The sequence below is a fragment of the Jutongia sp. genome (assembly GCF_057878315.1).
In genome coordinates this window covers 1-57,659 of the sequence record NZ_DBLXSO010000017.1, presented here as the reverse complement: position 1 = coordinate 57,659, position 57,659 = coordinate 1, and the positions used below count along the sequence as shown (strand labels likewise).

The following is a 57,659-nucleotide window of genomic DNA, read 5'->3' as shown; positions in this document are numbered from 1 at the left end:
TCCGTACATTCCGTGCTAGAAGATTTGTTTAGCAATAACGTGTATCCCATTGTTTACGCATACATTAATGGGGTGGAAAAATTTTCGTTTGTGCGAAAAATGTGTACAGAGGGTATGAATATGTTCCTCGAAAGCCGTAGAGGCGATGTTCGAACAAATGAGGTGAATTCATTGTCTGAGTTGAAAGAGGGTGATATTTTTTATATTACCTGTATTGATGAGCCAAAAAAGCTTATGCCTTTGTATGATAAATATAAGGATAAATATCATTGTGTATATCAAACGGATATTTATACAAATGAACAATGGTTAGAAATTATGCCGTTAGAGGCATCAAAATCAAATGCTATAAGGCAATTACAAAGCATGTTGAATTGCGAAAAGCTAATTGTGTTTGGTGATGAAAAAAATGATATAGACATGTTTCAAATGGCTGATAAAAGTTATGCTGTTGCAAATGCACACGATGAATTAAAACAATATGCAACAGAGGTGATTTTGTCGAATGACGAAGATGGTGTTGCCAGATGGCTTGAAGCAAACTATAAACAATAATTACATTTTCGAATTAAGTGATTATGATACAATTTATAGAAAATAGTGTTTTATGAATCTGACAAATCGAAATTTAAGGAGATGTGTATATTATGATTAAAAGAGTAGAGGAACAAGAGGCAAAAAAAGAGTTATCTGAGGCAGTCGGCTAGACTGTCCCCAAATAACCCTCAGATGATGAAACTTGTCTCTCTTTAAGATCACGCTTTCTTCTGAAGCCATATCCGCATCGCCGTCAGCACCGCCAGCAGGATTGCCGCGCTTAAGGTCAGAACAACCCACCAGATCTGGATGAATGCCGCCAGTATATAGCCAACCACGCAGACTGCCGCCACGACAGCCGCATACGGAAGCTGCGTTGAAACATGATTCATATGATTACACTGTGCTCCCGCCGAGGACATAACCGTGGTGTCCGAAATCGGGGACACATGATCGCCGCATACCGCACCTGCCAGTACCGCCGACACCGAAATGATCATCATCTCCATATGTCCCTGCTCCGGGAACATTGCAATTACGATCGGTACAAGAATTGCGAAGGTTCCCCAGCTCGTTCCGGTCGAAAACGCCAGAAAGATTGCAATAATAAATATGAGCATCGGTATAAACATACTTGCCGAAGCATTCTGTCCGACAACACTTTTCACAAATGTACTGATCTCAAGATGATCACCAATTCCCTTCAGCGCCCACGCAAAGGTCAGGATCGCCATGGCAGGAACCATCAGACGAAATCCCTCCACAAAGCTTTCCATGAAATCGTCAAAGTTCAGAACCTTTCTCGGAAGATACCAGATCAAACAGAAAAGGATCGTGACAAGTCCTGCAAAGATCAGGCTCCGCTCAGAGTCACAGCCGGAGAACGCAGCGACCACATTCGTTGCTCCTCCTAAATATCCGGTATAGATCATGGCACCGATCGCAGATACGATCAGAAGCACTACCGGAAGAACCAGATCAGCAACACGTCCCTTTTCGTTAACCTCTTCCTGCTTCTCCTCCTTCAGTGCATCCTCTCCGGACGTAAACAGATCACCGCGCTCCGCATTGATCTCATGTTTCTTCATCAAACCGAAATCAAAACCGGTGAGGATCAGATAAAGCACCATCAAAAGGGTCAGGATTGCATACAGATTGTACGGAATCGTCCGCAGAAACAGACTGAAGCCCGTCAGCGAGGATCCCTTCGGCACATAGGAATTGACAGCCGCCGCCCAGCTTGAGATCGGTGCAATAATGCAGACCGGCGCTGCCGTGGCATCAATAATATAAGCAAGCTTTGCTCTGGACACCTTGTACCGGTCGGTCACCGGACGCATCACCGAGCCAACCGTCAGACAGTTAAAATAATCATCCACGAAAATAAGTACGCCAAGCCCCATCGTCGCCAAAAGTGCAACCTTTTTGTTTTTGATCTTGGAGATCGCCCATTTTCCGTAAGCCGCCGAACCGCCGGAGCGGGACATCAGCACGACAATCATACCAAGCATTACCAGGAAAAACAAAATATTGATATTCATGCTGTCCTTGATGGTATCAAAGATCACGGTGAATGCAGTCCACGGATGAAACTGCGCATACATAAAGCTTCCTACTACAATTCCCACAAACAGTGAACTGTAAACCTCTTTTGTGATCAAAGCAAGCATGATCGCCAGGATCGGTGGCAGCAATGACCATATAGTACCTATAAACATAATTTACCTCTTTCTATTTTCAAATTTCGCCCATAATGAATTTTCGCAACGCTCCGGCAAAAGGTTCGAAAAAGCTTCGCTTTTCTCACTCGCGGGCGCATTCACATATCGATCTGCCAGCTACCAGATGCAAGCATCGGCATCTGGCAATCTCTATGTTCACTTTTGCCTTCGCGCACGATTTAAGAACACACGACTGGTGTGACCTCTCCAAAGTCAAAGTCCACATAATCCTCCGGGGTAAACCGGTGATAGATCACGTGGCAGCCCTCGAAGGTGATGCAATAGCGGTAATCATTCGGCTTACTGTCCCGAAAATAGAACACATAATCAAAATCATCCCCTGCATAACTGCCCTCAAACACCTGATCCGAATACTGTGCAAAAAGCGTTTCCACATCCTTCAGAGTACAGCCGTGACGGGCGATCGTCTCTATAAATTTCACCAGGAAATCATCCTCTTCCTGATGCTCATGGACATACTCCACTCCCTCCGGTGGAATCTGAATGCAAAATCTTTCTTTTTGGGAAGATGCTGAAATCCCGCCAAAATGCGCTCTTGTGGCCTCTGAAAACTCCTTCATCCTCTCCAACATTTCCTCTTCCGTACAATCTACCTCCAGCAGATGATTCAGAGAGGATAACGGATAATACAGACGCAAAAGCTCCTTACGATAACCAAGCTTCACCTGCTCCTCCAGGATCAGGTCTCTCAGATTTTTTTCTAACTTTTCAATATTCATAATCGGATATCATCCCTTCTATTCTTGAACCGGCAACGGACCTGCCAGATCCTTCACAACCTCTCCGGCAATAATCAGTCCCGCTACAGATGGGACAAATGCCACACTACCAGGAATATCGCGGCGCTCTGTGCATTTGTGCTTTGCTCCCGGCGGACAGATGCAGTTTGTCCTGCAGCTGATACTCATATCCTCCAAAGGGCGAATCGACTTCTCAGTAGAGAAAACCACCTTCAGATCCTTGACATTTCTTTTGCGAAGCTCCCGGCGCATGACTCTCGCCAGAGGACAGATCGTCGTATCATAAATATCTGCCACCTGAAACTTCGTCGGATCCAGCTTATTGCCTGCCCCCATGCTGCTGATCACCGGGGTGCCGGTCTGCTTCGCACGCATAATGATCTCCAGCTTCGCTGTCACTGTATCCACAGCATCTACCACATAAGAATACTCTGAGAAATCAAATTCATCGGCATTTTCCGGCAGATAAAAGCACTGTCTGACCTCCACCTGCGCCTGCGGATTAATATCCAGAATGCGGTCACGCATCACGTCTGTTTTATATTTGCCCACTGTACTGCGTGTGGCAATGATCTGACGATTCAGATTCGTCAGACATACCTTATCGTCATCCACCAATACAAAAGAACCGACACCACTTCTGGCAAGCGCTTCCACCACATAGCCGCCAACTCCTCCGATGCCAAAAACAGCCACTTTCGCCTCTGCCAGCCGGTCAATTCCTTCCTTTCCCAATAAAAGCTGTGTTCTAGAAAACTGATTTAACATATGAATCCTGTATTCCTTTCCTTCTATGAAGATACCTGCCACCCGGCAAAATATCTCCCAATCTTTCTTAGTGTACCACAATCCCGATTATTATGATATCTTTTTTTCGTTTTGTCATGCAAACTGCAGCAATATCATATAAAATGCCGTGCTTCCGACAATGCTAAACAGTGTATTCTTCTTCCAGACATGTAACAGTACGCAGACTCCTGCAGCCAGAAGCTGATACATCCCTGTTCCGCCAAAATCCATCGGCACGGATTTCAGGCAGTATACGATCAGCACCGCCATGATCGCCGCCGGAAGGATATTTCCCAGATACCGGATGACCTCCGGGATCTCCTGACGTTTTCCTAACAGGGTAAAGGGCAGTGCACGCATCAGAAGAGTACATGCCACCGCCAGCATGATTGCCGTAAATGCCTGTATATTATTCATTTTCCACAGCCTCCTCTCCAGAAGCTGCTCCGACCGCAGAGTTCATGGTTCCACGAATCAGAAGCAGAATACCTGACACCAGTATCAGCGTCGGCAGCAAAAAGTAATCCGGTCCCACAAGAAGAAGCAGAACCACTCCACAGCCAAGACCAAGCAATGCCGGAATATGGCTCTTTGCCGACCGCCACTGATCCACAAATATCGTGACAAACAGCGCTGTCATACAAAAGTCAATACCCTTAAGTTCCACGGGAATGCTCTGTCCGATCACGCCGCCAGCCACCGCACCAAGCATCCAGCTTATCCTTGAAAACAACGCGATCCAAAACATCTCATCACGTTTCCTGATGTTCTCCCGGGATTTTGCTATGTTCTTTTCGTCCTCTTCCGGCACCGCTTTCTTTTCGTTCTGTCCCATTTTCTGGTCAGACTCTTTCGCCCTCTGCTCCTGCTGCATCTGCAGTGCACAGTTTGCCGCATACGTTTCGTCTGTCATTGTATGCACCATATACGGATAACGTTTTCCCATCTGCCGGAATTCCTCCACAAAGCTGAGTCCATAGAAAAACTGCCGGCTGTTCATAAACAATGCCGTGAGCCCGATGGTGAGAAGAGACGCACCGCTGCTTAAAAATGTGATCAGAACAAACTGGAATGCCCCGGTATACACCGTCATGCTCACAAGCAACGACCAGCCCCAGCGATAGCCCGCCTCCTGCATTAAAAGCCCATAGGACATGCTCACAAACAAATAACTCCCCATAATGGGCAAAGCCCGCCAGAATGCCTGACGGACTGTGTCCTTATGAAATATTCTCCGTTGATTTCCGGCTTTTTCTTTTTTACTGAATATTGTCATTATCGTTCACCGTATAGATACTCAATCTTCCCTTTTTTTATCGTTATAAAAAAAAAAGAAAGGAAAGTCAATAAACATTTTCTATGTTACATACTATCTCCGGATATACCTCTCCGCCTCTGTCGCTGCATTAGCTCCATCTGCTGCCGCCGTAATCACCTGACGAAGCACCTTGGTCCGCACATCTCCGGCCACAAACAGTCCCTGGGCCGAGGTGATCCCCTGCTCTCCTGCTGCCACATAACCATACTCATCAAGTTCTGCAACGCCTTGAAGCAGTCCTGTTACCGGCTCCATTCCTACTGCCGCAAAGACACCAGCCACTTCCAGTCTGCGGCCATCCTCCAGCACCACAGCCTCTACCCGCTGTTCTCCCTGAATCTCCTGTACTCTCGCATTCGTCAGGATCTCAATATTTTCTGCATCCTTTACCTTCTGCACCGTCCCCGCATTTCCGCGAAACTCGTCACGACGGTGGATCAGATAAACCTTCTCACAGATCTGCGACAGATAAAGAGCATCATCCAGTGCCGTATCACCACCGCCGATCACTGCCGTCACCTTTCCCTGAAAAAATGCGCCGTCACAGGTAGCACAGTAGGACACACCTCTGCCGGAAAGTTTGTCCTCTCCCGGTACGTTTAAATGGCGATGGGATGCTCCTGCCGCATAGATCACGGTCTTCGTCTCCAAAACATCCCCGCCTGCCAGAAGTACCTTCCAATAACCATCGGACTGCTCCAGCTTCGTGACCTCTTCCTCCAGAAAAGCCGTCCCCAGATTCTCAGCATGCTCCCGGAATTTTTCTCCCAGAGAATATCCGTCAATCCCCGGAATGCCCAGATAATTATCCACCTGACCACTCTCCGCGATCTGCCCGGTTCCACAATATTCCTTTTCGATCACAAGAATATCCAGACCGGCACGTCTGCCATAAACTGCAGCCGACAATCCCGCCGGACCGCTTCCTATAATTATAATATCTCTCATATCCGTTTTCCTTTCCCGTTGTTCTCTTCTCAAAACCAAAGATACCGATAATGCCTTATCCTGTATCGCCAAGAAACATTATCGGTATTATTTTTATTATTTAGATTACATAAAATCCGGCTTCTTCCGTCTGCTCTTCCTCCCAGTCCAAAAGATCCTGCAGTGTAATATTGTCTACAATATCATTGACCGCTTTTCCCATTTTGTCCCAGACGCGGTTGATCACAGAAGCCTTTTCCATTTCGTTGGAGGTGTCCGAAGAAAGGGACATTAAATCGCCCTCCGTCTGCCGCAGGATCATTCCCACCGTGTACTCCTCCGGTGTTTTTTTCAGCAGATAACCACCCTGAGGCCCACGGACGCTCTTTACAAAACCAGCTTTGTTGAGTACGGAAATAATCTGCTCCAGATATTTTTCTGAAATCTGCTGGCGTTTTGCGGTTTCTTTTAACGGCACCGGCACGCCGCGATTATGATTCGCCAGATCCAGCATCAGGATCAAAGCATATCTTCCTCTGGTAGAAATCTTCATATGGAACTCCTCTTCTAACTGCTAAAACTACGGTTGACACTAATAATATGCGAAGCAACTTCTAATGCGAACACGCAAGTGTTCGCATTACCCTGATGCCACGGATTGCTCCATTGCGACGCAATTTCCGCAATCCTGCAACCACCTCCAATCCCACAGATTTGCAAGCAAATCTGCTTCTTGTCGGTGTTTGGCGGGTCAAGCCAGTAGATAGCAATTTGTATGTAAACATACATTGCTATCTACTTTTGACCCTTGCATCATATCATCCAGAAATTATCAGTGCATATAATTCTACGGTATGTCTCAAATTTGGACCACTTGTTAAAGAACTCTAAATGGTTCTCCTTGTCCAGATTCTTGTACTCGTACAGATAATTGTCGAGGTCTGCCTTTACACGGATGCGCAGTGCAAATCCTCTCTCATCAAGAACAGGAAGTCCTGTGTACTGATATTCGGACAGTGGAATGATGTCCTCGATCACACGGTTACGAATCAGGATAACGGCATCACTGTCTGCTGCAAGAATATCGAAATAATCCGGATACTTAAAGCTGTCGCCCTCGATCGGCACGGTATCGCCAACATGGTATGTTTTATCCTGTGTATTTACCTTAGAGAGGAATGCGTTCTCCAGATTGAAGTAGAATTCCTCGAAAATATATCCGCCGGTTTTGATATCATCCTTCTGGAAATATGGTACCTCACCATCGGTGGAAACATCCTCAACAACACCGCAGGCCGAAGTTGCATGACTGATACGGTCGATCAGGATCAGCTCGCCGAGTGTCTTGTTGGTTTTGAACTTGTCAACGATAATCTTCTCTGCAAATTCCAGATGGCAAACGGCAATCTCATTTTTCTCAACATGGTCTGCCTGAATATGCTCTCCGCTGTTGACATCGATCTTGTACTCAATGCTCTTTAACATTCCCGGGATCTTCTTGGTTCCAAGCTTAACAAGGTACTCCTTGCCAAGAGAAAGCGGCTCATCATCCATCCACAACAATGTTGTTGTTACGTCCTTAGTGTAAGGAAGGTCTTCCTTATTGGTCAGTACGCAGCCACGGCTTACATCCACTTCACGGTCAAGCTGGATCGTTACTGCCTGACCTGCCTCAGCCTCCTGTACCTCCGTAGAACCATTCAGGATTGACTTAATCGTTGCCTTCTCATCGCTCGGCAGTGTGGTTATCGTCTCACCGACTTTAATACGTCCGCTTTCAATCTGTCCCTGGAAACCACGGAACTCATGATTTGGACGGCATACACGCTGTACCGGCATATAGAATACGGAAGAATTCTCCTGCTCGGAGATATCGACTGTCTCCAGATAATTTAACAGTGTACCACCCTGATACCAAGGCATATTCTCAGATACAACCGTTACGTTGTCACCCTCTGTTGCGCTGACCGGAATGATCTTTACGCTGTAAAGACCAAGGCTTTCTGCCAGATCCTTGATATCCTTTTCGATCGCACGGAAACGCTCTTCGCTGTAATCTACTAAATCCATCTTATTTACCGCAAATACAAAATAGCGGATTCCCATCAAAGCACAAATTCTTGCGTGGCGTCTTGTCTGTACCAGAACACCCTGCTTTGCATCGACCATAACTACGGCAAGCTGTGCAAAAGAAGCACCAACTGCCATGTTTCTTGTATACTCCTCGTGACCCGGTGTATCTGCTACGATAAAGCTTCTGTTATCCGTTGTGAAATAACGGTATGCCACATCGATCGTGATACCCTGCTCACGCTCTGCCATCAGTCCGTCAAGCAGCAGAGAATAATCAATCTCACCGCCACGGGAGCCAACCTTGCTATCCAGGATCAATGCTTTTTCCTGATCTGCATATAACAGCTTGGAATCATATAAGATATGACCGATCAAGGTTGATTTTCCATCATCTACACTTCCACAGGTTATAAATTTTAATAATCCATTCATCCTAGAAATACCCCTCTCTCTTTCTTTTTTCCATACTTGCAGCGCCGCCGTCCTTATCGATCACACGGCTTGTTCTCTCAGACTCTACGGAGCTGAGCGTCTCCTCAATGATCTCATCGAGTGTTGTTGCATTGGATTCCACACCACCGGAAAGCGGATAGCAGCCCAGTGTACGGAAACGAACCATCTTCATCTCCGGCTTCTCGCCCGGCTCCAGACGCATACGATCATCATCTACCATGATAATGTTGCCGTCACGATATACAACCGGTCTCTCTGCCGCAAAGTAAAGAGGCACGATCGGGATATTTTCCCGCTTGATATACTGCCAGATGTCCTTCTCAGTCCAGTTGGAGATTGGGAATACACGAATGCTCTCGCCCTTGTTGATCTCCGTATTATATAATTTCCACATCTCCGGACGCTGGTTCTTCGGATCCCATGCATGCGACTCATTTCTGAAGGAAAAGATTCTCTCCTTGGCACGGCTCTTTTCCTCGTCACGTCGTCCGCCACCAAATGCTGCTGTAAAACCGTATTTATTTAATGCCTGCTTCAGTGCCTGTGTTTTCATGATGTCGGTGTAAGCAGCACCGTGATCAAACGGGTTGATTCCCTGCTTCACACCCTCTTCGTTGATGTACTCGAGCATCTCAATGCCAAGTTCCTTTGCGGTCTTGTCACGGAACTCGATCATCTCACGGAATTTCCAGGTTGTGTTAACGTGAAGAAAAGGAAATGGCGGCTTCTCCGGGTAAAATGCTTTCATTGCCAGGTGAAGCATTACCGAACTGTCCTTGCCGATCGAATATAACATAACCGGCTTCTCACACTCCGCTGCAACCTCTCTGATTATGTAGATTGCTTCTGCCTCTAATTCATCCAAATGTGTTAATCCACTCATAGTCGTCCTCCATCCTTTTCTAATATTTATTGGAACTGCGCCGGTCTACATCAATCGTAACCTCGCGTCCATCGCTTTTATGAATATTCCAATGTAAGATCTGTCCGTCTTTTGTCACAGTCATCACACTGCCGTTTCCTCCGATATCTGCTCCGAGGAAAAATCCTATCGCTCCAACCGGGCATTCTTTCACGCAGGAAGCGCATCCCCAGCAGTCCTTCGGATAGCGCATCACTGCTTTTCCCTCCTGCTTTTCGATCAGCGTTCCCGGGCAGACCTGCATGCACTGACCGCAGCCGATACATTTCTGCCGGTTAATTTGTATGCTCATAGGACCCCTCCTTTACAATATCTCTCAGTATGATCCGGATCTTTCCATCCTCCAGACGGGAATTGACATATTTGAAAAAGTTCTCATCCTCGTTCGGATGATCCAGATTCTCATTGAAGGAATGCCACCTCGTCTCCTTACGTCCTCTCAGATGTGCGATCAGACTCTTGCAGACGATCAGCCGCTCCTTTAATTCATAAACGAATAAAAGCTCATGCATATTCTGTGCGGTAAGTTCATCTGCGAGTGCAGTCAGCTGATCGATCTTCTCATCGGCAAGCTTTAACTGCTTCTCATTGTACTGGTAATGGGTAGATATACCGCCGGCATATTCATCCATCACCTTCTGCATTGCCTCCTCAAGCTCCTCCGCCGTAAACGGTGACTGCTCTCCGGCTAAAATATCCTGATAAGCGGCAGTCTCTTCCTGTGCCTGACGGGCAATCTCCTCGTCCGCACCATCGGCTACAGAAGTCCCGCTTAACTGCTTCTCGATTGCCTTTGCCGCAAGCTCACCCTCTGCCAGTGCGCCGGTTACATATTTCTGTGGACATCCTCCTGCCACATCTCCGGCAGCATACAGACCGTGGATCGTTGTCTCACGGTTGGTGTCTACCCAGTAACCGCTTGCCGTGTGTCCGCCGACAATGTAAGGCTCTGTTCCCTCGATCTCAACATCCTGCTCGCCCGGAAGCTCCCCGGTCTCGATCCATTTGAGCGTCTGGCTTGGCGCCATGTTCAGGTATGCCTTTAAAAGATTTTCTTCCTGATCCTTGTCAATACCGCTTGTCTTCAGGTAGCATGGACCGTTTCCAAGCTGGTTCTCGCGAACCGTGCCATAGACACGCTCGCTTGTGGTGAGTCCGTATTTGTCCTCGTAAACAAAGCCCTTGGAATTGATCTGCTTTGCTCCCACTCCCTGTGCAATGGTTCCGGTTGGTGCGATCGTGTCCTTGCAGCGAAGTGCGATAAATCGCATTTCGAAGGAGGTCATCTCTGCGCCTGCCCGGATTCCCATGGCATATCCGGCACCGGTATTAAATGGCGGATACCACATTTTATGTCGGGAAAATCCCGGATTGTTCGGTTTATAAAGTCCTGCTGCCCCGCCGGTTGCCACCAGCACGGCACCCGCATGGATCTCATAAGCGGTTTCATCCTCGAGAGAAAATCCTACCGCACCATAAACTTTATTATCCTTTGTCAGAAGCTTTGTGATATTGACACGGTTTATAACCGATACATTTTCCTGTTCCTGTACTGCCTTGGCAAGGATCGGCTTGAAGTTCTCTCCGTTGATCTTAATATTACGGTTTCCTCTGGTGACATAATCACCATTCTCATCTTTCAGGATCACAAGACCAAGATTTTCCATATCTGCAGTCACTTCATTGAAATGCTCCGCTGCGGTAAGCAGCAGATCCTCTCTGACAATACCTGCGGCATCCTTCCTGGCATAATCGACATAATCCTGTGGAGCATGCCCCTTCGTGATATAAGCGTTGATCGCGTTGACTCCTGCTGCCAGACATCCGCTCCGCTTAATATGGGCTTTCTCCGCAATCACCACGGACAGCCCTGTGTCACGGCTCAGAGTCAGTGCTGCGTAACAGCCTGCGGTACCTCCTCCGATGATCAATACATCTGTGTTGATCTGCCGTACTTCAAAATCTTTACTCATGGAACCATCCTTTCTGTGTCGTTTGTCACCCTTTATTTCACGAAAAGCCATCGGCTTTTATTCCGGTGCATTCAGGAAAATTTTCCGAATGCCTTTATAGATATTCAATCTCATGGATTGTAACATTCTTGTCCGGATCAATTCCGAATGCCTTGAGCACCGGATTGTCTGCCTCCTGCAAAGACAGGATCAGATATTCCATTGTGGAATCATATGCAAGTCTCTTGTCCTCCTCGGAAGGACGTGATGGCGATTCCGGATGAGAATGAAAGTTTCCGATCAGCTTCTTACCCTTTGCTCTGGCATCCTTTACAGCCGCAAGCTGCTCCTTCGGATCCATGGAGAAATGCTCGTTGCTGGCATCAATGTTCGTCAGCAGATATACCTCTGTGATGCTTTTTACTTCTCCGTCAATATCTCCCGCCAGAAGTCCACAGGATTCATTCGGAAGACCTGCCTGACAGTGTGCCAGGATCTTCTCGTAATCTTCTTTTTTCATTTTCAACGTTATTGCCATGCTTTCACCTTACTTTCTATATCATCTCTATGTTCTGTATTCTATTCACCGGCATCTGCACCGAGTAAGCTCACTGCTTTTTGCAGGCAAGCTTGCCAGGCCGTAAACTTACTTAGCACACCGGTGACTAGTTTTACTTAAGATCACATTCTGCCTGCTCATAATCGATAAGCTCTGTGATCGTTGGCTCGTCGCCGCATACGGCACAGTGATGATCCTTCGGAAGCTTGATCGTGTGAAATTCCATTTTCAGTGCATCGTATGTTAAAAGCTTTCCGGTAAGAAGTTCTCCCTTACCGATAATATACTTGATTGCCTCCATTGCCTGAAGACTTCCGATAACACCGCCCATAGCACCGATGACACCGGCCTGCTTACAGGTTGGAACCGCATCCTTTGGCGGTGGATTCTTGAATACACAACGGTAACATGGTCCTTCTCCCGGTACATAGGTCATGAGCTGACCCTTGAAACGAATGATACCGGCATGGGAGAATGGCTTTCCTGCCATAACGCAGGCATCATTGATCAAAAATTTTGCCGGGAAGTTATCGGTACCGTCAATGATGAAATCATAATCCTTGATCAGATCCATAATGTTTGTGGAATCTACAAATGTGCGATATGTCTTGACGGTAACATCCGGGTTGATCGCTTCCATTGTCTCCGCAGCGGATTTCACCTTTGCCTTGCCCACATCATTGGTGGTGTGGATGACCTGTCTCTGCAGGTTGGAAAGATCTACCTCATCGGCATCAACAATACCGATCGTACCAACACCTGCTGCAGCCAGATAAAGTGCTGCCGGTGCTCCGAGTCCGCCTGCTCCGATGATCAGAACGCTGGCGTTTAAGAGCTTCTTCTGTCCCTTTACACCAACCTCCTGAAGGATGATGTGGCGGGAATATCTCTCAAGCTGTTCGTTTGTAAAAGCCATTATCTTGCTCCTCCTCCCATGAAGTAAAGGAATTCAACGGCATCGCCATCCTTTAATACTGTCTCGCCAAACTTCTCTCTGTCTACGAAGTCATCATTGATCGTTACGGTAACATATAATGGATTCTCAACGTTCTCCTTCTCGATCAGCTGCTCTACGGTTACACCCTCATCATACTCTTTCTTGTTTCCTGCAATTGTGATTGTCATTGTATTCTCCTTTCTTACACCTGTAAGTTTCTTTTATTTCTATTTCATGGTGTCCCAAATATTGGGCACCTCTTAAAGCATTTCAAGTGATGCATCAGATGTCGGTAACAAGCTTTGTGATTTCCTCACGCTTTACCACTCCGGTCAGTCTCCACTGCTGCTCTCCATGGATGAAGTAGATCAGTGTCGGTGCAGACATTACTTCGTATTTGCCAGCCAGTCCCTGCTCATAGTTTACATTGATCTTGAACACGTCAAGCTTGCCGTCGTAATCATCCTCAATCTCGCCGAGCACTCCAGCCATTCTCTTGCATGGAATGCATGTATCCGAATAAAAATCCACCAAAACCGGTTTATCCGCTTTCAATACCTTTTCTTCAAACTGCTGCTCATTAATTCTTGCTGCCATATGTATCACCATGCCTTTCTGTTTCTTCTTTACTCTTCTTCTACCTTGCGGACGATCAGGGTGTAGGTTCCATCCTCATTGTCCTCCAGCTTGAGGATCTGATGACCCTCTTCCTTAATACTTCTCGGTACATTCTGTACCGGCTCACCGTCGTTCATTTTCACTGCGAGAACCTCTCCGTCCTCCAGCTCTTCCAATGCCACCTTTGCCTTGACAAATGTCACCGGGCAGACCACATCGGTAATATCCACTGTATCATCAATCTTAATATCAGCCATCGTATGCCTCCTTTAATACCTCGTATAATTTATTGCTTCCAACCCGGTCGATCGTAAATTTGAATCGCTCACCCGGATTTGCGTGATCATCAAAGAACTGGATCGCTGCATCGGTTACGCGGAAAAGCTGTTCCTCTGAGGTGATCGGTGGCAGCATATACTGTCCTTCCTTGATGGTGTTACCAAAGGTTCCTCCGCAGGATACCAGATAAGCACTCTGTGCATCCCATGCATCGGTCGGGCAGGACTTCACGCAACGTCCGCAGAAATTACATTTGCCCTGATCTAATGTGATCTTTCCGTCCTCCAGCTTGAGAGCCCCCTCGCGGCAGACCTTTACGCAAAGACCACAGCTGATGCAGGCATCCTCTTTCCATGCAACCTTTGTTGCTCCCTTGATTCCAACATCGTTCTCCTCTGCCTTCAGACAATTGTTACGGCAGCCCGTAACGCCAAATTTAAATTTATGTGGAAGCTCACGGCCGAAGTAACGCTCGTCAAGCTTCTTTGCAATATCCTGTGTGTCAATGTTACCGCTCGGACAAACCGCATTTCCCTGACAGGCAGTAACGGTACGAACTCTCGGTCCGCAGACACCCGGTTTACAACCGCCCTCGGCAAGCTCTTCCTTGACAACATCAATATCTTCGAGCTTAATGAATGGAATCTCAACACCCTGTCTGGATGTCAGATGTACATATCCCTCACCGTGTTCCTCTGCAACTTCGGCGATTTTTTTCAGATTCTCTGCAGTCAGTGTCCCACCGACGACTGCGATACGAAGCGAAAAGTTATTTTTCTGCTTCTGTCTCATGAAACCGCCTTTTTTTAATGTTCCATAATCTACTGCCATATCCTGTACCTATCCTTTCATAACATATGCCCTTTTATTTATTGTGCCGCGCGAATTGCAGCCTCAAAATCCGTTTTCAGATCTTCAATATCTTCGATACCAACACTGATGCGGATCAGATCCTCATATACTCCCGACTGCAGCTGATCTTCCTTGGAAAGATGAACCGCAATGGTTGACGCCGGATGAAGAACTAATGTCTTGGTGTCCCCAATGTTGGACAAAATGTATGGAAGCTTTAATGTGTTAATGATCTCAAATGCCTTCTCTCTGCTTCCTGTTCTCACCGTGATGATCGCGCCGTAGCCACCGTCAAGCTGCCTGCTTGCCAGCTCATAATATGGACTCTCCGGCAATCCCGGATAGTTGACCGTAAGACCGGCTCCCATGTCTCTTAAGAACTCTGCAAGCTCCTTTGCATTTTCACACTGGCGCTGCATTCGAAGCCCCAGTGTTTCCAGACCCAGATTATTAAGAAATGCATTCTGCGGAGATAAACAGGCTCCTGTATTTCGGAATAATCCGTTGCGAAGCTTTGCGACGTATGCCATCGGTCCAAACTTCTTATATGGGACAAGTCCCGGATATCTCTCCGGATCCCATGCAAACTTTCCGCTCCAGGTGAGAATACCGCTTATGGCATCGCTGTTGCCATTTATGTACTTTGAAGAGGAATTAACAACCACATCTGCTCCAAGCTCCAGCGGTCTGACCAGATACGGTGTCGCCACTGTATTGTCAATCAGCAGCGGAAGTCCATGTGCATGTGCCATATCTGCCACTGCCCTGATGTCTGTCACATCTAACTTCGGATTGCCTATCGTCTCTGCAAAGATAACTCTCGTATGCTCCGTGATGAGCTTCTCATAAGCCTGTGGTTCGTTCTCTGTCACATACTTTGTTGTGATTCCAAAGCTTTCCAGATCTTCAAAAAGCTCTACGGTACCGCCATATAAGCCGGCGGCTGCAACCACCTCATCGCCTGCCTGCAGGATATTGGCAAGTGCATTAAATAATGCTGCCATCCCGGAAGCACATGCAACGCTTGCTACACCTCGCTCCAGCTTCGTGATCCTCTGCTCAAATGCCTCCACGGTAGGATTATTAATCCGGGTGTAGGAAAATCCCATCGCCTTATTCGTGAAGATATTCTCCAGATCCTCGGCACTCTCATGCCGAAAGGCACTGCTTTGATAAACCGGTGTGTGTGTCGCTCCATAGGGATCGTTCTGCTTCACACCGTGTAAAAGCATTGTGTTAAATCCATACTCTGTCATTTGTTTTCTCCAATTCCTCTAATCTCTATCGACTTACTAGGGATATATTACACCCGATTTCATACTTTGTCAATAGGAATTATCATAAAAGTTTTATCCCCGTTTACCGGCGTCACCAAAAAAGCACAAGACCAGCGTTTTGTTCTTGATTTCTACTATGTTACAGGCATCTTCTTATACGCAAAAAGGACGCCGTACCTTTCGGTACGACGTCCGTCATATTCTGCTCTGTTCACTCAGAGTGTTGTTTTGTCTATTTGAAGGCTGTTACATACAGATATAAGAAGTAAGTCTTATCATTCTGCTTTACGGTTACACGCATCAGGGATCTTCCCTTCTTCTTTGCAGTGTAACGTCCCTTCTTGTTGATTGGAAGTGCCTTCTTGTTATAAGAAATATACTTCACCTTTGCATTCTTCTCCAGACCATAGATCTTGATCTTTGTGGACTTTTTCAGCTTTCTCTTCTTAGCGATCAGAATCGTCGGTGTCTTAATGCGGTTGGACTTGAACTTCTTAAGCTCTGTCGCATTTTTGAACTTCTTACGAACCTCAATGTTGATTACCAGACGGTTGCTGTACTTGCCCTTAACCGCTGTGACTGTCAGAGTTGCTTTACCCTTCTTCTTTGCCTTGATGACACCCTTCTTATTCACTGTGGCAACCTTCTTGTTGGTTGATGTCACAATGATCGTAGCACCCTTGCACTTCATAAGCTTCAGCTTAGCCTTGGAGTTCTTCTTCATAACCTTATGAAGCTTGAATCCAGGAATCTTATATGTGTTAGCCATCTGAAGAAGCTCCTGATAAGTATATGGGCATCCGCCATCCTTCAATCTCTGGTTTACGGCATCCTGCTCTGCAGAGGACAACTGATTCCATTCCTTCTCACCGGAAGAAACGACATCCTTTGTCAGATCATCAACCTTCTTAATGATCTCTCCGGTTGACGGATTCTTTCCATGCTCCTCAACGAACTTATCAACTCTGCTCTGCTGACCCGGATCTAACGGTGCCGCAGTAGCATTTCCTGCTCCCGGTGTGGAAGAAGGTGTTGCTGATGCACTCGCTGACGGGCTTGCAGATGGCTTACCGCTTGCATTTGGATCCGGTGTTGCACTCGCATTTGGATCCGGTTTGGTACTTGCGTTTGGATCCGGCGTTGCACTTGCATTCGGATCCGGCGTTGCACTTGCACTTGGATCAGATGAACTTCCGGGATCCGGACTCTCGCTTGGCTTCGGACTCTGGATAGGCTTTGGCACGGAGATAATATCCGGTGAACCACCTTGAATCTGGCTCGGCTTCAAGCCCTTATAAATCTCATCATCGATCGTCTTTCCTACCGGAATGGCAACCACCTTATAGGTACCGTCTGCCGGAAGGTTGGAGAAGATTACCTTACCCTCACCACCGGTTGTCAGGAAACCGTCGTTCTTATCTTTGTCGTAAACATATTCCTTCTTAACCGGATCATACTCTACAGGCATATCATAATACTTTCCGTCCACCTTGTTCAGGATTGCGTACTGGTATCCAGGGTCTGCAGGATTGACCTCAATAGAAATCGTATCATCGTCATTTCGCTCTAAAGTACCCTTGTCATCATAATCCACAATGGTTACTCCCTCGATCTCCGGACCGACAATGACAACATCTGTCTTTGTATCCTTCTTGGCATAGATGACATACTCTTTATCCTTATCGACAGTAAAAATCAGCTTTCCACCCGGCTCGCTTGGTCTGTAATATCCAGGCAACTCAGTGGTGTATACGTTTGGATACTGAGACACACCCTTCTCATCCACTGTCGGGATGTTAAGCAATGGTGTTCCGTCTCCACTCGCATCCACGATTGCATATACAGTATCCTTCATCGTCGGAGATACCACGATGATTCTCTTTCCTTCCTGATCGGAATCCTCGATCTTGACATCGGAATCGGTACGTGTTGTATCATACGGATTGGAAGATACACTTCCTTTGTACTTACCGTTACCCTTTACTTCAACAACAATCTCCTTATTCACCTCAGCCGTTGTCAATGTATAGCTGCGGTCGGTTGCATCCTGGATCGGTGTCAGCTTTCCGTCAGACTCCTTTACATACCACTGATAGGTCAGTGTATTGTGAGAATCCTCCGGCGTTACACCATCAATATCTGCTGTAAGGATCGTTCCCTCACGCTTTACCTCATACTCTTCGCCTGTTACGGAATCCTTTGCCTTGGTTTCGTTAATGATCTTAACGGTTCCCTTGATCTTTTCCTTCTGCTGTGTTGCATCATACGGGAAAGAGTTTCTCGTTCCGTAATAGCCCTCATCCTCGTTACCGGTTACTGCTACGAGAAGCTGCTTATTAAGCTCGTTCTCTGTCAGAGTCAACGTCGGCTCTGTTGCACCGTCAATTGCGGTCAATGTACCATCGCTCTCGCGGACGTACCACTGATAGATCAATGATTTCTTTGCACCCTCCGGTGTGATCTTGTCAATGTTGGCGTTCAGAACAGTTCCAACCTTATTGAGAGGGTTGCCCTCTTCATCTGTGACATCGTTTACGATAGATGGACGTCCAACAATCGGCTCCAGTACAGGCTCCGGTGTTGGTGCATTGGTCGGTACCGGTGTTGCTGTCGGTGCCGGCGGCAATGTAAATGCATCCTCTGATTTCGCACTTCCTGTATACTTATCCGAATCTTCCTTGGCAGTTACCTTTACATAGATATCCTTTCCAAGGTCATCCGACTTGATAACGTAAGATGGTTCATCCTTACCGATGACTGTCTCTCCACCGGTCTTCGGATCCTTTGCGATCCACTCAAAGTGAAGCTCCTTGTCAATATCCGGATCAGACGGATCAACAAGATCATCTAACTTCGCCTGGATAACTGTACCAGGCTCCAGCTTATCTGTGCTGTTCTTCTTTTCAATCGTCGGTGTTCCGATGAGTACCTGCTTTGTATGTGTGGCATTAAACGGCTGAGAGCTCAGAACCTGATCCTCATAATCATCGGTACCAACAACCTCAACCTTGATCTTATGATCAAGCGTATCTTTCGTCAGTGTTAAATTGACATTGCCTGCTGTATTCGGAATCTCAGACCATGTGCCTGTACCTTCATCCTGCACATACCACTTATATGTATAGGTAGCATCGGAAGGTCCGACATTAGAGGTGTCAGCCTTTAATCTTGTACCAACTTCAACATCTGCATCCTCATCACGAAGCTTGATCACCGGCTCACCGGTCAATGTCTTCTTCGGTGCACTTGTAGCAGAAGGATCCTTTACGTCCGGATTGACAATGTCCGGCTCAGTCTTATCGCTCTTAACAACGATCTTATCACCTAAGTTATCCTTCAGAGTCTCATCATCGCCCGGCATACCACCGAACTCAATGTAGTAACCACCGACGCAGGAGGTTGCACTGTAGTCATTCCAGCGTCCGTATGCGTACTTACCATAATAACCAAATGCCTCCGGCTCGTTTGCACCACCGTTCGGCTCAATGTTGCCACTGCTCTGCCAGTTAGAGAAGTGACCGTCAAATGTCTCAAAACCACCGTCCCCGGAGCCAAATCCGTAAGCGGTTGTCTGCTGACCAAATTCCTTGCCTGCCTCCGGACCGGATACCCAGCGCCAGATGAAGTTCGGATCATTATTAGAAGTAATCTTCGGAAGATTCTCTGCCTCTGTTCCTGCCTCAACGGACTCCAGAGTTGCTCTGGTACATCCCATCCATCCTTCCTTTGCAAGCTGTCCGTACAGCGGGAAGGTAGAATACAGGAAACGATCCTCGCCACGGCTTGTCAGAGTTGCAAGATAACCCTTTACTCCGGCAAACTTTGCACCGGATGCCTCATCATAAGCAGTTCTCCAGTTGCACCAGTTCGTTACATAGCCATAAAAATGACCATTGTAATAATGAAGCGGGATCTCAGCACCGTTGATCGTTGTCTTAAGATCACTCACACCAAGTGTCGTTGCTGTGATCGTAACGGTCTGGCCACCTGTCTTGCTGGTGGTAAAACGAAGTGTCTTAAGATAATTCTCAATGGCATATACCGGTGCTCCCGGAGCGGTCTCGCCACGGATCTCATCAAAGTCAAAAGAGATTGTCTCATATTTGGATGAGCTGTCTGTTGATAACGTCTCGCTTCCACTACCCTGACTCAGTCCACCATTGGTTTCGTCCTTCTCCTGAAGACTCTCTGTGGTCAGGATACCTTTACCGGTGATCATATCACCTCTCTTATCCTTGATAGATGTGGATGTTACCTTAATATATCCACTGTCAACTGTTACGGTTAAATTGTGGATCAGCTTATCCTCATCCGGCAGTGTCACCTTGGCATTCGGGTAAGTATAATATCCACTTGCTGAAATGCTCGGCTCACCAAATGAAATAGTAGCGTCGCCTGTTGCAGCCTTTGCCTTGTTTGGCGCAGAAAATCCGCCAAAAAGGCTGAGAACCATGGATAAAACCAACAACCATGATAAACTGCGTTTTTCCATTTTTCTTCGGTTCATATTTCTTTCCCTCCTATATATTATGTACTGTATATCGGAAAATTTGTCCTTTTTCTTTACCGGTATCTTCATTATTTTGCAAAAAATTATTTTCCGTTTTTCAGATAATCGATCGCACGCTGCATCTGGTTGTCAATCAGGACACCACTCTTTTTCTGCCGGTGTGTCTGATCATCGAGTGCCTCCGTGATGTCCGGCTCCAGACCGGTTCCGTGGATGTTACGTCCCTTCGGCGTGTAATACTTGGCTGTTGTCAGCTTGATCGCCGTTCCATCCGACAGATCAAATACGGTCTGCACAATTCCCTTTCCAAAAGTTGTCGTTCCCACAAGAACTGCCTTATTGTAATCCTGCATTGCTCCGGAGAATACTTCGGATGCACTGGCAGAATTTTCATTGACCAGAATGGCGATCGGCTTATCAAAGCTTTCCTTATCCGTAGAGCGATAAACCTCTTTCTTGCCGTCCTTATCCTTGGTATATACCACAATGCCCTCCGGGAGCAGACGGTCCAGCATATCGACCGCCGTGCTGAGCAGACCTCCACCATTATTGCGCAGATCAATGACCAGAGACTTCTCTCCCTGCTTTTCCAGATCATCGAGCGCATCACGGAATTGCTGCTTTGTCACTTCCTCGAAGGAGCTGACCTCAATATAACCAATCTTTCCATCCAGCATCTTATACGCAACTGTCTGAGAATGGATCTCTTCTCTTGTGATCGTAAATTTCTTCTGATGATTATCTCTTAACACGGTAAGCTCTACCTTCGTTCCGGCTTTGCCTTTCATTTTGCTGACAACCGCAGTCAGATCCATGCCTTCCACACTCTTACCGTTAACCTCACTGATAATGTCTCCGGACTTGAGTCCGACTTTTTCTGCCGGACTGTCCTTGATCGGCTGCACAATCGTGATCGCACCATCGGTTGCGCTCTGGCTCACATAAGCGCCGATGCCGCAGTAATTGCCGGAGGTCTTCTCCTTCATATCCTTGTATTCTTCCTCATTGTAATATGCGGCGTAAACGTCTCCCAGTCCATCGACCATTCCTTTGCAGATGGAATCCTGCACCTTTTCCCGGTCAATATCATCGAGAAAGAACTGATCAATATACGCCTGAAGCTCTGTCATCTTGCTGTCCAGTTTCTTATTCAGGATACTTCCGGACGAAACCTTCATGATCATATTTCTGATGTCGATCTTCCCTGTCACCGTCAGTCCGGCACAAACCAACAGCATACAAAGCAAAACACTCAGTCCTCCCGTCAAAAATCCCTGCCAAAATTTCCTGTTTTTCATTACAAAACCTCTTTTCTGCTCATTATATTCTCACTTCATGCCTAAAATGCCTGCAGTACATTCACACTGCAGGCACTTATTTATGGCTGTTTCACATAGTACATCGGATTAACATAGTTGCCGGATTTATACATTGCAAAATGAAGATGCGGACCGGTCGAAATCCCCGTGGAACCGGATCTTGCGATCACCTGCCCCTTTTCCACATGCTTTCCGACAGATGTCTTAAGCTGGGAGCAATGCATATAATAAGAATAAATTCCTCCTCCGTGATAAATTGCGACGTAATTGCCGGCAGAGGAAGAGTACGCTGCCGTCACAACCTTTCCCTCCTTGCAGGCAAGTACATTGGTACCGGTATTGACCGCAATGTCAACACCCTTATGATAGCTGCTGGCTCCGGCAGTCGGTGCCTTACGATAGCCGAACGTCGATGTGATCCGTCCGGAAACCGGAAGCGGCCATGCATACTCGCCGTTTGTCGGCATGATCTGTACCGTATCTCCGCTTTTCTCACTCTGCGAGATCTTATCACGCCCTCCCTGGAGAATTGCTTCGACCTCCTTCTCCTGATCGGCGATCTGTACCGCATAGGAAGCTACATTCTGCCGGTTATCTGCTACAAGACCCTGATAAATCTTAATCTGTCTTGTCTTTTCATCGGAAAGCTGCTCCAGCTTTTCTTTTTCATATTTTAAGGAATTCTTGGTAGCGGTTACTTCCCGCTGCTTCTCTTCTGCCTTCTGGCGGGCAATCGTCACCTCGTCAAGCACCTGCTGATATTTGTTCAGAAGCACCTTATCATAGTTAGTGACCTTTTCAACGTATTCCTCTCTGCTGAGAAATTCTGCGAGGGTGCGCGATTTCATCAGATACACCAGATAATTACTGTCCGAATTCTCGTACATATATTTGATGTGCGCCTTCATCCCATCATACTGCTCCTGCTGCCTGCTCAGTGCATTATCGTATTCCTCATTGACCGACTGGATCTCCTCTTTGATATCTTCGATATCTTCCTTATTGGCATCAATATTATCCAGAAGATTCGTCATCTGCATATCCAGTGTGCTCACATATTTGCTGACATCGTCCGTGAAATCCTGAATATTATCCAACTTCTTCTCCAAGGCTTTCTTTTCCTCTTTCAGCTTCTGCTGCTTCTGTTCCGCCGCATCCAGTCTGCCCTGATAGCTGCCGTCATTCACAATGGCTGTATCTTCTGTTGCCTCCGGGGATGCGACTGCCTCTCCACTATCCTGCGGTGCCGCATATACCTTATCCATGACTCTTAAGCCGGACAGATCCGTTCCGGCAACACCGGCAGCCCCCGTCAAAAGTGCCCCGGCAAGCCACACACCGGCTGCAATCTTCCATCTTCGTCTCATCGCTGCTCACTCCAATCTGTTCCTCGGTATATCACCGTTTGCATCGCCTCTTTCTCACGGGGACTCCTGTTCCCGGAATGCCTTCGCGCTATACATGAAGATGCTTTCTTACCGACATCGTACTTCCGATCACACCAATGCCTACTCCAATGCCAAGGCACAATGGAATCAGTACGCGGAACACTTCTTCTGTACTGACAAATGCCAGCCATCCGGAAAGTACCGAGAAGTGAGAAACGATAAATCGTACCACATTATCATATAACACGCCGGTGATCACCAGCGGAATTGCCGCTCCGATAATCCCCATGGTAATTCCCTCCACGATAAACGGAAGACGCACAAACAGATCCGTCGCACCGATCAGCTTCATGATCGCGATCTCATCCTTTCGCACATTGATACCCATATCCACCGCAGAATAGATCAGGAATACCGATACGAGGATCAACAGCAGAATGATGGAAACGGACACATATCCGACCAGCATATTAAAGCTTCCGAAGCCGGTTGCTGCCTCCTGTGCACTGTTGACCTTGCGCACACCGCTCAGGCTCTCAATAAACGATACCATCTCCGACTGCTTCGTGACATCCTTCAGATAAACCTCATAGGAGGAGGAATTAGCTAACGGATTGTCATTGCCGAATACGTTGACCATTTCCTGCTGATCCTCCAAAATCTCTGACTTAAACCGGTTCCACGCCTCGTCTGCAGAAACATAGTCGACACGTTCAACCTCCTTGCGTGCTTTGATCTGCTGACCAATACTGCTGATCTGCGCCTGCGTTGCATTTTCATCAAAGAATACGATGATTCCTACCGTACTCTCCGCATTATAAACCATATGTTGAAAATTGGTCAACAATGAATAGAATACGCCCAGCAGGAACAGACACGCCGTAATGGTACCGATCGCCGCCAGCGAAAATATTTTATTTTGTATGATACTTTTTATGCCCTGTTTCAAGCCATACCATAATGTACTCACTGTAAATAACCTCCCTGTCTGGCATCGCTTGTAATCTGCCCCTTATGCAGAGTGATCACTCGCTTTTGCATTTTGTTGACGATATCCTCATTATGACTTACTACAAGAACCGTTGTTCCAAGCTCATGTACATCCTGAAGCAGTTTCATGATCTCCCAGGAATTCTCCGGATCAAGATTTCCGGTCGGCTCGTCCGCCAGAAGAATTGCCGGTCGGTTCACCATAGCACGCGCAATCGCCACACGCTGCTGCTCTCCTCCTGACAACTCATTCGGATAAGCCTTCAGTTTCTTGGAAAGACCTACCATTTCTAACATTGCCAGGGAATTCTTGCGGCGCCGTTCTCTGCTGGATACTCCGACAACACGCTGTGCAAGTGCAACATTTTCAAAAACATTCATCTCATCGAGCAACCTAAATTCTTGAAAGACAACGCCCAGCTTCCGGCGAAAATACGGCAGTTCCTTTCTCGTCATATTCGCGAGATCCTTTCCCGCCACCTCGATTCTTCCGGATGAAATCTCAAGCTCACCAAGCAGTGTCTTGATCAAAGTAGACTTACCCGAGCCGCTGCTCCCGACAATAAACACAAACTCGCCCTTTCCTATTTCCAGCGAACAATCCTTTAACGCTGCTGTTCCCGTTGGATACACAAGATTCACATTCTGCATGCGGATGATCGTCTCCGCTGTCTCGTTATTTCCAAATGTTTTTATTCCAGTCATTCCTTTTCCCCATTTCTCCACCGCCCACGCGGTGCCTCTTACATATATTGTGTAAAAGCCCCATCTCTGGGGCTTTCACGCTTTATTTGAATTAATATTCAAAGGTTTCCATATATTTCATATACTTGACCACCATTAGGGCGATCTTGAAGGTGATCGCATCCTCAAACACTCTCAGATCAAGATTTGTACTCTTCTGCAGCTTATCCAGCCGGTACACCAGCGTATTACGGTGAATGTACAGCTGACGAGAAGTTTCTGATACATTCAGACTGTTTTCAAAGAACTTGTTGATGGTGGCGATCGTCTCCTCGTCGAACTCATCCGGAGACTTGTCACCGAAGATTTCTTTGATAAACATCTTGCATAGCGGCATCGGAAGCTGATAGATCAGACGTCCGATTCCAAGACTGCTGTATGCTACAACATTTCTATCGCTGTAGAAAATCTTGCCGACATCCAACGCCATCTTCGCCTCTTTGTAAGAGCGGGACACATCCTTGATCTCATTGACCATGGTTCCGTAGGACACATGTACCGAGGTCATCGCCTCTGTATTTAACATATCCAGAATAACCTTCGCCGTCTTATCCATATCCTCATATGTCTCATTCGGCTTCACTTCCTTGACAAGGATTATATTCTTCTCATCAACCTGTGTGATGAAATCCTTTGTCTTGCTCGCAAATAAGCCCTTCACGATCTCCAGTGCACCGGTATCCTTCTCGTTCTTCGTCTCGATCAGGAATACAAGACGTCTTGCGGTTGTATCAATATGAAGCTTCTTGGCTCTGTTGTAAATATCGACCAGAAGCAGGTTATCCAAAAGAAGGTTCTTAATGAAATTGTCCTTATCGTAACGTTCCTTATATGCCACCAATAGATTCTGAATCTGGAATGCAGCAAGCTTTCCTACCATATAGACATCATCACTGTCACCCTTTGCCAAAATGACATACTCTAACTGATGCTCGTCAAACACCTTAAAGAACTGATAGCCCTGCAACACCTGACTGTCTGCCGGTGAATCCACAAAGCCCATAACGGCATCCTCATACTCCTCTACATTATTGATCGTCGTAGCAAGAGCCTTTCCCTCTGTATCCATCACGCAAATATCAATACGGGTGATATTCTTGAGTCCGTCGATCGTTGTCTGCAATACCTGATTTGAAATCATACAACCCCTCCAAGTTATTTCTCACATATGTTATTTATTATCATCATAATTTCATCCCATCAACATCATCTCCAAAGTATGCTCGTTATTTCTTCTAATGAGTATACAATACCGCATATATTTTATCATCATTTTGCACAAAAGTAAAGAGGGCTGTCCTTTCGGACAACCCTCTGAAATTCAAATCATTATTCAGATCCATTGGATCAACAATCCCATGAATGCATATACATTCCGGATGTCTGTCATATATCAGACTAGTTTGTGATTGTTGTCTCTGTATCCTTATCGAAGATATGGATCTTGCTGGTATCAAGAGCGATCTTGATCGTATCACCAGGACGAGCTGTTGTACGAGGATTAACACGAACTGTGATGTCATGTCCCTCAACTGAGAAGTACAGGAATACTTCGGCACCGAGCATCTCGTATACTCTTACAGTAGCATCGAGTACGTTGCTGCTGCCTGCATTGATGAAGATCTCCTCATCCTTGATATCCTCTGGACGGATACCCATGATAACATCCTTATCTATGTAGCCACCCTCAACAAGCTTCTCTGCCTTGCTCTCCGGAAGCTTAACTGCATAAGAACCGAATGCAAGCTTGATGCCCTCTTCGTCTCTTACTACCTTACAATCGATGAAGTTCATCTGTGGAGAACCGATGAAACCAGCTACGAACAGATTACATGGCTTTGTATACAGATCAATTGGTGTAGCAACCTGCTGCATAACACCGTCCTTCATAACTACGATACGGGTACCAAGTGTAAGAGCCTCTGTCTGATCATGTGTTACATAGATGATAGTAGACTCAAGTCTCTGATGAAGCTTGGAAATCTCTATACGCATCTGTACACGAAGCTTTGCATCGAGGTTGGAAAGTGGCTCATCCATCAGGAATACCTTAGGATTACGAACGATTGCACGACCCATTGCCACACGCTGTCTCTGACCACCGGAAAGAGCCTTTGGCTTACGGTCTAACAGATGCTCGATATCGAGGATCTTAGCTGCCTCGTGAACGAGCTTATCAACTTTATCCTTTGGAGTCTTTCTTAACTTAAGACCAAATGCCATGTTGTCATATACTGACATATGTGGATACAGAGCGTAACTCTGGAATACCATGGCGATATCTCTGTCCTTAGGCTCTACATCGTTGACCATTGTGTTACCGATCCAAAGCTCACCGGATGTGATCTCCTCCAGACCGGCGATCATACGAAGTGTTGTAGACTTACCACAACCTGAAGGTCCTACGAAAATGATAAACTCCTTATCTGCGATATCAAGATTAAAATTCTTAACTGCGACAAATCCGTTAGGATATGTCTTACCAACGTTCTTTAATGATAAACTTGCCATTGTGTGTTCCTCCTATAATGTTTAAATAATATGCCTTATTAGTGTTCCGCGTTACTTCCTAACGCTTTACCCATGAATTATATTACACTATCCAAGCATTATTGACCATAGCACAAATAGCCAAAGAACATTTTAATGTTTTGTGCAAACCGTATATTTTTATTTTTTTTCATTCAATTCGTCAAAAAAAGGTCCATTCCAGCCACCTAACTCTGTATCTTTTCCACAAATCCCTCTCCCTGAACCTCCCTGATGTCCGAAATAATGACGAATGCCTTTTTGTCGATTTTTCGCGCAATGTGGCTAACGCTGCTGATCTGTTTCCGGTCGACCACGCACATCAGCGTTTTTCGCTGTCTGCCGGTGTACATTCCTGTTCCCTCCAGCACGGTAACACCCCGTCCGAGCTGTGACATGACGGCATGTCCGATCGCTTCATATTCATCAGAAATGATATATGCCAGCTTGGCGAAACTTCCTCCCGCCACGATCATATCCATCAGTCTGGTTGTCAGATAAACCGCCACGGCCGCATACACCGCCGACCGTATTCCAAACACCCACGCCCCCGCCGCAATGATCAGGCAGTCCAGCACAAACAGGATCTGCCCCACCGGATAATACGGCAGAAAATGATGGATCACCGCCCCCAGAAGATCCGTCCCCCCGGTCGAACATCCTCTGGAAAATACGAGACCAAGTCCCGCCCCCGTCAGCACACCGCCGACAACCGCAGCAAGCACAAAATCCTTTTGCGGAGCAGACGGAACCGGGATTAGAAAAAGAGCTGCCGTAAAGCAGATATTTGCCACAAGAGTCATCCTCATGTAATGTCCTCCCTTGATCCTCCACGCCATCCAAAAAATCGGAATATTAAGAAGCAGATTACTCAGCCACACCGGCATCTGAAAGCCGGTCCACCGTCCGGTCAGCCGCCGAATAACAATAGACAGACCTGACATACCTCCTGTCACCATTCCGAGCGGCTCATACACAAAGTTGACTGCCAGTGCCATGCACACAGTCCCCGTCACGATCCGGATAAGATCCGGTCCATATTTTCCGAGCTTCCCTTTTCCCTCCATCATTCCTGCCTCCTTAAAAAAGGACAAAACCAACGCTTCGCCCCTCGGAATTACTTTCCCGATTCCTTTTTACCATCCAATGCGTTACGATCCTTCTCTGTACATAAAGAAAAAGGATGACACCTAGCGGCTGTCATCCTTTGTATAATCATGTATCTCATTCTGATTATTATATTTGGTTATTTTCTTGCGAAATATACGCGTACGGAAATCTTTTTTGACTGCCTGTTCCCGGAAAATACGATGATACAGAGCCTCCAGATGCAGCTTGCGCACCCATTCCGGGGTCTCCTTCTGCATCGCAAAGATAAGCTCTGCCACGCCACCGATTGCAATGCAGAGTCTTGCATTGAGCAGTGAGGAATGCTCCATGATCCAACCCTCCTGCAAGCCCACCGGCAGGTTCAAAAGTATCATATCCGGCGTATGACTGTTGATCTCGTTGACGATCGCCGCATCCTCCATGCCCTGTTCACAGGAATAGGAGCCTACCATCCGAAGCTCCGGCTGCATCTTCTTACAGTAATGCAGCAGCTTCTCCACTGCCTCCTCCGTGTCGGCAATGATATAAAGCGTCCGGTCCTCCTTGATCAGATTCTCCAACATCATTCCAAGGCTGCGGTAATTAACTACCATGTCTCCCGCCTCCAGAGCATCGACATGATGCGTTGCCAGAAGTGCCTTCTCTCCCGGCAGAAACAGGTCTGCTTTTTCCAGAAGTGCACGGTACTCCTCATCCTCCATCGCCTTGTTCAGCATCTTCGTGGAAGCAAACATGATGACATCAAGATGATCATCCGTCAGATATTCATTCATTTTGCGGACAAAGACATCGTTACTCATCATATCCACGTCAATATCCATAATTTTAACTGATGCTTGCATAATCAAATCCCATTCTAATTGGCATCTACCGTGCCAAGAATAATTTCGATATCATAACCATCCGGTGTCTGACCTACAACAAGTTGCGGATCTTTGAAATAAGTCGTCAGATCAGCCCCCCACTTCTTTTTGGAAACAATGATCTTTGTTCTGGTCAAAACCTCCTGTGTATAATCACCAACCTTCGGCACAGTATAGCCGGCATCCACAAGTGTCTTCTGCTTGGCTGCTGCCAGACCGGAGATCTTGCTTCCGTTCAGGATAATGATCTTCTTGCCCTTGGAGCTTACCTGCTTCTTGGCAGGAACTGACTTCTCTTCACTCTGTGGTGTTGTGTATGTCTCTGTTACATTCTCAATATCACTGATAAACTTTGATGCTGACGCAGTATCTACTGTAAACAGCTTGCCATTGTACTCGCCAGGCAGCGCCCAGTAATGATACAGAGAGGAGTCCATCTTCATATATGACTCAATATATCCGATCTTATTGTATACTGTCAGGTTGGACTGTATTCCGTCCTGGTTATACTGATCCTTGATATACGCCATGATCTTTGTCTCATCGCCGGCAATATCCTTCAGCTGATTCGTAAAGGAATCGCTGAGTACCGTCACCTTCATTGTTACAGAAGAATTATACTGCTGTGCCTGTTCGCCTGGTGAAGGTGATGCGGATGCAGACTGACCAGAGCCGTCAAGCACCTTTGCGTACTGTGTTGTCATCTTCTGTTCCTGATAATGCAGGTCGTAAATCCCCTGAGAGATCACCGTGAAATAACTGATATCTGTCTTTAACAGCTTCTCCATAATAAGCTCCGCATAACCATATGCCTCGGCATCCTCCAGATCGGAAAAATAACGGCGCAGCTTTGACAGACGTACGATCTGCGGAATCTCCTCATCCACAACACAAAGCTTCTGATACATCTTTGCCAGGATCGTATAATCTGTATTGGTCGGAATTGTAATGTAATCCATATTGTTTGTCTTGGTGTTGCAGATCTCCAGCATCATATGGGTGATCATCTGCTTGTCATTGACCACATAGATCAGATTCTTGGAAATCTCATCTGTCTTCGCCTGATCCAGAATAGATTCCAGCTCCTTCTCCTGTACATCCAGCTTTCCTTCCTCCAGCTGCTTTGACAAATATTGATAAGAAACCTTGTAGCTGATCACGCCGACTGCGAGAATCGATACGATCACCAGAATAGATTTTAATAAGCTCTTAAAAAAGAACAACACTGCATTTTTTTTCATATCAGTACCTTTCTTTACCATCCGGATGCTCCGATGGAAAATTCGCAAATTTGTACAACATTCCAGCAAATTATAGCAAACTTCCTAAAATGTGTAAAGCCTTGTATTCAAAGTAACTTTCATTTACTATATAGCTGCTATATATAGTACAGTGAAATTGTCTAAGGAAAGGATTTGATCAGAAATGAACATGCATCACATTATCATCACCGGCGCATCCCGTGGAATCGGGCACGCCACAGCACTTTTATACGCTTCCATGGGCTGGAATATTTCAATCTGCAGCCGCCACTGTGATTATCAGATGACACAGACACAGGATGCGATCACGGCTGCGGGCGGACAGTATTTTTCCTTTTGCGGTGACATGGGAAATGCAACGGATGCAGAGGAATTTCTGGCGAAGGCAGTCCAGACCTTCGGGACTCCGGAGATCCTTGTCAACAATGCCGGTATCTCTCATATTGGTCTGTTGCAGGATATGACTCCGATGCAATGGGATGATATCATCCGCACAAATCTTTCCTCTGTCTTTTATACCAGCCGGGTGATCATCCCTTATTTCCTACAGGAAAAGCACGGCCGGATCATCAACGTTTCCTCTGTCTGGGGCAGTGTCGGCGCATCCACGGAGGTCGCATATTCTACAACAAAGGGTGGGATCAACGCCTTCACCAAGGCACTGGCAAAGGAGCTGGCACCAAGCGGCATTCCGGTTAATGCCGTTGCCTGCGGCATGATCGACACCTCCATGAACAGCTTTCTTGATCCGGAGGAGCTTGCCGCCGTCATCGACGAGATTCCTGCCGGACGAGCCGGAACACCGCAGGAGGCAGCCGCTCTGATCCGTCAGGTTGCCGAAGCCCCGGACTATATGACCGGTCAGATTATCACACTCGATGGCGGCTGGATCTGATCTTTACCGTTCATAAAACTCTTTCGTATGCACGATCTCCGGCGGCACCTCTACCTGATCCTTTTCCCATACACGAAACTTCATATCGTATTCTTTACACTTTTTGGCACGTTCTCTCTCAAAGCGTGCCATCGCATTCATAAATACCGGCTGTCCCTCCAGATTCTGACGCAGTTCCTGCGTAAACGGGCAGTAGGTTGCCATGATCTCGCGCACTGGCTTACTAAGCAGCATGCCTCCCTGGGATTCATGCAGGATCCAGTTCATGTAATCCGCCGCAAATATTTCTCTGGAATTATTCCGGTGCTTCTGTATCTGAAGCTTTAATTTCTCCTTACGATCATCCGACAGATCCCTGTTCTTGCGGTAAAACTGTAGGAAATCCGAATACTCACTGGTGAGCGACTTATACTGGATATTATTCCAGTACACGCCCTGCATCGTACGACACAGCTCCCACCGGAAAGAACCCGCCAGATGCGCTACTGTCTTGTCCAGATCTCCCTCCAGAAAAGCCGGAAGGATCAAGCGTCCCTCTGAATCTCTCTTTCTGCCGCTGAGCTCCTGCCACATGATATCTCTCGATCCCACAGTCGGCATCAGTATCACATCCGGACAGACCTCCACCTGAATAAATTCCTTCTTGATGCCGGAGATCTCTCCCGTATAAAGCACCTCCCGGTAAAAGACGGAGTAATCGATCCGGCGCAGTCTGTTAAACGCCGCAGAGACCTTCTCCTTGGAAAGAAAATTCCTTTCCAGATTAGAACAGCCCTCGGTATACAGAAACGGCACAAAGGATACGATCTGACCACTGACAAGACGGTGCGTCAGCCGGAACATGTTCATAACCTCAAAATGCAGCCTCTGTTTCCGGCTTTTGAGCAGACTCTTCTTCTGCTCTTCGGTAATCTCTTTATTTTTTAATTTATCCCGAAGAAATTCTTCATAATCCATATCAAATTCATTCTTGGACGGCATACGATCCCCGTCCATCACTGCTGTGAGCCATTCCTTCATATCAAAGACATGACATCCGTTTTGGTAGATGCTGCCCTGATCCAGCGTCAGAAGATCCTCGATCATATCCTCCCTGAGCAGCCGTTCGCTCAAGAAGCCGTAGCGCAGGAAAAGCTCCACCTCTGTCGGAGCCTCCTCTGCCGACTGATAATCCTTCAGAAAAACCTTCTCGTAGATTGGATAGTAGTCCTTCATAAGATTACGTCTCAGGCTCCTCGCCTCATCCGTCGAGCTTTCCTTATCCTCCAGCGCCTCAAACTGTGCTACGAGATCTTCAAAACGCTCGGCGCGTTCCTGTTCGATCTCCCCAAAGGAAAGAATCGTTCCCAGCGAATCCACAAGCTCCGACACATCGACGCCGCAGTCCTCCACAAGCGCCAGCGTATCTCCCTGCACGTCCGGTCCGCCTGTGCCATGCGAAGGATTCAACAGATTATAATATGTCTCCTCCATTGTTCCACGGTCGATCACACACTCCACATCCGCCCGCTTCTGCAGGACACTTTCCAGAGAATTGATCCGGTCGATCACCTCATCAAGATCTGTCATCACTCCGGAAGCATCCTGGCCGGCACGCTGCAACGTCTGCGCAAACCCAGACACCGCCAGATACAAATTTCTGCCGTCGAGGATCAGATAGTGCATCATCTGACTCAGATATTCCGTCAGCGACTTACTGTAATCATGGAGCTGATGCAGCAGTCCGACCTGCTCCCTCACATGATAAATGCATATCTCGGCAGAGCTTCCGTAAAACGCCTTCTGCACATCCATCGGCACCTTGGCGCACGCCTGATAATAATGCACCTTATCCAGTGAAAGCATCTGCGGCTCGTCAAACGGGTGCAGTTTCTCCACCGCCGCAAGCTCCTCAAAGACAGTTCCCGTCTCTTGGGCAAGCTGCCGGCACTTGTGATATATCCGAAAAGTCATCTCATAGGAGCCCTCAGCCGCCTCCTGCAGCTCCTCATAAGCACGTTCCTGCTCTGCCAGAGAACGATGAAGACCCACAACCATCAATGCCACATAATCCTTATTGATCTTCATGATTCCCCTAAGATCACTCATCGCTCCAGATGATGGAAATACATAGATTACCGCATTGGTCAGTGCCGTATACGTCACACCGTGCGCCCCTCTGTTGAGATCCCGGATTCCCAGAAAGCAGCCGGAGCCCACAACCAGATTAAGACCATATCCATGCACACGGATCCTGCCCTTTACCACCATGGCGATCGAATCAAGAAACTCTCCCGCCTCGTAAATATCCGTATCTTGGATGATATGATTAATGCTTCCTTTTTTCAGTTCTGCTTTCACCGCTTATCCCCCTTTGCCATCCGTACCATTTACCTAACTTTATTTTATCAGAAATAACACCGAAATTAAAGAAAAAAGTGGAGCATTCTCCACTTTCCCTATTGATCATCTGTATATAATTTATCAGGATCCGTCTGTCCTCTATCCGAAGACTGACAGCTCTTATCTATATAAAAACCGTGCATTCTGCGTTGTACGCATCATTGCAGACGTTACCAATACAGTTAGCTCGGCTCCGGCAACCTCACGGCACACGGGAGGGCTCACTTAGTGCTGCTAGGTTCCCCTCCTGACACGGTTCATGAGTTCCCATTGCGCAAGACCAAAACGTCATCACCACTTATATCGGGCGGCTCCGCAATCAATGCATCCGAAACAGAACATCACCCCTGCTATAGCGGATTGCAGGTACAGGGCACCGCTATCTCCCCGGCTAGCACGGAAGCTTTATGACATACTTCACACAATTTATGTTAGATGTTAATTATATCCTCTCCCGCGTAAGCTTGTCAAGATATATTTCCTTGTTATTTTCGTCACCGCATGATACACTAAGGCAATACAGACATATCATTGGGAGGAATACCTGTAATGCAACCACAATACGAGACCAGCCGTCTTCTCCTCAGCGTAAGCCATCCGGATAAGGCAGCCGGTGTGCTTGAATTTTATGAACGAAACCGAGACTTTCTGGAGCCGTATGAGCCGGTCAAAAGACCCGGGTTTTATTCTCCGGATTTTCAACGGACGAATCTTACATTTGAATATAATTCCTTTGTGAAGGCAAGACATCTGCGCATGTGGATGTATCTCCGGGACCATACCGACGTTCCCATCGGTACGATCTGTTTCAGCAATTTTCTGCACGGTGCATTTTCAAGCTGTATGCTTGGCTACAAGACCGACAAGGATCATCTGCAGCAGGGCTACATGACCGAAGCGCTTTCTTTTCTGATTCCTCTCGTATGCCGCGAATACCGCTTTCACCGGATCGAGGCATATGTCATGCCGGACAACGATCCGTCGATCGCATTGCTCGAGAAGCTCACCTTCCATCGGGAGGGGCTGCTTCATGACTTTGCGCAGATCAACGGCAAATGGGAAAATCATTACATATATACTTATCTTGCATGATCTGCCGCTTCTGTTTTCTGTGCTCCCCCCGCCGGCTTTTCTTTCTTCAGCTTCTGCTGACGGCGAAGCTCCTTAAAGAAATCCTTGAGCAGCTTCTGGCAGTCCTCCTCCAGAATCCCGGTTTGCAGCCGGACCTGATGATTGAGCTGCTGCATCTGAAGCAGATTGATAATACTTCCGGCGCATCCCGCTTTCGGATTCATGGCTCCCACGACAACCTCCGGAATCCTCGCCTGAACGATCGCCCCCGCACACATCGGACACGGTTCGAGCGTTACATACATGGTACATTCCTCCAGCCGCCAGTCACCCAGCTTCTTACTCGCCTTGCGGATCGCGCTGATCTCAGCATGTCCCAGTGCCGATTTCTGCTGATTTCTCTTATTATAGCCTCTGGCAATGATCTTGCCTTCATATACGATCACACAGCCGATTGGCACATCTCCGGCTTCCCCCGCCTTTTTCGCCTGACGGATCGCCTCTTTCATATATTTTTCCTGTATTTTCTGTTCTTCCATGTTCATCCTCATTCCAATTTAATGATATTGGGGGCAAGGGTATTTTGACCCCGGCGGATTACTCCATTGCATCCGTGAATCTATCAGAATCATACGCTATCCGGACGAAAATGTCATCCTCTTTCGCAAAATCCATGGAACGAAAGTTTATCAAAAGCTATTTTCTGCGGCATCATCTGTCCGCCGGAGCCTGCCCTGCACGCATACAACGATCAGCCCCGATCACCCCTGCGCATGAACAGCGATCAGCCAGTATCCAAATGCGCCATGTCTGTCCTTCACCTTGGAGAGTGGCTGAAAACGAAGCATCCGGCACTCCTTCGCCCATTTGCTGTTTTCTTCGCTGTAAATGCCCGGCACGCCAACCGCATACTCCTGCCTGCCGATGCACGCAAAAATCAGATGACGATAACAGTAATAGCCCCGCAGAAGAAACGGATTGCCGGCAAGCGACCAGTACGCCACCGGAAGATTTCCGATGTCCTTCAGGTCAATGCGGACGCATTCTCCCATCTCATCAATTTCAAACGGGTACATTTTCGGGAACACGGAAAGCATCCGTTCTCCAAAGTCCGGGCGCTCTCTGCGGGAACAGGCTTCCACTGAGGAGGCTTCTGCAGAAGATGCCTCCTCCAGTCCCGTTGCTGCCTGCAAGGCATCGTCCAGAGCATCCTGACGCCGCTGCACAGGTTCTGCCCTTTCGGATTCCTGCCGGATTTCTGTAGATGCCGTGTTCACCGCCTGCGGCCGACTCTCCTCCGATCCGCTCCCGGCATCTGATCTGTTCCCGGCATCCCGGTCGTCCTCTGCCTTCCATCCGTCAGCTTCCTTTTCCGGTGCTGCTCCCGAGACCGTGATATCCTTCCAGGTTGTCGCATAAAACACATTTTCCGGTCCACTCAGATAAATCCCGTCAATCCGGTCAAACGCATATTCCGAACCTGCCATCCTGTCAACCGGCGTCTCCACCCTTCCGGCAAATCCACTGCCGTTTCGCGCAAGCTTTCCCGCCGGGATCCGCTGCATGCCACCCTCATTTTGTATAAAAAAGAAAACTGACGGAGATACTGAAACCGTGTCCTGAAGACGTATTGTCACGCGGCATCTCCGGTCATTCCGTTCAATCCTTGCATAGCCTGTGTTTTTTCCTTTTATCCCCTTATCATATCGATAGAGATAGGAAACCATTCTCTGATATCCACTCATATTTCCTCCATTCCGGAATACCCGACGCTAATTGACCGCCGTGCATGCTCCACATCATAATAGTAAATTGTATGTGCCCCCTTTGTCCGTTAGAACGTTATAGTGGACAATTTATCAATAAATTGCTATACTAAAATTTATGTGTATATAGAAAGGAAGGATTACATTATGAGCGAAAACTGTTCCCATGATTGCGGAAGCTGCTCAGCAGATTGCAGCAGCCGTTCCCCACAGAGTATGATCGAACAACCCAATAAAGAAAGCCGGATCGACAAGGTAATCGGCGTTGTCAGCGGTAAGGGCGGTGTCGGAAAGTCCATGATCTCTTCCATGCTTGCCGTAAACCTGCAGCGAAAGGGACATCGCACAGCCATTATGGATGCCGATGTGACCGGTCCATCCATTCCAAAGGCATTCGGCATCACACAGCATGCCGTTGGCACAGATACCGAGATCTTCCCGGTCGAGAGTAAGACCGGCATCCAGACCATGTCCGTCAACCTTCTTCTGGAGGATTCCAATGATCCTGTCATCTGGAGAGGTCCTGTGATCGCCGGCACGGTAAAACAGTTCTGGACTGACGTTGTTTGGAAGGATGTCGACTACATGATCGTCGATATGCCTCCGGGAACCGGTGATGTCCCACTTACCGTATTCCAGTCACTTCCGGTAGACGGTATCGTGATCGTGACATCCCCACAGGAATTAGTTTCTATGATCGTTGGAAAGGCAGTCCGCATGGCAATGATGATGAACGTGCCAATTCTTGGTATCATCGAGAACATGAGTTATGTGGAATGTCCGGACTGCGGAAAGCACATCAATATTTTCGGTGAAAGTCATGTTGACGAGGTTGCAAAGCAGTATGATCTGCCTGTTCTCGGACGCATCCCTATGACCGCTGAGATTGCTGCCGCAAGTGATGCCGGTAACGTAGAAGGTCTTGAGGGAGACTGGTTCAACGATGCCGTTGCTGCGATCGAGGGATTGAAATAATCCCGCAATCCCGTTACCGGGATTGAATCATTCAAATAATCTGAAAAATGCACCGGAATCAGGATGAACCCGGTGCATTAATTAACGATACTGTTTCTTGATCTCTTTAAAATCACACTTCCCGGACAATGCCGGGATCTCATATGCGTCTGATAAATTTATCGCCATTCCAGTGCAATACGCGCCATCTGTTCCGCATCCTCTTTTGTATCTGCTGCCGCGAGAAAGCCCGTCGGATGACAGAATCTGGCTGTCGCAATGCCGCTGACCTTCGGAAGCTCCTGCGGATCACAGCCCCACCATTCCTGCGGAAAATCACAGACAAGGCTGCGATCCTCCTTCGACTTCGGAACTCCCTGCACACTATAGCCTCCACGGTTGGACGGATACACCGTAAACTGATAACCGCTGCCGATCACATTTCTCTTCCAAGGCACGTAACAAGGCAAGATCAACACCTCACCATCACACTCTTCCATCGCCTTCACAACTACCTCGGAAGCTCTTCTGAGTCCCTGAATGCTCTCGATGTAATGCATCAGAATCTTCTCCGCAAATGTCTCTGCCTCCCAGAACCTGTCATCATACGAGGCATCGGAATCCCAGCCCGGATTAAACTTCTCCATCAGCTCCGACAGGGTATTCTCTGAACCTGTATTATCGGACTCATCTAACGGCTGGATAAACTTCTCATCAAAATCTGCCGCTTCCTCCTCCGTCAGGAAACAGGAACCAAACTCGCGCCAGAGAAGACCGAATGCCGCATACGGCACGCCATTCTCACGGATCTCCTTGTCCTGCTGGTGATGGTCAAATCTGCCTCGTCCAATATCATATACGATCCCGTCAAAATTCTCCGGCACATCAAAGCCTCTCTCCACCTGAATGTCCGGATTTATCAGACGAAGAAGCGCCGTAGAAAACAGATCATCCGCATGAAACTTGGCGCCGTGCGTAAATCCATGATCCGGCACAAGACCGGTAACTTCCTTTTCAAACTTAATCATAGTTACAATATCCTCCTGATCTGTTGTCTCTCTAACAGCAAAAAGCCCCTGTTTCGAGGCTTTTTACACGATATGAATAAGTATTTATCCTTTTCAGATATATATTACAGCATTGCTTCCAGAGACTCACGAACCGCCTTAATAAATCCCTCGCTGTTGAGTACCGTCACATCCTTCATGCTTGTGATCAGTGCCAGATCCTTTGTCATCTTTCCGTTCTCGATCGTAGAAAGCGTTGCCTTCTCAAGCTTATCTGCAAACGCCATGAGTTCAGGAATGTTATCCAACTCACCACGCTTACGCAGAGCGCCAGTCCATGCAAAGATCGTAGCAACGGAGTTTGTAGATGTTTCCTCGCCCTTCAGATGCTTGTAATAATGTCTCTGAACGGTTCCGTGAGCAGCCTCATACTCATACACACCGGAAGGAGATACCAGTACGGAGGTCATCATTGCCAGAGAGCCGCATGCAGAGGATACCATGTCACTCATGACATCACCATCATAGTTCTTGCAGGCCCAGATAAATCCGCCCTTTGCCTTCATGACACGGGCAACCGCATCATCGATCAGTGTGTAGAAATACTCGATGCCTGCCGCCTCAAACTTCTCCTTGTATTCCTTATCATAGATATCCTGAAAAATATCTTTGAAATTATGGTCATAGATCTTAGAGATCGTATCCTTTGTGGCAAACCACAGATCCTGCTTTGTATCCAGTGCATAGTTGAAGCATGCCTTTGCAAAGCTCGTGATGGACTTGTCTGTATTGTGGATACCCTGAATGATACCGGGACCATCAAACTCCTGAATCGTCTGACGGATCTCTTTGCCGTCTGCACCGGTAAATACTAACTCTGCCTTACCTGCTCCCGGCACCTTGATCTCTGTATTCTTGTAAACATCACCATAGGCATGACGTGCCAGTGTGATCGGCTTCTCCCAGTTCTTCACGCAAGGCTCAATGCCCTTTACCTGGATCGGTGCGCGGAAAACAGTTCCATCCAGTGCTGCACGGATCGTGCCGTTCGGAGACTTCCACATTTCCTTCAGATTATACTCTGTCATGCGGGCAGCGTTAGGTGTGATCGTTGCACACTTAACAGCAACACCGTACTTCTTGGTTGCCTCCGCGGAATCGATCGTCACCTGATCGTTTGTCTCATTACGATACTCCAGTCCGAGATCATAATACTCTGTCTTCAGATCAATAAAAGGAAACAGAAGCTCATCCTTGATCATCTTCCAGAGAATTCTGGTCATCTCATCGCCATCCATCTCCACCAACGGTGTCTTCATCTCGATCTTTGCCATGTCATTATCCTCCAATTTCATTAATATGTTGCTCAAACTTCCCACACAGGAAGAAAATGTACCGATAATATTTCTTATCCCAAACGGGTTAAGAATACGATTTTTGCTTATATTACTTACCGAATCCGTAAGACTGTGTCTGAAAATGATCGCAGATCACTAGGTTTTCCGGAAAGTCTTTGCTTTGCAATGGTTCGATGGATACGTGTCCGAACGATCGACCCCCATAGACGGGGTCAACTATTTCGGTCGGCACGCTCCCGCTGCGTTGCCCCACACAATGGTGCATAATGCCCCAAAGCACAGGGCATAAGCACCAGCGGGGGCAGAGCGCCTTACGAAACACTTGAACCCCGTCTTGGGGCGAGTACGGCAGGACGCGTTCATCGATCATCGAAACAGCAAAGCAATTAGACTTTCCGAAAACCGTAATGTGACAAGAGCATTTTCAGACACAGCCTACGGATATTTAAGTACATTCAGGCAAAAATCTGTATTTATTTCTTTGGAATAAGAAATATTATCGGAACAGGATCGTTCTCCTGTGGGAAGTTTGAGTACGGTCGTGTATACCTGTATGCAATCAAACATTACTCATCCTAACTATACCACAAAAATACATGATGCACAAATGAGATTCTCTCCTTTTCGATTTTCTTTGTGTATTTTCCCGGAAATATTTTTTATTTTCGTGCAGTTTTCCGAAAATGATCCGAAGCGGTTGACACCGCAAGCACACGCCTGCTATACTACGAGCACTTTACAGCATTTCTCTCCGATAAGGAGGGAGTTCTATGAAATATCAATCATCATTCCGGCGGATTTTTCCCGCCATTTTCACGACACTGTCAATCATTGCAGGGCTTCTTTTCGCTCCTGCTGCCACCCGGACCGCTTCTGCCGCCCGTACTTTCATTGTACTGACGCAGTATCAGGCGTCCCTGTCTGCCGGTCAGGAGTTTTATCTTGGTGCCGTTGTCTCAAGCGGCAGACTGCCATCTTTCAAGAGCTCGAATGCAAAAGTCGCATCGGTCAACCGCTACGGTCTTGTCACCGCGAAGCACGCCGGAAGCTGCCGCATCACAGCAAAGGCGGACGGAAGTGAATCGTCCTGCAGAGTCACGGTCGCCCGCACGAAGATTACGCTGAGTACACGCAGTATTTCTATGGAAAACGGTGAGACAAAGCGTCTTCAGGCTTCCACAACAGGAAGTGAGCCGGTCTCCTTCAGCAGCAATAAAAAGAGTGTTGCCGTAGTAGACAGTGATGGTGTGATCACCGCCTGCAAACCGGGTTCTGCCATCATCTCTATCACAGCCGGCAAGACAACAGCCACCTGCCGCGTCACCGTCAAAAAGCCTTCCATTACGTTGAACCATATTTACCGGAAGCTTTTCCGCTGCCAGCAGGTTCAACTTACCGCCGATGTGTCCTCCGGGATCACTCCGACCTGGAAATCCAACCGTTCCAGCGTTGCAACCGTCAGCGATACCGGTCTTGTCTGCGCCCAGAAACATGGCACTGCACTCATTACCGCCAAAGCCGACGGCGTCACCAAAACCTGTGAGATCGAGGTCGAAGCTCCAACCATCAGATTATCTGCATCCTCTCTGACCATGAAAGTGGGCAAAACACGCACACTCGGTTACAAAATATCCAGCGGCAATGCGCCTCTCATCAAATCAAGCAAACCAAATGTGGTACAGGTTGACCAACTCGGTAATCTCACCGCACGAAGCGTCGGAACCGCTGTCATCTCCTTTACGGAGGATGGCACCCGCGAGACCTGCACCGTCAAAGTCAGAAAATAAGTATTTCCAACTGTAAACAATAGAGAGAAATGTTGTAAAGGTTATTTGTTTCTTCACATTTTACTGTTATAATGAAGCCATACATTTTCAGAAAGGTATGGTGCGTTATATGAGTAATGAAAAGAGTATGAAAGACTACGAAAACGAACTGGAACGTTCCTTTCAGGTTCTGCGCGAGGGCGATATCCTCGATGTGACTGTGATCGGTATATCCGACACGGAAGTCACCGTCGACTTGAATTACTACACCGAGGGCATTATCCCAATCGAGGAATGCAGCGATGATCCGTCCTTCTCCATCAAAAAAGATATGGTGATCGGCGACACGATCAAGGCAATGGTTCTGGATCCGGAAAATACAAGCGGCAACGTAATCCTTTCCATGCGTGAAGCCAACCGTGTTCTTGTCTGGGACGAGCTTAAGGAAGACATGGCAGACGGTACCGTTTTCTCCGTAAAGATCACCGAAGCTGTTCCTGCCGGTGTGACCGGATATGTCAAGGGGATCCGCGCATTTATCCCGGCATCCCAGCTTGCACTGACTTATGTTGAGGATACCGAGGCATATGTCGGCATGACCGTTCAGGCAGTGATCATCACCGTGGAAAAGGATATTCAGAAGCTTGTCCTTTCCGCCAAAATGATCCAACGCGAGCAGGCGATTGTCGAGAAAACACAGCGGATCGGCAGACTGACCACCGGCGATGTTGTAGAAGGGCCTGTTACACGAATGGAATCCTATGGTGTATTTATCGATATCGGAGAGGGACTGACCGGTCTTTGCCATATTTCCCAGATCACCAACAAGTTCATCAAGTCGCCAAAGGAAGAGCTTAAAATGGGACAGGTGGTAAAGGCAAAGATCTTAAAGATCGAGGGCGACCGCATTTCCCTGAGCATCAAGGCTCTGCGCGAGGATGAACCGGACACGGAGGACGAGTCCTACGAAATCCCATCCGAATATGCGGCAGACAGCCCAGAGGATGCGTCCGATACAAGCCCGTTTGCAAAGCTTCTTCAGGGAATCAAGCTGGATTAAAGCGATCCGACGGTTGACAGAAGGTCTGCTTCATTTTAGAATAAATGCAGACATCGGCGGCATCCCGGCGCACTGGATCTCCGTCCGAAAAACTCATAAATCACCTGCGCAGAGATGTGCTTATTCACATGCATTACGATTTATGAGCGATAAAATCACAAAATACAACACATTGTGCGCAGAAAAGAGGTTATCTATGAGCGTAGTTATTTCAGATTCTATAAAGTATATCGGTGTAGATGACACTACCATCGATCTGTTTGAAAGCCAGTACGTTGTCCCGGAGGGCGTTTCCTACAACTCCTATGTGATCCTGGACGAAAAGGTGGCTGTTATGGATACCGTTGATCCACGAGGCATGGAGGAATGGGAGAAGAATCTTCTCTCTGCTCTCGACGGCAGAACCGTTGACTATCTTGTTGTACAGCATCTTGAGCCGGATCATGCCGGCAGCATTGCCCGTCTTGTTGAGCTGTTCCCGGATGTGACTCTCGTTGGTAATGCAAAAACCTTTGCGATGCTTCCACAGTTCTTCGATATCCCATTAGATGGACACAGTCTCACCGTCAAAGAAGGCGATACCCTTTCTCTCGGCGAGCATACACTGACCTTTGTCATGGCACCAATGGTTCACTGGCCGGAGGTAATGGTTACATATGAGTCCAAAGAAAAGATCCTTTTCTCCGCAGACGGCTTCGGTAAGTTCGGTGCCCTCTCCAAGACAGAGGGCGAAGATGACTGGGCTTGTGAGGCACGCAGATATTATTTCAATATCGTCGGCAAATATGGTGCTCCTGTCCAGACACTTCTCAAGAAGGCTTCCGCTCTGGACATTGCAATGATCTGTCCTCTTCACGGACCGGTCTTAAAGGATAATCTTGGCTATTATCTGGGGCTTTATAATACATGGTCAAGCTATCAGCCGGAGGATAAGGGAATCCTGATCGCATACGCTTCCATCCACGGCAACACCGGCAAAGCTGCCGAGAAGCTTGCTGAGATCCTTCGCGAGAAAGGAGCAGAAAAGGTTGTTGTCAGTGACCTTGCAAGAGAAGATATGGCTGAGGTGATCGAGGATGCCTTCCGCTATGACCGCATGATTCTGGCTGCTGCCAGCTATGATGCCGGCGTATTCCCATGTATGCAGGATTTCCTGCACCATCTGCAGAGCAAAGCCTACCAGAACCGTAAGGTTGGCATCGTAGAGAACGGCTCCTGGGCGCCAACCGCTGCACGCACAATGAAGTCTATTCTTGAGACAATGAAGAATATCGAGATCGTTGAGCCTGTTGTCACGATCCGTTCCGTAATGAAGGAAAGTGATCTTCCTGCTATGGAGCAGCTTGCAGACGCAATGACGAAATAGAGTCTTTCTATACACTTAAAAAAGGGCAAAACCAGCGTTTTGCCCTCCAAGAATTGCTTCGCAATTCTCGTTGATATAACACTACGTTACGAGCATTTTCCTATGCCATAAAAAGAACCCCACTCAAAGATTATCAAATCTCTTTGAGTGGGGTTCTCTATTTCATTGGCAATATTTACTAAAAACTCGCAAATTCGCTCTTTCAGAGCTTTTCCGCTTATCTCACAACAACTTTTACCTTGCTCTTTTTCTTGTCGGCCTTCAGGGTAACGACTGCATTGCCCTTCTTAACACCCTTTACAGTTACCGTGATCTGTGTTACTTTCGCTTTCTTTGTCTTCGCAGATTTCTTCACAACCTTCACGTTCTTCTTGTTGACAGAAACCTTCACAAGCTTGGCAACAGATGCTACAGAAGCCTTCTTTGCAGTTGTTACATTCCATTTTACAACTGCCTTCTTGCCCTTCTTAACGGTTACCTTTGTCTTCACAGCCTTAACCCTTGTGACCTTAACCTTGCTCTTAGCCGGTGCTGCACTCGCTGTTGCAGCAGGTGTTGCCGTCTTAGCCGGTGCAGAAGCTGCCGGAGTCTGGCTTGGCACATTGCTTGGGCTTACTGCCGGTGACTGGCTCGGTGCTGCTGAAGAAGTCTCACTTGGCACATTGCTTGGGCTCACAGCCGGCGACTGGCTCGGTGCTTCTGATGGAGCCTCACTTGGCACCACGCTTGGTGTCACACTTGGAGTCACTCCTGTATATCTCACATCATAAAGAGAATCTTTTCCCTCCATTGCACGGATCACTGCTGTCAGACCACGAAGCAGCTGCTCCGGCTGATATGACATCAGATCGTCATCCACCTTCTTATTCTCTACATCAACAAATACAGCTGCATCATCAAGAACAGTCACACCATTTTTGATGAAGTCTGTGCCGTCTGTCTCGCTGCATGGATTAATCCGAAGCTGTCCCATTGCGGTCATGATCTGCGCAAGTGTCCATACATTGTTTGTCTCTGTGCCGTATCCGCTCCAGCTACCGTCTGCATTCTGGGTGCTCTCCAGGAAATGGATTCCCTTTGCATATGCTTCCTGCACTGCAGTACGGTCACTGCTTGCATCCTCAGGAAGAATGTCATCGGTTGCATATTTGTACAGTGGCTGAAGTGCCATTGCAACAGAATCAACAGAGCTCCACTGAAGTGCCTGTGCAATACTGTCATCCATCTTTGCGGCAATATTATTTACAAGATCATCCTTTGTAATATAATCATCGCCTGCCGGCGGGAAGTAATTTCCGCTGTCCAGTGCCAAAAGCATTGTACTGTCCAGCATATACGCTTCGGAAGATGCCTCATAGGTACTCTTCTGTGCCATCTTCTCGATCAGGTTGTATCCGCCAACATTTCTTGCATCCTTACCCATTGCTGTCACAAACAGAACGATCTTCGCATAAGTCAACTCCGGATATTTGCCCGCGATGACAGCCTCATCCTTTGCCTCACCCTCAACAGTAACAGATCCTGTATCTGCCAGTGATTTAAGCTGACTCTCCACATTGGCGTACATCTCGTCGAAATAATCAGACTTGTAATCTGCACGAAGCAGGGAGAATGCTACATAAAGTGCATCCGGTGTCTCAATACCATAGACGGTCTGACCATCGCCAAATACCTTTTTGAAGATCGTATCTGCCAGAACCTCCTGCTGTGCCTTTGCATTTGCAAGAAGAGATGCTGTCTTATCACTGTCCGGATTCAAAGAAGCATCATCGTCAAATACCTTTGCCTGTACTGCTGTATCTCCGTAAGAAGTATAAAGATAGCTGATCTTATCGTTGTCCTGCAGTGTTGTGTTTCCAAGGCAGTCAGACGCATAGGCACCGTTGATATAAAAGCCCCAGTATTTGCTCCAGTCAGCTGCGTTGGCGATATCGCCGATCTTGTTTAAGTTTGCGCCATATCCGGTATCCTCGATCAGATAATCTGTATAGCCTGCCTTCTGCAGCGCCTGTTCAACCGCTACGTCACCCTTTGTTCCCTTGTCCACCTGTACGGCGATCTTGCCGATATCGACAGTGTGTCCTTCGTCATCCGCGCCCTCAGCTGCCACATAAACGGTAATCTTACCGGTCTGGTTGGCATCTGTCTCGTCTGCTGCCTTTACAGTCACGCCTGCGCCAAATACGGTCGTAAATGCCAGGGCGGCTGCCAAAAGGCTGCTCATCCATTTCTTCTTGATCATTTTGATCCTCCAATCCTGATGCTTTGTCTACAGTGTAATCCCAAATTTCCCTTGTATACGCTCCAGCTTTTGTAAAATGCTGTCCCCGAAAAGGAACATACACAACGCCGCCGTACCGGCATGCGCTGCATCGTAGGGTGCTCCTGTCAGGTATAATGCTTTCAGGGCCTCCCAGCTGATCTGTCCGGATGACGGATCCATCGAATTCGTCATCAGCATCGCCGCAAAGTTCATCACGCCTCCATACAGCAGAAACACCACAAAAAACGTAAACACCGTTGTTGTAATGTCATCCACCGGAAGTTTTTTCCTCTGCAGGATACAGCCCGCTGCCATTCCGGCAAGTCCGTAGAAGTACAATCTCCATCCAAAGAAATTCTCTCCCGGGCTTCTCCGAAACAGATAGACCACATAAGCAAGCACCCACGCAGACAGAATGCAAAGAACCGGTCCCATTACCACACGGAACCTGCGACCCTTCTCCAGAGAAAGCCGTCTGGCAAGCGTTTCTCCAGTTCGTCTGCGTTCTATTTTATTGCAAGCCATGCCGGACAAATATCCGACCATCCCCCAGGCAGCCATCTGCCAAGGAGTCCATGGCCCCTGACCATCAAAAAAGTTACACACCAGCCGACTCATTGCACCGATCAGAAAGCCCGCCTCCGGACCAAGACCAATGCCACAGATCACCACCATCGTGGTTCCGGCATGTAACGGTATCGTATGTGCGCAGATCTCATTCATCACCACGCACAATGCGGTGAGCGTCGACAACAGCACAACTTCTCTCGCCTGCGGTTTGCGCCGTTCATACTGTCCAAAAAACAGGACAAGTATCAGAAGCACAACGCCAAATCCCATCAAAAGATAATATCTGCCGCGCAGCAAAACCGTCGACACAAACAGTAATGCCACAACCGACATCAGTAGCAAAATGCCGCTTGTCACACGGCGCCTGGACCGCTGCCACAAATATTCCTCCCAGTCAAACTGACGTCCGGAGATTTGTCCTGACTGTTTCATCCGGCACACCCCGCTTCCTGCAGAGCCCGGATAATATCCTCCGCCAGCAGACAATCCCCACAGACGCCCCGGCTCATCCGCTGTGCCGCCGTCGTATAGAAAACATTTTCTCTGAAAAATGCTCTCGTCTCCCCTTCACTGATCAGCTGCCCGTCAAACAACAGACCGCACTGATCCGCATAGCGCGCACAAAATTCCATATCGTGCGATACAAGCACAACGGTTTTCCCTTTGCTGCACAGATCCTTCAAAAACTCTGCAAGCTTTTCCTTAAATGCACCATCAAGTCCCTTTGTCGGCTCATCAAGTAACAGAATATCCGGTTCTGTAAGAAGCAGTTTTCCAAGCGCAAGCCGTTGCTGCTGCCCGCCGCTTAAGTCCATCGGATTCTGCTCCCGCTGCGCAGTAAGCTCCAGATAAGAAAGCATTTCCCCGACTCTCTGCGTCCTGTCCGCTTCCTTCAAGCTTGCCCCTCCGTTTTCCGGAAGAAGCATCGCCATCAGCTCCTCGGCAGCCGTCAGCTCCGTAAAAAGGCTCTTCGGATTCTGTGCCAGAAAACGAATCTTGCCCGCCGCCTTCACCTTGCCGCGTCGAGGCTTGCAGATCCCCATGATCGCTTTTAATGCCGTTGATTTGCCGGAGCCGTTGCCCCCCACCACCGCATAGAGCATCCCCTTCGGAACACGCATGGTAAAATCCTCCAGCACACGCTGATCCTTCTGATAACCGAAGCAGAGCCTGTCCACAAAAAGTGCCGTTTCTGACACGGCACGCTTCGCCGTATGGCAGGGATGCCTGTCGGATACCGCAGACTTGATGGGCTCACCGGGCTGTCCTGTTTTACGGACATGATCAGCCAGCCAGCTCTTTCCCTGCCGGATACTGACCGGAGAGTTCGCCTCGTCCCTGTAATGGCATGCCTTCCATACCCGGACCGCCACCGGCATTGCAGAAGCAATCGGAAGTGCTTCGTTATGTTCCCTCTCATACGCTTCGAGCTTCGCCGCACACTGCCCCGGCACCGCGTCCGCCACCAGATGCCCCTGATGCATGATCAGCACCCGGTCTGCCATCGGAACGACCTCCTCCAGCCGCTGCTCCGACAAAAGCACAGCCGTTCCCAGATCGCGGTTCAACCGCCGCAGCGTATCCAGAAATCTTCCGGTGCCGATCGGATCAAGCTGCGCCGTCGGCTCATCAAGCAGAAGCACATCCGGCTGCATGATCACCACAGAGGCAAGATTTAACAACTGCTTCTGTCCACCCGAAAGCTCGGAGACCGGTCTGCGAAACCACGACTCCATCCCGAAATACTGGGCGATCTCTGCCGTCCGCCGCCGGATCTGCTCTCCCGGCACGCCGAGATTCTCCAGTCCAAAAGCAAGCTCATGCCACACCTTATCTGTCACAAGCTGTGTATCCGGATTCTGTCCGACAAAGCCGATCCGTGCCGCGCTCTCCCGGTCATCCATCGTCTCCAGGTCACTCCCCCGGTAATACAGCTTACCCGAACCCGTTCCAAATGGAATCTGATTCTTTTTGAAGTGACGCAGAAGCGTTGTCTTGCCGCAGCCCGACTGTCCGCAGAGCACGACAAACTCCGCCTCTCCAATGGAAAAACTGATATCCTCGATCGCATTATCCGTCTGTCTCGGATAACAGAACGACACATGCTCACAGGATAAAACTGCTTTTTGTTCCATTATGCGTCTCCTTTCTCACCGTCTCCCATCTGTCCCATATCTCGTACAGACATCAAAAAGTAACTGTCATAGGCCACCGGCGCAAGCATGCCGGCCGCTGCCGTGACCAGTGCTGCAACAGAGCAGCCGGACAATGCCTTCTGCCAGATCTCCGGGAAATAATATGCCTTAAAATCTCCTCGAAACCGGCAAATATATACACCGGCAAACATAACCACAAAATAGATACACCAGACCAGATCCTCCCGGTGAAACGAAAACAAATGAAACCACGTTCTCGATCCGGTTCGGTATCCTCTTGACTCCATCGATACGGACACCTCGATCGAATCCTCTAACGACCATGAGATCAGCATCGAAAGCTCTCTCAAAAAGCTTCGCATCCGCTGCATCTTCGATGCCTCTCCACCCGCGCAGCCAAGACCGATCTGTGCCTCATGTATCTGCCGGTAACGATCTCTCATATCCGGAATGGAGCGAAAGATCATCATCAGCATCAGACCGATCGTCGGGATCGCCCTGCCGGTCAGATATAGCACCTTCTCACTGTCGAGAAGCTTCGCCGCCACGCCGCACCACTGCAGCAGCGCAAACAGCATGAGCGTCATCATGATCCCGTAATAGACGGACTCCCATGTCACCGCCATACCATTCATATAGAAAAGCGGTGTCACACCTCTGTGCGAAAATAACGGCAGGATCACCGCCGCAAACACAAGCATCATCCCCGCAGGGATCCATAGTCTCAGCCATTGTCTGATTCCCGCCAGCATCACATAGCAGAGGGACGCACAGACGAAAGATGCCATGATTGCTGCCGGATGCCTTACGATCATTGTCCAGATCATGCATGCCAGTAGATAGACCAGAATAACTGCCGGATGTCTCTTTGCAAACTCCGATTCCTTTTTCATATCATACTCCAATCCGCTGTCATACAGCATGCCACTTGTCTGTTTTCACCACAAGCTGCTTTCCTTGTGAGCAGCAGATCAGGAGGTCTTCCCATCACATGTATACCGCCAGCTGATCACATCCCCCTCCGATATCTTATAGGCAGATGCACCCCGGTTGGGTGCGGTGCCGTTGACCTTATAGATCCAGCCACTCATATCACCCGCCTGCTTCTCATAAAGATGTGCTATTCCTTTAATATAGTAACTTTTATATAATGGCGTATATTCCGCGTCCACGGCAATCCCTTTCGCCTTGCACGCCTTCGCCAGTACATCGTACACCGTGGCACCCTTCTCCATCTGTACCGTCACCTTCGCAAGAATCTCGCCATCGTCCGGAATATATTTCCAAATGCTTTCCTGTGCCTGCTTCTTATTCTTCACCAGACTGTCACAGCGGATCTCGATCGTACAGCTGATCTTCTCTGCCTCCGGTGTCGTGGTCACTGTACTTCCTCCCGGCTTTGCAGTTGCCATCGAACTACTCTGCGATTGTCCCGGCGTTGCTGGCGTTCCATTCTGTCCGGAGGATACCTGATCTCCATTTCCGCCACCTGATGACGCATCCGCCGCGTCGCTCTGCCCCGGTGTCTGACCCGCCGTTGCATTTTGTCCGGAAGTCCCTGCTGTCGCCGACGGATTCCCGGAGCTGTTTTTGTCGGAATGCTTTCCGGAGGTGGAACTTTTCCCCTTCTTGTCCGAAGACTTTCCGGACGTATTCTTCTTTGACGAAGGCTCTCCTGATGACGTGTCCGCTTTTGCGGACAGCGTATTGTCATCTGTGTTCTTACCTGACTTTTCTTTTCCATCAGAAGCCTTCTGATCCGCCTTCCCACCATGTGCGGTCGATACAGGCTGATTCGTCAATTCCGGTTGCTGCGTCTCCTCACTTTCTTCCTTATACATAGAAGAAAGTTCATCATCCCCCGTCAGATCCTTCCGGACCAGCTTCTGTTCCTGCCGGTAGGAATCCACCGACTGAAAATGCGTCTGACGTATTCCAAGTACCACTGCGAATACCACAAGCAATGCTACCACAATATATTTCCATCTTCTCTGTCTCATCTTATTCTCTTTCTTAATATTATAAAAAGGCAAAACCAGCGTTTTGCCCTCCAAGAATTGCTTCGCAATTCTCGTTGACATAACACTACGTTACGAGCATTTTCCTATACCATAAAAAAGCCTCTGTACATTCGGCTGTACAGAGACTTCATATTCTGAAAAAATTCAACACAAAAGAAACGTTTCCGTGTCCGCTCCCTCCCACCGAGGGCTGCTTTCATCAAAACGCCATATGTCTGTCTCTGTCCAGCAGGTCTCCTGGCTCGAAATCATCTTCCTCTCTCCCTTCCCATACCGCCTGACGCAGTACAGTGGTTCCGGATCTTGCTCCGGCGAAAGAGTCATCCTTCTTACAGTAGCGGGGGCTGCTGCAGCATCTCACTGCATTCCCTTTTCAATCTATCCCGTATCACCTGCTGCGGCGCAGGCACACTGATAAATCACTGAACAAAGCAAAGCATACCACGCAGTTATCTATCTGTCAATCTCTCATATATTTTTCATTTTTTAAAGCACCTTTCACGCATTTCATGCAGCTTCCTATTATTAAAAATTATTGGAAGAAGTCATCCAGATTGCCATCCATCTTCACATTATTTTTCTTTTTGCTTTCTGTCCCGGCAGGCTTCTTTGTCGCCTGTACCTTTTGTGGGACACTTGTCGGTGCAGCGGTCGCAACCGGTGCCTTTGTCGCTTTCGTGCTTTTCCTATTCTTCTTTTTCTTTGGTGTCGCCGTTTTCTTCGGCTTCTTAGATGCCTCCGGACGTATGGTCTCCTCTGCGCCTGCGGTATTCTCAGGATCGGCAGCCCCGCTTGCATTTGCCGGATCTTCCGTCACCGTCCCGTCTGCATCGCCCGAAGCGGCTCCCTCCACAGTTTTCTTCGGCAGATCTGCCGTAACCGCTGGTTGCTGTGGTCTGCCCGCCCGATCCGGCATCACCTTCCACGCGATCAGAAGCACGATGCCAACGATCACCGCCGCACTGAGTACGACCGTCCGAATCGTTTTGTTACGTTTCCTTCTCGCCCGTTGATCCTCCATCTCCTGCAGACACCGCTCCATCTCCATCGTGAGATTTAATGTATTGCTCGCCTTCGGCAGTCTGCGGTGCTCCTCCGGCACCCCGGTTGCTTCCCCGTTCCAGTATTCCGCCTCCTCGCTCTCATATAGAAGATCATATAATTCATCAAGCCTCTGCAGTCTGGAAGTGCTTTCCACCGCCAGTCCCTTCATCAAAAGCCGGTCCACCTGCGGATCAAGCTCCGGCACATATTCCGTCAGCGGCACCAGACGATCGTTAAAAACCCGCTCCGTCGCATCTAACGGCTTCTCGCCGGACAGCATATAATAAATAGTCGCACAGAAGCCGTACACATCCGTCCACGGTCCCCTGCCTCCCTTTTTCTCCAATTGCTCGTACGCTGAAAAGCCCTGCTTATAAATCGCCGTCCGCGTCCGGTCATCAATGGCATTTGCATGGCGTACCGCTCCAAAATCGATCAGTACCCCCCTGCCCTGCGCATTAATAATGATATTATCCGGACTGACATCCTGATGCACAAGATTGGACTCATGCATTTTCATCAGCGCAAGCATCGGCTGTCTCATAATCCTCCGGCAGACCTCCGGCGTCACCCTGCCATTCTCCGTCACGTACTTCTTGACACTGTCCCCCTCAATATAATCCATAACAAGATATGCGGTATTATTCTCCTCAAAAAAAGTCCTCGTCCGCACAATGCCATCCATGAATCCAAACTGCGACAGCACTCTTGCCTCCCGCAGGAAGTCCTTTTTCCCCTGGTCAAACTGCTGCTCCGACTCCGCTGTAAACGGCACAACGCTGTAAGACTGCTTCTCCTTCTCACACTTGCGCCAAACCATTCCATTCGGGAAATACTCCTTGATCGCCACCGGGATCAGCAGATTCTGATGAAGACCAATATAAGTAATGCCAAAGCCGCCCTCACCAAGCACCCTGCCGACCATATACTCGCCGCCATGCAGCATCGTCCCAAGCGGCAAATGATGCGGCTTCTCCTGATAGCTGTCCCGGTCAAAATCGCAGGAGGTACATTTGCCATCCCAGGTCAGCGGCTTCATACAACCAAAACAATATCTATGTTCATTCAAAATCGTCACTCTTCCTTAAAAGTCATTGTCATAATGTAACAGATATCGGGGTAAAAAATATTTTGCGCTCAACGGATAACACGAATTGCCTCATGCTATCTGCTTTTACCCCCTGCATCATAACATATTAACATAATTTGGAAATATCGTATAGAAATTTCACAAAAAATAGTTCATAATAATAGCCGTACAAAATTGAAATACTAAATCTGTCGCCCACTTCGGACGAGAATGGAGAATACATTATGAAAAAACCCCGGATCAGAAAATGTCTCAGACACAAACGGCTTCATGCCGTCACACTTGCCGGCAGCCTGCTGCTTCTGTCAGTCCTGCCTTATCTGCCTGCCCGCGTCCACGCCAAATCCACCTACACGATGCAGCAGGTGGTCGAAGACAATATTTCTCTAAAGAATGAGGACACGGTTCTGATCTCCGGCAGGGAAGATCTGGAATTGTTAGATCAATATCTGGAATCAGGGGCCCCCGTTTCTAAAGATACTACCTTTTATCAGACCTGCGACATCGCGCTGTCAGACTATACATTTTCTACAGTTCAAGATAATGACAAGTCCCTTATCAAGATTTATCATTCTTCTACCGAAAAATGTGAGGCGGTATTTGACGCTTCCTCCAATAAGTTTTATACAGATGATTCCTGCCAGACAGAATCAGATTTCAGCTTTCAGGGAGATCCATGGAACCCGATCGGATCAGCTGCACATCCGTTTATGGGACACTACGAGGGCAATCAACACGCTATCTCCGGGCTTTGGAATAACGCTGTGCTCTCCTCCGTCTCAAAAGGAGCTGTCGGATTTTTTGACCATATGAAGAATGCGGCAATTTCCAACCTTAATCTGTGTGACTCCTTTATAAATGTCCGCTATACCAACGATGCCGGGCAGAATGCCACTGAAACAATCTCCAATAATTGCACGAATAATCTGGGAGTTATGACAACGGTGGCAGAGGCTGCCTGCCAACATGATCGGTATGTTTACCGGTTATTATCAGCATAACTCATCCCTTGATCAGTATGATACCTTTACCAACTGTAACTCCGGCGGACTGATCCGGGACACCACACGTACTTCGCTCATGGGCGGCATCTGCGGAAAAACAACCGAAAATGTTCTATTCCTGCAATGCGTCAACAACACCATCATCCGGAATGCCAATATAGCCGGCGGTATTTTAGGCTTCTGTTCCGGCAGCAACACAGATCCCGAATCTGCCTTGACAAATGATACCCAGCTGTATTCCTGCCAAAATAATGCAGAGATCACCGGCGCACACATCGGTGGCATCCTTGGAATGTCCGGCTACGCATCCAGCACCTGGTCTGCCGTCATCGACAAATGCACCAACACCGGAAATCTGAACGCTTATCAAAATGCCGGCGGTATCCTGATGGAAAGCCTCGGTCATACATACATCGCAAACTGCAACAATTCCGGTGCAATTTCCCAGATTGCAGACTCTTCACAGGACGAACACCCAGACATCTCTTGTAGCACAAACGAACAGGTCTATGGATTGAAAATTTCTGCAATCGGAGGTCTTGCCGGCTGGATCATAACCGATTATGATAACGCCCCCGATTCCACTGTTGCCAACACGATCTATAACAGTTATAACACCGGCAGTCTGACCACCTTATCCTCTGCCGATGCCGGTGGACTGATCGGTCATTGTTTGAATCAATTCACCATGGAAAACTGCTACAATTCCGGCTCCGTTTCTCACGACAAAGAAAACGGCAGCACCTGCAACCACCACTCCTGAAATCTCCACGACACCAAATGTGCCTGCTTCCTCCACACCGGAGATCTTGACAACTCCAAATGTGTCTGTTTCTTCCACACCGGAGGTCTCGACAACTCCAAATGTGTCTGTTTCTTCCACACCGAAGGTTTCGACAACTCCAAATGTGTTCGTTTCTTCCACACCGGAGGTCTCCGCAACACCGGTCACTCCGACCACTTCCACACCGGCTGCTACTGTGCCGGTCTCCAATCCCAATGACGCACCGGTCTCCCGTTCATTGTCCCTGCGTGCCGGTGCATCCCGAAACGGCGGCATTCTTTTAAGCTGGAGCTGCGACCCGGATCAGGAAAGTTTCGTCGTATACCGCCGCCTGAAAAACAAGCCGGACTTTTCTCTGGTGACCGCCTTAAACACCGGCACCAAAGGCTTCACCCAGAAGCTTTCCGGGAACTCACTGGCAAAGTGCACCTTTACGGACAAGAAAGCAAAGCCAAACAAAACCTACTATTACAAAATACTTTCCTATACCAAAAATGGGACAGTCACATCTTCCACCTCCGTCAAAGCCGTCTCCCGTCTGCGTGCGCCAACCATCACCGTACGCCAGAAAAAGACCGCCCCGGGCGTACAATTTTTGCAGATCAGGCTGAGCAAATACCAGGGACGCTACGCCGGTATTTATATCCGCAAAAACAACGGAAAATATGTCTACATCCGCATGAAAAACAATAAAATCTCGCCGCGCCGGAAAACCTTCAACTTCCGCCATTCCATGCGAAATGTCACACTCTCGGTGCGCGTGAGAACCTACCAGACAAAGAAACGCAAAAAGGGAAGCTTTTATTCCAAAGTGAAAAAGGTACGGATCCGGTGATCCAGGTATATCAATCCTCACACTTAATATATCTTCTTCTTTTCGTTGCTCCAATACAAGCTAATAACCCCATATCCACTAATTCATTCAGCAGCTGCCTTGTCCTAGGTCCTTTCAGTCCTATTATCTCTGCGATCTGGTCCGTACTATATTCAACATCTACATCCATATTTTTTAAAATCTGCTGATGTCTTTGCGATAAATTTAAACTGATTACTTTGGGGGAATCTGCTGATTTTTCTGCTGATTTTTCTGCTGATTCCTTCTCCATCTTCATCACAAGTGTTACCTGATTCAGATTTGTATCCTCTATTAAGCGGGGTTCAATCCAGCCCTCGGACTTCCATGCATCAAGGATTGTCGGAAAGCCAGAGCCTGCATTGTCCCCAAATCCTACTAATCTCAATATCGTCTGCATATGGGGATTTCTCGATTTTGAGTTGCCTCCACGATAAATATCTTCTAACGGAAGCTTCAATATTCCCGGATTTGTAAATTCAAATGAAGAAGACCTCTTAATCACCTTTAAAACACACGCATCCATCAAGTAATCCGCATGTATAATCATATTGACAAACCCCTCACGAACAGCTTTATGGATCGGAGTAACATCGATACGCTGCACTCCGCCCTCTAACTTAAAGGGCTTTTTCAAATCCTCTGTCAACTTCGGAGTCACTTTCGTGAAGAAATTAAATAAATTATTTTCCCATGTCCCGTCATAAGTAATCCTATCATTCCAGCGAATATCTGCCGTGACCTGACTTTCATTGCGATAATCCATAAATACATTATCAAAGCGTTCTCGAATAGCCTGTCCTGTTCCAAACATCAAAAGTCCAGCTAATGTCAATCCCTCCACTTCCGTTTTTCGATCTTTCCTGTAAGCCCCCAGTTTTTCCAGAAAAGACTTATCATCCAACGCATTCCATACATGATCTTCATTTCTGATTTCAAAAATCTGACGATATTTCCTTAATGTTTCTTTATCAATATCATCCATCGTATAATACTCTATGATCTGATTATCATTGCCTTCAGGATTTCGATCCCTTATCATTCCATTGATTTCGTACTCACTTGCATGATAATCACCCTCATGATTTCTTTTATATGTTCCTTTATATGGATTTTCTCCAACATATACAGGACGCATATTAAAATCTGCCCTTGGAACATGTATCAAAAGAAGACTGATATTATCTTCATAGACAACTTCTACATCCTCATCTTTCAATAGATTGACATTTACCTTACTATTATTAATCGTATTCCAAAAATCCTCTTTTTGTTTCGATGGGTTCTCTATTCCTTGTATTATAAATCGCTCCTCTGGTATAATCTTCGATTTATCTTCCTTTACTCCACATATGATATAACCTCCTTTAGTATTCGCAAATGCAGAATACGATTCATATACAGATTTCGGCACACTGCTTTCCGCTTTTTTGCACTCTATATCAACTTTTTCCCCTTGATAAACAAGTTCTTTTAACTCCTGCATGTTCATATGCTACACCTGCCTTATACATTCTGAATAAATTATCAAAAATATCTACCATTTGGCAACCAGCTAT

At 47.7% G+C, this 57,659-nt stretch carries 50 protein-coding genes, 1 other RNA gene and 1 riboswitch; of the genes, 10 read left to right on the top strand and 41 right to left on the bottom strand.

Going from position 1 to position 57,659, the window contains the following annotated elements; all coding sequences use genetic code 11:
* Positions 1–555: HAD family hydrolase (locus tag ACZLMD_RS05990; RefSeq protein ID WP_489495310.1), on the top strand; the 555-nt coding region annotated here is incomplete at its 5' end.
* A gap of 200 nt (positions 556–755) precedes the next feature.
* Here ACZLMD_RS05990 and ACZLMD_RS05985 read toward each other — a convergent pair.
* The 28 genes from ACZLMD_RS05985 to ACZLMD_RS05850 all read right to left on the bottom strand — a co-directional run bounded on the left by ACZLMD_RS05985 (position 756) and on the right by ACZLMD_RS05850 (position 30,669).
* Positions 756–2,255 (bottom strand): Na+/H+ antiporter NhaC family protein, encoded by a 1,500-nt coding sequence (locus ACZLMD_RS05985; protein WP_489495309.1) that lies wholly within the window; start codon positions 2,253–2,255, stop codon positions 756–758.
* Between the two features lie 182 nt (positions 2,256–2,437).
* Positions 2,438–2,998 (bottom strand): DUF3877 family protein, encoded by a 561-nt coding sequence (locus ACZLMD_RS05980; protein WP_482522746.1) that lies wholly within the window; start codon positions 2,996–2,998, stop codon positions 2,438–2,440.
* Positions 2,999–3,016: 18 nt separating this feature from the next.
* Entirely contained in the window at positions 3,017–3,787 is a 771-nt protein-coding gene (locus ACZLMD_RS05975; protein WP_118559776.1) for a tRNA threonylcarbamoyladenosine dehydratase, read from the bottom strand.
* 114 nt (positions 3,788–3,901) lie between these two features.
* The gene (locus tag ACZLMD_RS05970; protein WP_482522747.1) at positions 3,902–4,225 is read right to left on the bottom strand and encodes a branched-chain amino acid transporter permease; all 324 of its coding nucleotides are present in this window, start codon (positions 4,223–4,225) and stop codon (positions 3,902–3,904) included.
* Entirely contained in the window at positions 4,218–4,988 is a 771-nt protein-coding gene (locus ACZLMD_RS05965; protein ID WP_482522748.1) for an AzlC family ABC transporter permease, read from the bottom strand. Before ACZLMD_RS05965 ends, ACZLMD_RS05970 begins: the two co-directional genes overlap by 8 nt.
* Before the next feature lie 189 nt (positions 4,989–5,177).
* Complete coding sequence (locus ACZLMD_RS05960; RefSeq protein WP_489495308.1) at positions 5,178–6,074, bottom strand: NAD(P)/FAD-dependent oxidoreductase; 897 nt, start codon at positions 6,072–6,074, stop codon at positions 5,178–5,180.
* A 100-nt stretch (positions 6,075–6,174) separates the two neighbouring features.
* A complete protein-coding gene (locus ACZLMD_RS05955) occupies positions 6,175–6,606 on the bottom strand; it encodes an RrF2 family transcriptional regulator (RefSeq protein ID WP_022465095.1) in 432 nt (143 codons plus the stop codon).
* A 260-nt stretch (positions 6,607–6,866) separates the two neighbouring features.
* Entirely contained in the window at positions 6,867–8,558 is a 1,692-nt protein-coding gene (locus tag ACZLMD_RS05950) for a sulfate adenylyltransferase subunit 1 (RefSeq protein WP_455056687.1), read from the bottom strand.
* A 1-nt stretch (position 8,559) separates the two neighbouring features.
* Positions 8,560–9,462: a sulfate adenylyltransferase subunit CysD gene (gene cysD, locus ACZLMD_RS05945; RefSeq protein WP_022306889.1), complete on the bottom strand. Its 903-nt coding sequence runs from the start codon at positions 9,460–9,462 to the stop codon at positions 8,560–8,562.
* Positions 9,463–9,481: 19 nt separating this feature from the next.
* Complete coding sequence (locus tag ACZLMD_RS05940) at positions 9,482–9,793, bottom strand: 4Fe-4S dicluster domain-containing protein (RefSeq protein WP_489495307.1); 312 nt, start codon at positions 9,791–9,793, stop codon at positions 9,482–9,484.
* On the bottom strand, positions 9,777–11,474 hold the full coding sequence (locus tag ACZLMD_RS05935; protein WP_022306891.1) for an adenylyl-sulfate reductase subunit alpha: 1,698 nt from the start codon (positions 11,472–11,474) through the stop codon (positions 9,777–9,779). The genes ACZLMD_RS05940 and ACZLMD_RS05935 overlap by 17 nt, the downstream gene beginning before the upstream one ends.
* Before the next feature lie 94 nt (positions 11,475–11,568).
* Positions 11,569–11,991 (bottom strand): M67 family metallopeptidase, encoded by a 423-nt coding sequence (locus ACZLMD_RS05930; protein WP_118559770.1) that lies wholly within the window; start codon positions 11,989–11,991, stop codon positions 11,569–11,571.
* A 133-nt stretch (positions 11,992–12,124) separates the two neighbouring features.
* Entirely contained in the window at positions 12,125–12,928 is an 804-nt protein-coding gene (gene thiF / locus ACZLMD_RS05925; RefSeq protein ID WP_022306893.1) for a thiazole biosynthesis adenylyltransferase ThiF, read from the bottom strand.
* Positions 12,928–13,137 carry a sulfur carrier protein ThiS gene (gene thiS / locus ACZLMD_RS05920; protein WP_022306894.1) on the bottom strand — a complete coding sequence of 70 codons (210 nt, stop codon included), beginning with the start codon at positions 13,135–13,137 and terminating at the stop codon, positions 12,928–12,930. Before thiS ends, thiF begins: the two co-directional genes overlap by 1 nt.
* Positions 13,138–13,231: 94 nt before the next feature.
* Positions 13,232–13,546: a thioredoxin family protein gene (locus ACZLMD_RS05915; RefSeq protein WP_118559769.1), complete on the bottom strand. Its 315-nt coding sequence runs from the start codon at positions 13,544–13,546 to the stop codon at positions 13,232–13,234.
* Between the two features lie 29 nt (positions 13,547–13,575).
* Entirely contained in the window at positions 13,576–13,824 is a 249-nt protein-coding gene (locus tag ACZLMD_RS05910) for a sulfurtransferase TusA family protein (protein WP_022306896.1), read from the bottom strand.
* A complete protein-coding gene (locus tag ACZLMD_RS05905; RefSeq protein ID WP_484108974.1) occupies positions 13,817–14,677 on the bottom strand; it encodes a 4Fe-4S binding protein in 861 nt (286 codons plus the stop codon). The genes ACZLMD_RS05910 and ACZLMD_RS05905 overlap by 8 nt, the downstream gene beginning before the upstream one ends.
* Positions 14,678–14,715: 38 nt before the next feature.
* Positions 14,716–15,954 (bottom strand): O-acetylhomoserine aminocarboxypropyltransferase/cysteine synthase family protein, encoded by a 1,239-nt coding sequence (locus tag ACZLMD_RS05900; RefSeq protein ID WP_489495306.1) that lies wholly within the window; start codon positions 15,952–15,954, stop codon positions 14,716–14,718.
* 253 nt (positions 15,955–16,207) lie between these two features.
* Positions 16,208–20,482, bottom strand: a complete 4,275-nt coding sequence (locus ACZLMD_RS05895; protein ID WP_489495305.1) for a hypothetical protein — start codon at positions 20,480–20,482, stop codon at positions 16,208–16,210.
* Between the two features lie 86 nt (positions 20,483–20,568).
* Positions 20,569–21,783, bottom strand: coding sequence for a S41 family peptidase (locus tag ACZLMD_RS05890; protein ID WP_489495304.1), 1,215 nt, complete (start codon positions 21,781–21,783; stop codon positions 20,569–20,571).
* Positions 21,784–21,863: 80 nt separating this feature from the next.
* Positions 21,864–23,171, bottom strand: a complete 1,308-nt coding sequence (locus ACZLMD_RS05885; RefSeq protein ID WP_489495303.1) for a M23 family metallopeptidase — start codon at positions 23,169–23,171, stop codon at positions 21,864–21,866.
* An 88-nt stretch (positions 23,172–23,259) separates the two neighbouring features.
* Positions 23,260–24,162 (bottom strand): permease-like cell division protein FtsX, encoded by a 903-nt coding sequence (gene ftsX / locus ACZLMD_RS05880; protein WP_482522353.1) that lies wholly within the window; start codon positions 24,160–24,162, stop codon positions 23,260–23,262.
* Positions 24,159–24,842, bottom strand: coding sequence for a cell division ATP-binding protein FtsE (gene ftsE / locus ACZLMD_RS05875; protein ID WP_455057698.1), 684 nt, complete (start codon positions 24,840–24,842; stop codon positions 24,159–24,161). Before ftsE ends, ftsX begins: the two co-directional genes overlap by 4 nt.
* A gap of 136 nt (positions 24,843–24,978) precedes the next feature.
* Complete coding sequence (locus ACZLMD_RS05870; protein WP_022306904.1) at positions 24,979–26,067, bottom strand: PucR family transcriptional regulator; 1,089 nt, start codon at positions 26,065–26,067, stop codon at positions 24,979–24,981.
* 257 nt (positions 26,068–26,324) lie between these two features.
* Positions 26,325–27,437 carry an ABC transporter ATP-binding protein gene (locus ACZLMD_RS05865; protein WP_022306905.1) on the bottom strand — a complete coding sequence of 371 codons (1,113 nt, stop codon included), beginning with the start codon at positions 27,435–27,437 and terminating at the stop codon, positions 26,325–26,327.
* A gap of 206 nt (positions 27,438–27,643) precedes the next feature.
* On the bottom strand, positions 27,644–28,525 hold the full coding sequence (locus ACZLMD_RS05860) for a YitT family protein (protein ID WP_484108978.1): 882 nt from the start codon (positions 28,523–28,525) through the stop codon (positions 27,644–27,646).
* A 120-nt stretch (positions 28,526–28,645) separates the two neighbouring features.
* On the bottom strand, positions 28,646–29,407 hold the full coding sequence (locus ACZLMD_RS05855) for a WecB/TagA/CpsF family glycosyltransferase (protein ID WP_022306907.1): 762 nt from the start codon (positions 29,405–29,407) through the stop codon (positions 28,646–28,648).
* 14 nt (positions 29,408–29,421) lie between these two features.
* Positions 29,422–30,669 (bottom strand): LytR C-terminal domain-containing protein, encoded by a 1,248-nt coding sequence (locus ACZLMD_RS05850; RefSeq protein WP_489495302.1) that lies wholly within the window; start codon positions 30,667–30,669, stop codon positions 29,422–29,424.
* A gap of 184 nt (positions 30,670–30,853) precedes the next feature.
* Between ACZLMD_RS05850 and ACZLMD_RS05845 the strand changes: the two genes are divergently transcribed.
* Complete coding sequence (locus ACZLMD_RS05845; protein WP_022306909.1) at positions 30,854–31,585, top strand: SDR family NAD(P)-dependent oxidoreductase; 732 nt, start codon at positions 30,854–30,856, stop codon at positions 31,583–31,585.
* A gap of 3 nt (positions 31,586–31,588) precedes the next feature.
* On the opposite strand, the gene ACZLMD_RS05840 is transcribed toward ACZLMD_RS05845, so the two are convergent.
* Both ACZLMD_RS05840 and ffs read right to left on the bottom strand, forming a co-directional pair.
* Entirely contained in the window at positions 31,589–33,925 is a 2,337-nt protein-coding gene (locus ACZLMD_RS05840) for a DUF8509 domain-containing protein (protein ID WP_489495301.1), read from the bottom strand.
* A 177-nt stretch (positions 33,926–34,102) separates the two neighbouring features.
* Positions 34,103–34,367, bottom strand: an RNA gene (gene ffs, locus ACZLMD_RS05835) — signal recognition particle sRNA large type.
* 149 nt (positions 34,368–34,516) lie between these two features.
* Between ffs and ACZLMD_RS05830 the strand changes: the two genes are divergently transcribed.
* Positions 34,517–35,059, top strand: coding sequence for a GNAT family N-acetyltransferase (locus ACZLMD_RS05830; RefSeq protein ID WP_486818588.1), 543 nt, complete (start codon positions 34,517–34,519; stop codon positions 35,057–35,059).
* Here the strand turns inward: ACZLMD_RS05830 and tadA are convergent.
* Complete coding sequence (gene tadA, locus ACZLMD_RS05825; RefSeq protein WP_486818587.1) at positions 35,047–35,583, bottom strand: tRNA adenosine(34) deaminase TadA; 537 nt, start codon at positions 35,581–35,583, stop codon at positions 35,047–35,049. The genes ACZLMD_RS05830 and tadA overlap by 13 nt on opposite strands.
* 216 nt (positions 35,584–35,799) lie before the next feature.
* The gene (locus tag ACZLMD_RS05820) at positions 35,800–36,783 is read right to left on the bottom strand and encodes a DUF6128 domain-containing protein (RefSeq protein WP_482521764.1); all 984 of its coding nucleotides are present in this window, start codon (positions 36,781–36,783) and stop codon (positions 35,800–35,802) included.
* Positions 36,784–36,951: 168 nt separating this feature from the next.
* Between ACZLMD_RS05820 and ACZLMD_RS05815 the strand changes: the two genes are divergently transcribed.
* Positions 36,952–37,779 carry a P-loop NTPase gene (locus ACZLMD_RS05815; protein WP_489495300.1) on the top strand — a complete coding sequence of 276 codons (828 nt, stop codon included), beginning with the start codon at positions 36,952–36,954 and terminating at the stop codon, positions 37,777–37,779.
* Positions 37,780–37,937: 158 nt separating this feature from the next.
* Here ACZLMD_RS05815 and ACZLMD_RS05810 read toward each other — a convergent pair whose 3' ends face one another.
* Together ACZLMD_RS05810 and ACZLMD_RS05805 are read right to left on the bottom strand one after the other, a co-directional pair.
* The gene (locus ACZLMD_RS05810) at positions 37,938–38,786 is read right to left on the bottom strand and encodes an MYG1 family protein (RefSeq protein WP_484107687.1); all 849 of its coding nucleotides are present in this window, start codon (positions 38,784–38,786) and stop codon (positions 37,938–37,940) included.
* Between the two features lie 104 nt (positions 38,787–38,890).
* Entirely contained in the window at positions 38,891–40,099 is a 1,209-nt protein-coding gene (locus ACZLMD_RS05805; RefSeq protein ID WP_022306916.1) for an NADP-dependent isocitrate dehydrogenase, read from the bottom strand.
* Between the two features lie 794 nt (positions 40,100–40,893).
* On the opposite strand from ACZLMD_RS05805, the gene ACZLMD_RS05800 reads away from it, so the two are divergent.
* From ACZLMD_RS05800 to ACZLMD_RS05790, 3 genes are all read left to right on the top strand, one after another.
* Positions 40,894–41,910: an Ig-like domain-containing protein gene (locus ACZLMD_RS05800; RefSeq protein WP_482521761.1), complete on the top strand. Its 1,017-nt coding sequence runs from the start codon at positions 40,894–40,896 to the stop codon at positions 41,908–41,910.
* A 109-nt stretch (positions 41,911–42,019) separates the two neighbouring features.
* Positions 42,020–42,949, top strand: a complete 930-nt coding sequence (locus tag ACZLMD_RS05795; protein WP_482521760.1) for a S1 RNA-binding domain-containing protein — start codon at positions 42,020–42,022, stop codon at positions 42,947–42,949.
* Positions 42,950–43,145: 196 nt separating this feature from the next.
* On the top strand, positions 43,146–44,315 hold the full coding sequence (locus ACZLMD_RS05790; protein WP_022306919.1) for an FprA family A-type flavoprotein: 1,170 nt from the start codon (positions 43,146–43,148) through the stop codon (positions 44,313–44,315).
* A gap of 217 nt (positions 44,316–44,532) precedes the next feature.
* Here the strand turns inward: ACZLMD_RS05790 and ACZLMD_RS05785 are convergent, their stop codons facing one another.
* The 6 genes from ACZLMD_RS05785 to ACZLMD_RS05760 all read right to left on the bottom strand — a co-directional run bounded on the left by ACZLMD_RS05785 (position 44,533) and on the right by ACZLMD_RS05760 (position 53,438).
* Positions 44,533–46,557 (bottom strand): DUF4430 domain-containing protein, encoded by a 2,025-nt coding sequence (locus ACZLMD_RS05785; protein ID WP_489495297.1) that lies wholly within the window; start codon positions 46,555–46,557, stop codon positions 44,533–44,535.
* Between the two features lie 27 nt (positions 46,558–46,584).
* On the bottom strand, positions 46,585–47,580 hold the full coding sequence (locus ACZLMD_RS05780) for an ECF transporter S component (protein ID WP_482522761.1): 996 nt from the start codon (positions 47,578–47,580) through the stop codon (positions 46,585–46,587).
* Positions 47,577–49,283, bottom strand: a complete 1,707-nt coding sequence (locus ACZLMD_RS05775; RefSeq protein ID WP_482522762.1) for an ABC transporter ATP-binding protein — start codon at positions 49,281–49,283, stop codon at positions 47,577–47,579. Before ACZLMD_RS05775 ends, ACZLMD_RS05780 begins: the two co-directional genes overlap by 4 nt.
* Entirely contained in the window at positions 49,283–50,197 is a 915-nt protein-coding gene (locus ACZLMD_RS05770) for an energy-coupling factor transporter transmembrane component T (protein ID WP_482522763.1), read from the bottom strand. The genes ACZLMD_RS05775 and ACZLMD_RS05770 overlap by 1 nt, the downstream gene beginning before the upstream one ends.
* 78 nt (positions 50,198–50,275) lie before the next feature.
* On the bottom strand, positions 50,276–51,304 hold the full coding sequence (locus ACZLMD_RS05765) for a DUF4430 domain-containing protein (protein ID WP_482522764.1): 1,029 nt from the start codon (positions 51,302–51,304) through the stop codon (positions 50,276–50,278).
* Between the two features lie 231 nt (positions 51,305–51,535).
* Positions 51,536–51,756, bottom strand: a riboswitch (cobalamin riboswitch).
* Positions 51,757–51,857: 101 nt separating this feature from the next.
* On the bottom strand, positions 51,858–53,438 hold the full coding sequence (locus tag ACZLMD_RS05760; protein ID WP_482522765.1) for a serine/threonine protein kinase: 1,581 nt from the start codon (positions 53,436–53,438) through the stop codon (positions 51,858–51,860).
* Positions 53,439–53,683: 245 nt separating this feature from the next.
* Between ACZLMD_RS05760 and ACZLMD_RS05755 the strand changes: the two genes are divergently transcribed.
* Genes ACZLMD_RS05755 through ACZLMD_RS05745 form a run of 3 tightly spaced genes read left to right on the top strand, consistent with a single transcriptional unit; the run spans position 53,684 to position 56,082 of the window.
* Positions 53,684–54,460 (top strand): hypothetical protein, encoded by a 777-nt coding sequence (locus tag ACZLMD_RS05755; protein WP_484107693.1) that lies wholly within the window; start codon positions 53,684–53,686, stop codon positions 54,458–54,460.
* Positions 54,426–55,226 (top strand): hypothetical protein, encoded by an 801-nt coding sequence (locus tag ACZLMD_RS05750; RefSeq protein ID WP_484107694.1) that lies wholly within the window; start codon positions 54,426–54,428, stop codon positions 55,224–55,226. The genes ACZLMD_RS05755 and ACZLMD_RS05750 overlap by 35 nt, the downstream gene beginning before the upstream one ends.
* A gap of 46 nt (positions 55,227–55,272) precedes the next feature.
* A complete protein-coding gene (locus ACZLMD_RS05745; protein WP_484107695.1) occupies positions 55,273–56,082 on the top strand; it encodes a hypothetical protein in 810 nt (269 codons plus the stop codon).
* 10 nt (positions 56,083–56,092) lie between these two features.
* Here the strand turns inward: ACZLMD_RS05745 and ACZLMD_RS05740 are convergent, their stop codons facing one another.
* Entirely contained in the window at positions 56,093–57,592 is a 1,500-nt protein-coding gene (locus ACZLMD_RS05740; protein ID WP_484107696.1) for a DUF8451 domain-containing protein, read from the bottom strand.
* Between the last annotated feature and the right edge of the window lie 67 nt (positions 57,593–57,659).

Bases quoted from the DNA above. Each gene is read 5' to 3' on its own strand.
- ACZLMD_RS05750 (WP_484107694.1), top strand. From the start codon at position 54,426: ATGATCGGTATGTTTACCGGTTATTATCAGCATAACTCATCCCTTGAT.
- ACZLMD_RS05785 (WP_489495297.1), bottom strand. From the start codon at position 46,557: ATGATCAAGAAGAAATGGATGAGCAGCCTTTTGGCAGCCGCCCTGGCA.
- ACZLMD_RS05755 (WP_484107693.1), top strand. From the start codon at position 53,684: ATGAAAAAACCCCGGATCAGAAAATGTCTCAGACACAAACGGCTTCAT.
- ACZLMD_RS05795 (WP_482521760.1), top strand. From the start codon at position 42,020: ATGAGTAATGAAAAGAGTATGAAAGACTACGAAAACGAACTGGAACGT.
- ACZLMD_RS05935 (WP_022306891.1), bottom strand. From the start codon at position 11,474: ATGAGTAAAGATTTTGAAGTACGGCAGATCAACACAGATGTATTGATC.
- ACZLMD_RS05870 (WP_022306904.1), bottom strand. From the start codon at position 26,067: ATGATTTCAAATCAGGTATTGCAGACAACGATCGACGGACTCAAGAAT.
- ACZLMD_RS05905 (WP_484108974.1), bottom strand. From the start codon at position 14,677: ATGGCAGTAGATTATGGAACATTAAAAAAAGGCGGTTTCATGAGACAG.
- ACZLMD_RS05805 (WP_022306916.1), bottom strand. From the start codon at position 40,099: ATGGCAAAGATCGAGATGAAGACACCGTTGGTGGAGATGGATGGCGAT.
- ACZLMD_RS05960 (WP_489495308.1), bottom strand. From the start codon at position 6,074: ATGAGAGATATTATAATTATAGGAAGCGGTCCGGCGGGATTGTCGGCT.
- ACZLMD_RS05975 (WP_118559776.1), bottom strand. From the start codon at position 3,787: ATGTTAAATCAGTTTTCTAGAACACAGCTTTTATTGGGAAAGGAAGGA.
- ACZLMD_RS05800 (WP_482521761.1), top strand. From the start codon at position 40,894: ATGAAATATCAATCATCATTCCGGCGGATTTTTCCCGCCATTTTCACG.
- ACZLMD_RS05765 (WP_482522764.1), bottom strand. From the start codon at position 51,304: ATGAGACAGAGAAGATGGAAATATATTGTGGTAGCATTGCTTGTGGTA.
- tadA (WP_486818587.1), bottom strand. From the start codon at position 35,583: ATGAACATGGAAGAACAGAAAATACAGGAAAAATATATGAAAGAGGCG.
- ACZLMD_RS05900 (WP_489495306.1), bottom strand. From the start codon at position 15,954: ATGACAGAGTATGGATTTAACACAATGCTTTTACACGGTGTGAAGCAG.
- ACZLMD_RS05885 (WP_489495303.1), bottom strand. From the start codon at position 23,171: ATGAGACGAAGATGGAAGATTGCAGCCGGTGTGTGGCTTGCCGGGGCA.
- ACZLMD_RS05865 (WP_022306905.1), bottom strand. From the start codon at position 27,437: ATGGCAAGTTTATCATTAAAGAACGTTGGTAAGACATATCCTAACGGA.
- ACZLMD_RS05980 (WP_482522746.1), bottom strand. From the start codon at position 2,998: ATGAATATTGAAAAGTTAGAAAAAAATCTGAGAGACCTGATCCTGGAG.
- ACZLMD_RS05915 (WP_118559769.1), bottom strand. From the start codon at position 13,546: ATGGCAGCAAGAATTAATGAGCAGCAGTTTGAAGAAAAGGTATTGAAA.
- ACZLMD_RS05985 (WP_489495309.1), bottom strand. From the start codon at position 2,255: ATGTTTATAGGTACTATATGGTCATTGCTGCCACCGATCCTGGCGATC.
- ACZLMD_RS05790 (WP_022306919.1), top strand. From the start codon at position 43,146: ATGAGCGTAGTTATTTCAGATTCTATAAAGTATATCGGTGTAGATGAC.
- ACZLMD_RS05820 (WP_482521764.1), bottom strand. From the start codon at position 36,783: ATGAGTGGATATCAGAGAATGGTTTCCTATCTCTATCGATATGATAAG.
- ACZLMD_RS05890 (WP_489495304.1), bottom strand. From the start codon at position 21,783: ATGAAAAACAGGAAATTTTGGCAGGGATTTTTGACGGGAGGACTGAGT.
- ACZLMD_RS05830 (WP_486818588.1), top strand. From the start codon at position 34,517: ATGCAACCACAATACGAGACCAGCCGTCTTCTCCTCAGCGTAAGCCAT.
- ACZLMD_RS05895 (WP_489495305.1), bottom strand. From the start codon at position 20,482: ATGAACCGAAGAAAAATGGAAAAACGCAGTTTATCATGGTTGTTGGTT.
- ACZLMD_RS05965 (WP_482522748.1), bottom strand. From the start codon at position 4,988: ATGGGGAGTTATTTGTTTGTGAGCATGTCCTATGGGCTTTTAATGCAG.
- ACZLMD_RS05855 (WP_022306907.1), bottom strand. From the start codon at position 29,407: ATGCAAGCATCAGTTAAAATTATGGATATTGACGTGGATATGATGAGT.
- ACZLMD_RS05775 (WP_482522762.1), bottom strand. From the start codon at position 49,283: ATGGAACAAAAAGCAGTTTTATCCTGTGAGCATGTGTCGTTCTGTTAT.
- ACZLMD_RS05970 (WP_482522747.1), bottom strand. From the start codon at position 4,225: ATGAATAATATACAGGCATTTACGGCAATCATGCTGGCGGTGGCATGT.
- ACZLMD_RS05845 (WP_022306909.1), top strand. From the start codon at position 30,854: ATGAACATGCATCACATTATCATCACCGGCGCATCCCGTGGAATCGGG.
- ACZLMD_RS05950 (WP_455056687.1), bottom strand. From the start codon at position 8,558: ATGAATGGATTATTAAAATTTATAACCTGTGGAAGTGTAGATGATGGA.
- thiF (WP_022306893.1), bottom strand. From the start codon at position 12,928: ATGGCTTTTACAAACGAACAGCTTGAGAGATATTCCCGCCACATCATC.
- ACZLMD_RS05770 (WP_482522763.1), bottom strand. From the start codon at position 50,197: ATGAAAAAGGAATCGGAGTTTGCAAAGAGACATCCGGCAGTTATTCTG.
- thiS (WP_022306894.1), bottom strand. From the start codon at position 13,137: ATGACAATCACAATTGCAGGAAACAAGAAAGAGTATGATGAGGGTGTA.
- ACZLMD_RS05930 (WP_118559770.1), bottom strand. From the start codon at position 11,991: ATGGCAATAACGTTGAAAATGAAAAAAGAAGATTACGAGAAGATCCTG.
- ACZLMD_RS05815 (WP_489495300.1), top strand. From the start codon at position 36,952: ATGAGCGAAAACTGTTCCCATGATTGCGGAAGCTGCTCAGCAGATTGC.
- ACZLMD_RS05910 (WP_022306896.1), bottom strand. From the start codon at position 13,824: ATGGCTGATATTAAGATTGATGATACAGTGGATATTACCGATGTGGTC.
- ACZLMD_RS05940 (WP_489495307.1), bottom strand. From the start codon at position 9,793: ATGAGCATACAAATTAACCGGCAGAAATGTATCGGCTGCGGTCAGTGC.
- ACZLMD_RS05850 (WP_489495302.1), bottom strand. From the start codon at position 30,669: ATGAAAAAAAATGCAGTGTTGTTCTTTTTTAAGAGCTTATTAAAATCT.
- cysD (WP_022306889.1), bottom strand. From the start codon at position 9,462: ATGAGTGGATTAACACATTTGGATGAATTAGAGGCAGAAGCAATCTAC.
- ACZLMD_RS05955 (WP_022465095.1), bottom strand. From the start codon at position 6,606: ATGAAGATTTCTACCAGAGGAAGATATGCTTTGATCCTGATGCTGGAT.
- ACZLMD_RS05740 (WP_484107696.1), bottom strand. From the start codon at position 57,592: ATGAACATGCAGGAGTTAAAAGAACTTGTTTATCAAGGGGAAAAAGTT.
- ACZLMD_RS05780 (WP_482522761.1), bottom strand. From the start codon at position 47,580: ATGAAACAGTCAGGACAAATCTCCGGACGTCAGTTTGACTGGGAGGAA.
- ACZLMD_RS05860 (WP_484108978.1), bottom strand. From the start codon at position 28,525: ATGATGGAGGGAAAAGGGAAGCTCGGAAAATATGGACCGGATCTTATC.
- ACZLMD_RS05810 (WP_484107687.1), bottom strand. From the start codon at position 38,786: ATGATTAAGTTTGAAAAGGAAGTTACCGGTCTTGTGCCGGATCATGGA.